At 44.1% G+C, this 56,159-nt stretch carries 71 protein-coding genes, 1 rRNA gene and 2 other annotated features (1 of these 74 running past the window's edge); of the genes, 69 read left to right on the top strand and 3 right to left on the bottom strand.

Features of this window, described 5'->3' with window-relative positions; all coding sequences use genetic code 11:
* From clpC to pssA, 4 genes are all read left to right on the top strand, one after another.
* Positions 1-1,074: the 3' end of an ATP-dependent protease ATP-binding subunit ClpC gene (clpC, locus tag BVG16_RS30540; RefSeq protein ID WP_078502977.1), read on the top strand. The gene continues 1,350 nt to the left of window position 1, outside the view; the window shows 1,074 of its 2,424 coding nt (coding positions 1,351-2,424); its start codon lies beyond the left edge, outside the window; its stop codon occupies positions 1,072-1,074.
* Positions 1,075-1,194: 120 nt separating this feature from the next.
* Positions 1,195-2,562 (top strand): DNA repair protein RadA, encoded by a 1,368-nt coding sequence (gene radA / locus BVG16_RS30535; RefSeq protein WP_078502976.1) that lies wholly within the window; start codon positions 1,195-1,197, stop codon positions 2,560-2,562.
* A gap of 15 nt (positions 2,563-2,577) precedes the next feature.
* Positions 2,578-3,654 (top strand): DNA integrity scanning diadenylate cyclase DisA, encoded by a 1,077-nt coding sequence (gene disA, locus BVG16_RS30530; protein WP_078502975.1) that lies wholly within the window; start codon positions 2,578-2,580, stop codon positions 3,652-3,654.
* A gap of 54 nt (positions 3,655-3,708) precedes the next feature.
* Positions 3,709-4,455 (top strand): CDP-diacylglycerol--serine O-phosphatidyltransferase, encoded by a 747-nt coding sequence (pssA, locus tag BVG16_RS30525; protein WP_078502974.1) that lies wholly within the window; start codon positions 3,709-3,711, stop codon positions 4,453-4,455.
* Between the two features lie 87 nt (positions 4,456-4,542).
* Here the strand turns inward: pssA and BVG16_RS30520 are convergent, their stop codons facing one another.
* A complete protein-coding gene (locus BVG16_RS30520; RefSeq protein WP_078502973.1) occupies positions 4,543-4,938 on the bottom strand; it encodes a nucleoside triphosphate pyrophosphohydrolase family protein in 396 nt (131 codons plus the stop codon).
* Between the two features lie 162 nt (positions 4,939-5,100).
* Between BVG16_RS30520 and BVG16_RS30515 the strand changes: the two genes are divergently transcribed.
* From BVG16_RS30515 to BVG16_RS30205, 63 genes are all read left to right on the top strand, one after another.
* Positions 5,101-6,189 (top strand): PIN/TRAM domain-containing protein, encoded by a 1,089-nt coding sequence (locus BVG16_RS30515; RefSeq protein WP_078502972.1) that lies wholly within the window; start codon positions 5,101-5,103, stop codon positions 6,187-6,189.
* 77 nt (positions 6,190-6,266) lie between these two features.
* A complete protein-coding gene (ispD, locus tag BVG16_RS30510) occupies positions 6,267-6,965 on the top strand; it encodes a 2-C-methyl-D-erythritol 4-phosphate cytidylyltransferase (RefSeq protein ID WP_078502971.1) in 699 nt (232 codons plus the stop codon).
* A complete protein-coding gene (ispF, locus tag BVG16_RS30505; protein ID WP_078502970.1) occupies positions 6,962-7,444 on the top strand; it encodes a 2-C-methyl-D-erythritol 2,4-cyclodiphosphate synthase in 483 nt (160 codons plus the stop codon). The genes ispD and ispF overlap by 4 nt, the downstream gene beginning before the upstream one ends.
* Before the next feature lie 61 nt (positions 7,445-7,505).
* Entirely contained in the window at positions 7,506-8,963 is a 1,458-nt protein-coding gene (gltX, locus tag BVG16_RS30500; protein ID WP_078502969.1) for a glutamate--tRNA ligase, read from the top strand.
* 105 nt (positions 8,964-9,068) lie between these two features.
* Positions 9,069-9,308 (top strand) — a binding site (T-box leader).
* Between the two features lie 55 nt (positions 9,309-9,363).
* Positions 9,364-10,020, top strand: coding sequence for a serine O-acetyltransferase (cysE, locus tag BVG16_RS30495; protein WP_078502968.1), 657 nt, complete (start codon positions 9,364-9,366; stop codon positions 10,018-10,020).
* A gap of 3 nt (positions 10,021-10,023) precedes the next feature.
* The gene (gene cysS / locus BVG16_RS30490; RefSeq protein ID WP_078502967.1) at positions 10,024-11,439 is read left to right on the top strand and encodes a cysteine--tRNA ligase; all 1,416 of its coding nucleotides are present in this window, start codon (positions 10,024-10,026) and stop codon (positions 11,437-11,439) included.
* Between the two features lie 13 nt (positions 11,440-11,452).
* Entirely contained in the window at positions 11,453-11,899 is a 447-nt protein-coding gene (locus BVG16_RS30485) for a Mini-ribonuclease 3 (protein WP_078502966.1), read from the top strand.
* A gap of 19 nt (positions 11,900-11,918) precedes the next feature.
* Entirely contained in the window at positions 11,919-12,674 is a 756-nt protein-coding gene (gene rlmB, locus BVG16_RS30480) for a 23S rRNA (guanosine(2251)-2'-O)-methyltransferase RlmB (protein WP_078502965.1), read from the top strand.
* A 2-nt stretch (positions 12,675-12,676) separates the two neighbouring features.
* A complete protein-coding gene (locus BVG16_RS30475) occupies positions 12,677-13,225 on the top strand; it encodes an NYN domain-containing protein (protein WP_078502964.1) in 549 nt (182 codons plus the stop codon).
* A gap of 158 nt (positions 13,226-13,383) precedes the next feature.
* Positions 13,384-14,034, top strand: a complete 651-nt coding sequence (sigH, locus tag BVG16_RS30470; RefSeq protein ID WP_078502985.1) for an RNA polymerase sporulation sigma factor SigH — start codon at positions 13,384-13,386, stop codon at positions 14,032-14,034.
* A gap of 377 nt (positions 14,035-14,411) precedes the next feature.
* Complete coding sequence (gene rpmG / locus BVG16_RS30465) at positions 14,412-14,561, top strand: 50S ribosomal protein L33 (protein WP_078502963.1); 150 nt, start codon at positions 14,412-14,414, stop codon at positions 14,559-14,561.
* 57 nt (positions 14,562-14,618) lie between these two features.
* Positions 14,619-14,789: a preprotein translocase subunit SecE gene (gene secE, locus BVG16_RS30460; protein ID WP_078502984.1), complete on the top strand. Its 171-nt coding sequence runs from the start codon at positions 14,619-14,621 to the stop codon at positions 14,787-14,789.
* Between the two features lie 22 nt (positions 14,790-14,811).
* Positions 14,812-15,345, top strand: a complete 534-nt coding sequence (gene nusG / locus BVG16_RS30455) for a transcription termination/antitermination protein NusG (protein WP_078502962.1) — start codon at positions 14,812-14,814, stop codon at positions 15,343-15,345.
* 71 nt (positions 15,346-15,416) lie between these two features.
* Positions 15,417-15,842: a 50S ribosomal protein L11 gene (gene rplK / locus BVG16_RS30450; protein WP_018759725.1), complete on the top strand. Its 426-nt coding sequence runs from the start codon at positions 15,417-15,419 to the stop codon at positions 15,840-15,842.
* A 151-nt stretch (positions 15,843-15,993) separates the two neighbouring features.
* Complete coding sequence (gene rplA / locus BVG16_RS30445) at positions 15,994-16,686, top strand: 50S ribosomal protein L1 (RefSeq protein WP_078502961.1); 693 nt, start codon at positions 15,994-15,996, stop codon at positions 16,684-16,686.
* Positions 16,687-16,773: 87 nt separating this feature from the next.
* Positions 16,774-16,927: a sequence feature (ribosomal protein L10 leader region), on the top strand.
* A gap of 27 nt (positions 16,928-16,954) precedes the next feature.
* Positions 16,955-17,458: a 50S ribosomal protein L10 gene (rplJ, locus tag BVG16_RS30440; protein WP_078502960.1), complete on the top strand. Its 504-nt coding sequence runs from the start codon at positions 16,955-16,957 to the stop codon at positions 17,456-17,458.
* Positions 17,459-17,511: 53 nt separating this feature from the next.
* Positions 17,512-17,877: a 50S ribosomal protein L7/L12 gene (gene rplL / locus BVG16_RS30435; protein ID WP_078502959.1), complete on the top strand. Its 366-nt coding sequence runs from the start codon at positions 17,512-17,514 to the stop codon at positions 17,875-17,877.
* A 369-nt stretch (positions 17,878-18,246) separates the two neighbouring features.
* Positions 18,247-18,858 (top strand): class I SAM-dependent methyltransferase, encoded by a 612-nt coding sequence (locus tag BVG16_RS30430; protein WP_078502958.1) that lies wholly within the window; start codon positions 18,247-18,249, stop codon positions 18,856-18,858.
* A gap of 418 nt (positions 18,859-19,276) precedes the next feature.
* Positions 19,277-22,822, top strand: coding sequence for a DNA-directed RNA polymerase subunit beta (rpoB, locus tag BVG16_RS30425; RefSeq protein ID WP_078502957.1), 3,546 nt, complete (start codon positions 19,277-19,279; stop codon positions 22,820-22,822).
* Between the two features lie 32 nt (positions 22,823-22,854).
* Positions 22,855-26,511 (top strand): DNA-directed RNA polymerase subunit beta', encoded by a 3,657-nt coding sequence (gene rpoC, locus BVG16_RS30420; protein WP_408635403.1) that lies wholly within the window; start codon positions 22,855-22,857, stop codon positions 26,509-26,511.
* A gap of 147 nt (positions 26,512-26,658) precedes the next feature.
* Complete coding sequence (locus BVG16_RS30415) at positions 26,659-26,910, top strand: ribosomal L7Ae/L30e/S12e/Gadd45 family protein (RefSeq protein ID WP_078502955.1); 252 nt, start codon at positions 26,659-26,661, stop codon at positions 26,908-26,910.
* Positions 26,911-27,039: 129 nt separating this feature from the next.
* Positions 27,040-27,459: a 30S ribosomal protein S12 gene (gene rpsL / locus BVG16_RS30410; protein WP_078502954.1), complete on the top strand. Its 420-nt coding sequence runs from the start codon at positions 27,040-27,042 to the stop codon at positions 27,457-27,459.
* Positions 27,460-27,508: 49 nt separating this feature from the next.
* Positions 27,509-27,979 (top strand): 30S ribosomal protein S7, encoded by a 471-nt coding sequence (gene rpsG, locus BVG16_RS30405; RefSeq protein ID WP_018759715.1) that lies wholly within the window; start codon positions 27,509-27,511, stop codon positions 27,977-27,979.
* A 68-nt stretch (positions 27,980-28,047) separates the two neighbouring features.
* Entirely contained in the window at positions 28,048-30,117 is a 2,070-nt protein-coding gene (gene fusA / locus BVG16_RS30400) for an elongation factor G (protein WP_078502953.1), read from the top strand.
* Between the two features lie 91 nt (positions 30,118-30,208).
* Positions 30,209-31,399 carry an elongation factor Tu gene (tuf, locus tag BVG16_RS30395; protein ID WP_078502952.1) on the top strand — a complete coding sequence of 397 codons (1,191 nt, stop codon included), beginning with the start codon at positions 30,209-30,211 and terminating at the stop codon, positions 31,397-31,399.
* Between the two features lie 339 nt (positions 31,400-31,738).
* Positions 31,739-32,047 (top strand): 30S ribosomal protein S10, encoded by a 309-nt coding sequence (rpsJ, locus tag BVG16_RS30390; RefSeq protein ID WP_005544556.1) that lies wholly within the window; start codon positions 31,739-31,741, stop codon positions 32,045-32,047.
* Positions 32,048-32,085: 38 nt separating this feature from the next.
* The gene (gene rplC, locus BVG16_RS30385; RefSeq protein WP_078502951.1) at positions 32,086-32,709 is read left to right on the top strand and encodes a 50S ribosomal protein L3; all 624 of its coding nucleotides are present in this window, start codon (positions 32,086-32,088) and stop codon (positions 32,707-32,709) included.
* A gap of 25 nt (positions 32,710-32,734) precedes the next feature.
* Positions 32,735-33,358 carry a 50S ribosomal protein L4 gene (gene rplD, locus BVG16_RS30380; RefSeq protein ID WP_078502950.1) on the top strand — a complete coding sequence of 208 codons (624 nt, stop codon included), beginning with the start codon at positions 32,735-32,737 and terminating at the stop codon, positions 33,356-33,358.
* Positions 33,358-33,648: a 50S ribosomal protein L23 gene (gene rplW / locus BVG16_RS30375; protein ID WP_078502949.1), complete on the top strand. Its 291-nt coding sequence runs from the start codon at positions 33,358-33,360 to the stop codon at positions 33,646-33,648. Before rplD ends, rplW begins: the two co-directional genes overlap by 1 nt.
* A gap of 31 nt (positions 33,649-33,679) precedes the next feature.
* Positions 33,680-34,510, top strand: coding sequence for a 50S ribosomal protein L2 (gene rplB / locus BVG16_RS30370; protein ID WP_078502948.1), 831 nt, complete (start codon positions 33,680-33,682; stop codon positions 34,508-34,510).
* Between the two features lie 68 nt (positions 34,511-34,578).
* Positions 34,579-34,857, top strand: coding sequence for a 30S ribosomal protein S19 (gene rpsS / locus BVG16_RS30365; protein ID WP_078502947.1), 279 nt, complete (start codon positions 34,579-34,581; stop codon positions 34,855-34,857).
* Positions 34,858-34,890: 33 nt separating this feature from the next.
* Positions 34,891-35,223 (top strand): 50S ribosomal protein L22, encoded by a 333-nt coding sequence (gene rplV, locus BVG16_RS30360; RefSeq protein ID WP_078502946.1) that lies wholly within the window; start codon positions 34,891-34,893, stop codon positions 35,221-35,223.
* A 13-nt stretch (positions 35,224-35,236) separates the two neighbouring features.
* A complete protein-coding gene (rpsC, locus tag BVG16_RS30355) occupies positions 35,237-35,902 on the top strand; it encodes a 30S ribosomal protein S3 (RefSeq protein ID WP_078502945.1) in 666 nt (221 codons plus the stop codon).
* A gap of 2 nt (positions 35,903-35,904) precedes the next feature.
* Positions 35,905-36,339 carry a 50S ribosomal protein L16 gene (rplP, locus tag BVG16_RS30350; RefSeq protein WP_018759705.1) on the top strand — a complete coding sequence of 145 codons (435 nt, stop codon included), beginning with the start codon at positions 35,905-35,907 and terminating at the stop codon, positions 36,337-36,339.
* Positions 36,329-36,529, top strand: a complete 201-nt coding sequence (rpmC, locus tag BVG16_RS30345) for a 50S ribosomal protein L29 (RefSeq protein WP_018759704.1) — start codon at positions 36,329-36,331, stop codon at positions 36,527-36,529. The genes rplP and rpmC overlap by 11 nt, the downstream gene beginning before the upstream one ends.
* A 57-nt stretch (positions 36,530-36,586) precedes the next feature.
* Complete coding sequence (rpsQ, locus tag BVG16_RS30340; protein ID WP_078502944.1) at positions 36,587-36,853, top strand: 30S ribosomal protein S17; 267 nt, start codon at positions 36,587-36,589, stop codon at positions 36,851-36,853.
* Positions 36,854-36,887: 34 nt separating this feature from the next.
* A complete protein-coding gene (rplN, locus tag BVG16_RS30335; RefSeq protein ID WP_018759702.1) occupies positions 36,888-37,256 on the top strand; it encodes a 50S ribosomal protein L14 in 369 nt (122 codons plus the stop codon).
* A gap of 65 nt (positions 37,257-37,321) precedes the next feature.
* Complete coding sequence (gene rplX, locus BVG16_RS30330; protein WP_078502943.1) at positions 37,322-37,675, top strand: 50S ribosomal protein L24; 354 nt, start codon at positions 37,322-37,324, stop codon at positions 37,673-37,675.
* 32 nt (positions 37,676-37,707) lie between these two features.
* On the top strand, positions 37,708-38,250 hold the full coding sequence (gene rplE / locus BVG16_RS30325) for a 50S ribosomal protein L5 (protein ID WP_078502942.1): 543 nt from the start codon (positions 37,708-37,710) through the stop codon (positions 38,248-38,250).
* Positions 38,251-38,300: 50 nt separating this feature from the next.
* Positions 38,301-38,486: a type Z 30S ribosomal protein S14 gene (locus BVG16_RS30320; RefSeq protein WP_074961883.1), complete on the top strand. Its 186-nt coding sequence runs from the start codon at positions 38,301-38,303 to the stop codon at positions 38,484-38,486.
* A 31-nt stretch (positions 38,487-38,517) separates the two neighbouring features.
* Positions 38,518-38,916 (top strand): 30S ribosomal protein S8, encoded by a 399-nt coding sequence (gene rpsH, locus BVG16_RS30315; RefSeq protein WP_078502941.1) that lies wholly within the window; start codon positions 38,518-38,520, stop codon positions 38,914-38,916.
* A gap of 29 nt (positions 38,917-38,945) precedes the next feature.
* Complete coding sequence (gene rplF, locus BVG16_RS30310; RefSeq protein WP_078502940.1) at positions 38,946-39,488, top strand: 50S ribosomal protein L6; 543 nt, start codon at positions 38,946-38,948, stop codon at positions 39,486-39,488.
* A gap of 75 nt (positions 39,489-39,563) precedes the next feature.
* On the top strand, positions 39,564-39,932 hold the full coding sequence (gene rplR, locus BVG16_RS30305) for a 50S ribosomal protein L18 (protein WP_078502939.1): 369 nt from the start codon (positions 39,564-39,566) through the stop codon (positions 39,930-39,932).
* A gap of 24 nt (positions 39,933-39,956) precedes the next feature.
* Positions 39,957-40,454, top strand: a complete 498-nt coding sequence (rpsE, locus tag BVG16_RS30300) for a 30S ribosomal protein S5 (protein WP_018759696.1) — start codon at positions 39,957-39,959, stop codon at positions 40,452-40,454.
* Positions 40,455-40,467: 13 nt separating this feature from the next.
* Complete coding sequence (gene rpmD / locus BVG16_RS30295; protein ID WP_078502938.1) at positions 40,468-40,653, top strand: 50S ribosomal protein L30; 186 nt, start codon at positions 40,468-40,470, stop codon at positions 40,651-40,653.
* 43 nt (positions 40,654-40,696) lie between these two features.
* Entirely contained in the window at positions 40,697-41,137 is a 441-nt protein-coding gene (gene rplO, locus BVG16_RS30290) for a 50S ribosomal protein L15 (protein ID WP_078502937.1), read from the top strand.
* Positions 41,137-42,438 carry a preprotein translocase subunit SecY gene (gene secY, locus BVG16_RS30285; RefSeq protein WP_078502936.1) on the top strand — a complete coding sequence of 434 codons (1,302 nt, stop codon included), beginning with the start codon at positions 41,137-41,139 and terminating at the stop codon, positions 42,436-42,438. Before rplO ends, secY begins: the two co-directional genes overlap by 1 nt.
* 86 nt (positions 42,439-42,524) lie before the next feature.
* A complete protein-coding gene (locus tag BVG16_RS30280; protein ID WP_078502935.1) occupies positions 42,525-43,169 on the top strand; it encodes an adenylate kinase in 645 nt (214 codons plus the stop codon).
* A 5-nt stretch (positions 43,170-43,174) separates the two neighbouring features.
* Positions 43,175-43,927: a type I methionyl aminopeptidase gene (gene map / locus BVG16_RS30275; protein ID WP_078502934.1), complete on the top strand. Its 753-nt coding sequence runs from the start codon at positions 43,175-43,177 to the stop codon at positions 43,925-43,927.
* Positions 43,928-43,936: 9 nt separating this feature from the next.
* Positions 43,937-44,242 (top strand): KOW domain-containing RNA-binding protein, encoded by a 306-nt coding sequence (locus tag BVG16_RS30270; protein ID WP_078502983.1) that lies wholly within the window; start codon positions 43,937-43,939, stop codon positions 44,240-44,242.
* Between the two features lie 2 nt (positions 44,243-44,244).
* Positions 44,245-44,460, top strand: coding sequence for a translation initiation factor IF-1 (gene infA, locus BVG16_RS30265; protein WP_015847200.1), 216 nt, complete (start codon positions 44,245-44,247; stop codon positions 44,458-44,460).
* Positions 44,461-44,521: 61 nt separating this feature from the next.
* On the top strand, positions 44,522-44,635 hold the full coding sequence (gene rpmJ, locus BVG16_RS30260; RefSeq protein WP_003333770.1) for a 50S ribosomal protein L36: 114 nt from the start codon (positions 44,522-44,524) through the stop codon (positions 44,633-44,635).
* A gap of 19 nt (positions 44,636-44,654) precedes the next feature.
* Positions 44,655-45,023: a 30S ribosomal protein S13 gene (gene rpsM, locus BVG16_RS30255; RefSeq protein WP_078502933.1), complete on the top strand. Its 369-nt coding sequence runs from the start codon at positions 44,655-44,657 to the stop codon at positions 45,021-45,023.
* An 18-nt stretch (positions 45,024-45,041) separates the two neighbouring features.
* Positions 45,042-45,437 carry a 30S ribosomal protein S11 gene (gene rpsK, locus BVG16_RS30250; protein WP_078502932.1) on the top strand — a complete coding sequence of 132 codons (396 nt, stop codon included), beginning with the start codon at positions 45,042-45,044 and terminating at the stop codon, positions 45,435-45,437.
* Positions 45,438-45,560: 123 nt separating this feature from the next.
* Positions 45,561-46,505 (top strand): DNA-directed RNA polymerase subunit alpha, encoded by a 945-nt coding sequence (locus tag BVG16_RS30245; protein WP_078502931.1) that lies wholly within the window; start codon positions 45,561-45,563, stop codon positions 46,503-46,505.
* 33 nt (positions 46,506-46,538) lie between these two features.
* On the top strand, positions 46,539-46,904 hold the full coding sequence (gene rplQ, locus BVG16_RS30240) for a 50S ribosomal protein L17 (protein WP_078502930.1): 366 nt from the start codon (positions 46,539-46,541) through the stop codon (positions 46,902-46,904).
* Between the two features lie 630 nt (positions 46,905-47,534).
* A complete protein-coding gene (gene truA, locus BVG16_RS30235; protein WP_078502982.1) occupies positions 47,535-48,326 on the top strand; it encodes a tRNA pseudouridine(38-40) synthase TruA in 792 nt (263 codons plus the stop codon).
* A 173-nt stretch (positions 48,327-48,499) separates the two neighbouring features.
* Positions 48,500-48,937, top strand: a complete 438-nt coding sequence (gene rplM, locus BVG16_RS30230; protein WP_078502929.1) for a 50S ribosomal protein L13 — start codon at positions 48,500-48,502, stop codon at positions 48,935-48,937.
* A gap of 20 nt (positions 48,938-48,957) precedes the next feature.
* The gene (gene rpsI, locus BVG16_RS30225; RefSeq protein WP_078502928.1) at positions 48,958-49,350 is read left to right on the top strand and encodes a 30S ribosomal protein S9; all 393 of its coding nucleotides are present in this window, start codon (positions 48,958-48,960) and stop codon (positions 49,348-49,350) included.
* 211 nt (positions 49,351-49,561) lie between these two features.
* Complete coding sequence (locus BVG16_RS30220) at positions 49,562-50,254, top strand: phosphoadenylyl-sulfate reductase (RefSeq protein ID WP_078502927.1); 693 nt, start codon at positions 49,562-49,564, stop codon at positions 50,252-50,254.
* A 21-nt stretch (positions 50,255-50,275) separates the two neighbouring features.
* Entirely contained in the window at positions 50,276-51,445 is a 1,170-nt protein-coding gene (gene sat / locus BVG16_RS30215; RefSeq protein WP_078502926.1) for a sulfate adenylyltransferase, read from the top strand.
* Positions 51,446-51,512: 67 nt separating this feature from the next.
* Positions 51,513-52,277, top strand: a complete 765-nt coding sequence (gene cwlD, locus BVG16_RS30210; protein ID WP_078502925.1) for an N-acetylmuramoyl-L-alanine amidase CwlD — start codon at positions 51,513-51,515, stop codon at positions 52,275-52,277.
* A 66-nt stretch (positions 52,278-52,343) separates the two neighbouring features.
* Positions 52,344-53,456: an Mrp/NBP35 family ATP-binding protein gene (locus BVG16_RS30205; RefSeq protein WP_078502924.1), complete on the top strand. Its 1,113-nt coding sequence runs from the start codon at positions 52,344-52,346 to the stop codon at positions 53,454-53,456.
* Between the two features lie 47 nt (positions 53,457-53,503).
* Here BVG16_RS30205 and gerD read toward each other — a convergent pair whose 3' ends face one another.
* Both gerD and pdaB read right to left on the bottom strand, forming a co-directional pair.
* On the bottom strand, positions 53,504-54,202 hold the full coding sequence (gerD, locus tag BVG16_RS30200) for a spore germination lipoprotein GerD (protein WP_078502923.1): 699 nt from the start codon (positions 54,200-54,202) through the stop codon (positions 53,504-53,506).
* 154 nt (positions 54,203-54,356) lie between these two features.
* Positions 54,357-55,157, bottom strand: a complete 801-nt coding sequence (pdaB, locus tag BVG16_RS30195) for a polysaccharide deacetylase family sporulation protein PdaB (RefSeq protein ID WP_078502922.1) — start codon at positions 55,155-55,157, stop codon at positions 54,357-54,359.
* Positions 55,158-55,391: 234 nt separating this feature from the next.
* On the opposite strand from pdaB, the gene BVG16_RS30190 reads away from it, so the two are divergent.
* Both BVG16_RS30190 and BVG16_RS33230 read left to right on the top strand, forming a co-directional pair.
* Positions 55,392-55,625, top strand: a complete 234-nt coding sequence (locus tag BVG16_RS30190) for a PX domain-containing protein (protein WP_078502921.1) — start codon at positions 55,392-55,394, stop codon at positions 55,623-55,625.
* Between the two features lie 313 nt (positions 55,626-55,938).
* Positions 55,939-56,159: ribosomal RNA gene (locus BVG16_RS33230) — 16S ribosomal RNA — on the top strand; the annotation flags it as partial.

The following is a 56,159-nucleotide window of genomic DNA, read 5'->3' as shown; positions in this document are numbered from 1 at the left end:
GAAGAGTTGGATTTGACGAAAAATCAATGGAAAGAAAAACAGGGTCGTACCGATTCTGAAGTGACGCCAGATGATATCGCTCAAATCGTTGCAAGTTGGACCGGTATTCCTGTTCGCAAGCTTGCAGAGGAAGAGACCGAACGTTTATTGAAAATGGAATCGATCTTACACGAACGTGTTATTGGTCAAGAAGAAGCCGTTAAAGCGGTAAGCCGGGCTGTTCGTCGTGCGCGTGCAGGTCTGAAAGATCCGAAGCGTCCAATGGGCTCCTTCATTTTCTTAGGACCAACAGGGGTTGGTAAAACAGAGCTTGCTCGTGCATTAGCTGAATCGTTGTTCGGCGACGAGAATGCGGTCATTCGTATCGATATGTCCGAATACATGGAGAAGCATTCCACGTCTCGTCTTGTTGGGGCACCTCCAGGATACGTGGGTTATGAAGAAGGCGGCCAGTTGACGGAGAAAGTTAGACGTAAACCTTATTCGGTTGTCCTATTGGATGAGATCGAGAAAGCACATCCAGAAGTATTTAACATCCTTTTGCAAGTGCTTGAAGATGGTCGTCTAACCGATTCGAAAGGCCGTGTGGTAGACTTCCGGAACACGCTTATCATCTTAACGTCGAATGTTGGCGCTGAAGCGATCAAGCGGAATACCTCGCTAGGCTTTACAGCAGCGAATGACGCTGGCAAAGACTACACCAACATGAAAGATAAAGTGATGGCGGAGTTGAAGAAGAGTTTCCGTCCAGAGTTCTTGAACCGGATCGATGAGACCATTGTCTTCCATTCCTTAACGGAAGAGAATATTGCTCAGATCGTGTCCTTGATGGCCGAAGAACTTCGTAAACGTCTGAAAGAACAAGAGGTTGACTTCATCCTAACGGATAAAGCAAAAGCCTTCCTTGCCAAAGAAGGATTTGATCCAGCCTATGGTGCTCGTCCATTGCGTCGTGCAATCCAGAAGCATATCGAAGACCGCTTGTCAGAAGAGCTTCTGATGGGCAAAATTTCGAAGGGTGACCACCTTACCATTGACGAACAAGAAGGCAATTTAGTGGTATTGCATAGCTAAATAGACACAATCAATAAAAAAAGCCCAAAACCTTGATGGTTTCGGGCTTTTTCTTTTACTCTCATCCCTAAAAATGATAAGATTCATATATAAGCATTCTAATGAAGTAAGGAGATTGAAATGGCGAAAGTCAAGACGAAGTTCTATTGTACGGAATGCGGTTATGAAACGGCCAAATGGTATGGAAAATGTCCGGGTTGTAGCAGCTGGAACACGATGGTTGAAGAGACGCAGACGGTTGTAAAGACGCAAGGGATGCAATCCCCAATTTTTCATACGAAAGAAAAACCACAATCGATCATACATATAGAGAGTGGCAAAGAACCGCGAGTACAGACAAATATCGGGGAATTAAATCGTGTACTCGGCGGCGGTTTCGTGCCTGGCTCTTTGATATTAGTCGGGGGAGATCCGGGGATCGGGAAGTCAACACTTTTGCTGCAGACATCACATGCCTTAACGGTAGCAGGGTTGAAAGTTCTCTATGTATCTGGGGAAGAATCGGTGCGGCAGACTAGACTGCGCGCAGATCGGTTAAATGCATTATCGGAGTCTTTGTTTGTGCTGTGTGAGACCAATTTGGAACAAATTGAAGAAGCCATTGAAGAAATTCAACCTGACTTTCTAGTCATTGACTCCATTCAGACGGTATATCAACCCTCTGTGGCTTCGGCGCCTGGAAGTGTCTCACAGGTTCGTGAATGTACGACGCACTTTATGCGTATTGCTAAAGTAAAAGGAATTGCGACAGTACTTGTAGGTCATGTGACCAAAGAGGGAGCCATCGCAGGCCCGCGACTGTTGGAGCATATGGTGGATTGCGTGCTTTATTTTGAGGGGGAACGGCATCATACCTATCGCTTGTTACGAGCGGTGAAGAACCGTTTTGGATCCACGAATGAAATCGGGATCTTTGAGATGCAAGAGACGGGGCTGGTTGAAGTTACAAATCCGTCCGAGCTCTTCTTGTCCGAACGGCCCATGGGGGTTGCTGGTTCATCGGTTGTCGCTAGTGTAGAGGGGACGCGACCGGTTCTGGTCGAACTGCAAGCACTTGTTGCCTCGACGAATTTTCCTTCCCCAAGACGAATGTCCACGGGCGTGGATCATCAACGAATGTCCTTAATTATTGCCGTATTAGAGAAGCGGATGGGCATGTTTTTACAAAATCAAGATGCCTATCTCAATGTCGCCGGCGGGGTGAAGTTGGATGAGCCTGCGGTCGATTTAGCGATTGCGGTTAGTATTGCATCGAGCTTTCGAGACGCACCGACACAACCATACGATGTCTTTTTTGGAGAAATTGGTCTGACCGGTGAAGTACGGGCGGTATCACGTGTGGAACAACGCGTCAAAGAAGCGCAAAAGCTCGGATTTAAACGTGTGATCATGCCAGAGAAAAGTATGAAGGGGTGGAAAGCGCCCAAGGGAATTGAAATTATTGGAGTAAATACGGTAGCGGAAGCACTCACAGCTGCATTAGGTTAGGGGGCATAATAGAGAATGAAAGAAACGACTCAACAAGATAATGTAAATGAACTACTGCGTTTAGTTTCGCCAGGTACACCGTTTCGGGATGGTCTAGAGAACGTATTGCGTGCCAAAACGGGCGGATTGATTGTTGTGGGCTATAGCCCGGAAGTGATGGAAGTCGTGGATGGTGGGTTTTCCATCAATTGCGATTTTTCCCCGAACTATTTGTACGAGTTAGCCAAAATGGATGGCGCGATCATTATTAGTGAAGACTTAAAGAGAATCTTATATGCGAACACACAGCTTATTCCGGATTCATCGATTTCCTCCATTGAGACAGGAATTCGACATCGTACGGCGGAGCGGGTAGCTAAACAGACAGGTAAGCTTGTTGTGTCGATTTCTCAACGGCGTAACGTGATTACTCTGTATCAAGGCAACCTGCGCTATTCGCTCAAAGAGATGGGTGTCATCCTAACCAAAGCGAACCAAGCGATTCAGACGCTGGAACGGTATAAAGCCGTGTTGAATCAAGCATTGACGAATTTGACAGCATCGGAATTTGAGGAGCTTGTAACCCTGCAAGAAGTTGTACATGTGGTACAGCGGTTTGAAATGGCGCTCCGAATCAAGCAGGAAATTAAGCGTTACATTCACGAGTTAGGCAACGAAGGTCGCTTGATTAGCATGCAGATGGAAGAGCTGGTCGGGAATACCGAAGAAGATGCGAGATTGTTAATTAAGGATTATGCCCGCGACAATTCTGAGGAGAAGATGAAAGAAATCTTCCTTCAATTGAAAAAATGCACCTCGGATGAATTATTGGATCCACATCATCTAATCCGGTTATTAGGATATCCGACGTCCAATTTGGTAGCGGAAGAATCCGTTGCACCACGCGGATATCGGGTCCTAAGCAAGATCCCAAGGTTACCGAATGTGATTATCAACAATCTGGTTCAACGCTTCCACCAGCTGGCACATGTGACCATGGCAACGATCGAAGAATTGGATGAAGTGGATGGTATTGGGGAAGTGCGGGCACGTACGATCAAGGAAGGTCTTAAGCGGATTCAAGAACAGGTGTTTATTGACAGACAAATATAATTTGTCATACAATCAATAGATGACACTGGGGCATAGTAAATATGAGGTGAGTATATGATAACAAAATCGATTCCGAACCTGTTTACCATTGGTAATTTGGTGCTCGGGATTATTTCCATCATATTAGTGTTTAACGGCCATTTTGATTATGCCGCTATTATGGTGATTATTGCTATGCTAATGGATGGATTAGATGGTCGGGTAGCCCGTGCGTTAAACGTCCAGAGTGAATTTGGTAAGGAGCTCGATTCCTTATCGGATGTAATATCGTTCGGTGTTGCTCCAGCGTTTATTATGTATGTAACTGCTTTTACACATTTGGCTCCAGCGCTGGCTTGGACTGTAACGGCAATATTCCCGATCTGCGGGGCGCTTCGTCTTGCAAGATTTAATGTGATATCAGGCACACCGGGTTACTTCATTGGATTACCGATTCCAGCTGCAGGCGGTGTTCTATGTACGCTGGCATTATTTCACGAAGATCTTGCAACGCCATATCTCGTCATTAGCTCGCTGCTACTGTCGTATTTGATGGTTAGCCGCGTTAAATATCCGAATTTCAAAAAAGTAGGCGTACCTAAGAAAGCTTTCTGGATTGCACCTGTTGTTATCCTTGTTGCACTTGTTCTTGCTATTCAATTCCCGAAACAAACGCCAAAGCTTATTCTTATTCCACTCGCATTCTATGCGTTGTACGGCCTAAAAAAAAACGTTGAACAGGTATTCACAAAACGTCGTAAAAGTCAACGTGCGGCTGCGAAGTCGGATGACTCGTCACGTACGGATCAAATGAGCAATTGAACGGAATAACCGAATGATAATAAAAAGCATTTATTTCGTACTCCGATGGAGACGTTATAAATGCTTTTTTTCATGGGGATGAAAGATCTAAGATAAGTTAAAAAAACCAAGGGTCGAACATTTGTCAGACTCATTCTGGACAACGTCTTCCATATTCACATCGAGCAAATTGCAGAGGGCTGACATATAGAAAAGATTTCGTCCAAGCTCAGCGGTAACGACTTCTTTGCAGTTCTCGCATAGCTGTCCATTCAAATGGCTGGACAGTTGGTGCTTGGTTTCGTGAAGTTCATGATTCTCAGGATAGAGCTGCTTGCTTGCGTTGAGTTCAATACAACCGCATTCTGTAATCGCTTTCACTACGGATCGATTTACAGATGAGTTCGACTGACCGTATTTCGATAGGACATCCAAGAGACTGCGGTGCCTGAGTAATAGCTCGGATACTTGTTGTTGGAAATCTTGTAAAGTTGGCGTGCTCATGTGTTTACACCTCGATTTATTATTAGTCTTGTAAACATTCCTAACGAGAGAATCTTACCTCAATTATAAGTGAAGCATTTGCCAGTTATCAATGAAAAAAGTTATGAACCTGAGATTAGCTTGGATGAATTTGGACCATAATTGTAAAAGGAGGTGAATAGCATGTTAAAAAAAGGGGTACTTACCCTAGGAATGTTATTAGGAGCATGGTTTGGATATGGCATGTACGCTATCGCAGGTGAGCCAACGGCATGGCTAGGATCATTATTTGGGGATGCAAGTGTATTGGCTGGAACCATTCTTAGTATGGGATTTGGTATGGTGCTATTTTGGGTCTTATTTTCGCTTAGCTCAAGCTTGATGATTTCCTACGTCCAACGAGGTTTACTCATGTTATCGGAGTTACCGTTCGAACAGGTATTTGCAGGGTTTCTTGGACTCATCGGGGGACTGGGCGTCGCAGCACTCCTAGATCCTGTCATCATGCGTGTGGGCGCGTTAGGCGTCGTATTCGCTGCGATCCTTACGATTGGTTGTGGTGTCGCGGGACTATGGATTGGGATGCAGAAGAAAAGTGAACTGATCGCGCTTCTGTCACGAGGGAAAGATTCCTCTGGCGGGCGTACGGCAGATCGTGGGCTAGAAGAACATAAAATTCTGGATACCAGTGTCATTATTGATGGGCGAATCGCGGATATTTGTAAGACGGGGTTTCTCGAAGGTACGATTGTTATCCCAGAGTTTGTGCTCGAAGAACTTCAGCATATTGCTGATTCTTCTGATTTATTAAAGCGAAATCGCGGACGCCGCGGACTTGATATTTTGAATAAAATCCAGAAGGAACTTGAAGTAAAGGTATTGATTTATGAAGGTGACTTTGAAGAGATTTCCGAGGTAGACAGCAAGCTGGTGAAGCTCGCGAAGGTCTTGCAAGGGAAAGTCGTAACCAATGACTATAACCTCAACAAAGTATGCGAATTGCAAGGTGTCTCTGTACTCAATATCAATGATTTAGCGAATGCCGTGAAACCTGTCGTTCTACCTGGCGAAGAAATTATTGTACAAGTTATTAAGGACGGTAAAGAACACGGGCAAGGTGTGGCGTATTTGGATGATGGAACGATGATTGTCGTCGAAGGCGGCCGCGATTATATTGGTACGACGATGGAAGTGTTGGTGACGAGCGTTTTACAGACATCGGCAGGCAGAATGATCTTTGCGAAGCCAAAATTATTGGAAAAAGCCCAATAAAAAAGGTATGCTTAACTCACAGGTCGAATTCATAAGGGTTGGACAAATACTTGTGATAAGCAAGGCAGGGATCGTAAATGAAAAAGCAAGTTGGTGCGGTAATCGTTGCGGCAGGGAAAGGCTCACGGATGGGTACCCCGGAAAGTAAGCAATATCTGCGGCTAGAAGGCAAGCCAATTCTCATACATACCATGATGCAATTCGAACAGATGTCCTGGGTGGACGAAATTGTTCTCGTTGTAGGGGCACAAGATGTTGAACGTTGTACGGGATGGGTGGAGGAATTTAATCTCCGGAAAGTAACGCATATTGTTGCTGGCGGAGCAGAACGACAATACTCGGTCTACCAAGGGTTGCTTGCGGCGAATACCGAGTGGGTCCTGATCCATGACGGCGTGAGACCTTTCGTGACGGAGGAGCGGGTGCGAGCTTGCTATGAAGCAGCTGTACAGCAAGGAGCTTCTGTACTCGCCGTCCCGGTGAAAGACACTATTAAACAGGTTAATGAAGCAGGTATGATTGTGCATACGCCTGATCGCCGTAGCTTGTGGGCTATCCAAACCCCACAAGCTTTTCGACGTTCGGATGTCCTTCGCGCACATGAACAAGCCGTACAAGATCAAGTGGTTGGAACGGATGATGCGATGTTAGTGGAACGTCTTGGCATCGGTGTGCATGTGGTGGAAGGCGAGTATACGAATATCAAAATTACGACACCAGAGGATCTTGTCTCTGCACAATTCTGGTTACAACAAATGAGGGAGGAACAGTCATGATTCGAGTGGGACAAGGATTTGATGTGCATCAATTGGTGGAAGGAAGGCCGTGTATTATTGGAGGGGTTACGATTCCTTATGAAAAGGGGCTGCTAGGACATTCTGATGCAGATGTACTATTGCATGCGATTAGTGATGCCATTTTAGGTGCACTAGGCAAAGGGGATATTGGTAAACATTTTCCAGATACAGATGCAGCATTTAAAGATGCAGATAGTGTGAAGCTGCTAGAGGAAATATGGGCGATGGCCAAAGCCGAGGGATACGTCCTTGGGAACTTGGACTGTACGATCATTGCGCAGAAGCCGAAGATGTTGCCTTACATTCCGCAAATGCAAGAAGTTATCGCGAAGTCGTTGGAGTGTGACTCCACCAAAATTAATGTCAAAGCAACGACAACGGAGCAACTCGGATTTGTCGGACGCAGCGAAGGAATCGCGGCACAATCGGTTGTCTGCCTGATTCAAGATGTGCTATGATTTGGGGATATAGAGGCGGAGTTTTCCGCTATTTTGGCTAGGGAAAGGGAGCTAGAGTATTATGACACAGGAAGTCCGTGTACGTTATGCGCCAAGCCCAACGGGACACTTACATATCGGTAATGCAAGAACGGCGTTATTTAACTATTTGTTCGCTCGTCACAATAAAGGGAAATTTATTATTCGTATTGAGGATACAGACGTCAAGCGTAATATTGAAGGCGGCGAAGAGAGCCAACTGACTTATTTGAAATGGCTAGGCATCGACTGGGATGAAAGCATTGATGTTGGTGGAGAATATGGACCTTATCGCCAGATGGAACGTCTGGATATTTATAAAACGTATTGGCAGCAGTTGATTGATTCAGGAATGGCGTACAAATGTTATTGCACAGAGGAAGAAATAGAGCAAGAGCGCGAAGAGCAGACCGCTCGCGGTGAAATGCCGCGTTATTCTGGTCGCCATCGTGACTTAACGGAAGCGCAGCGCCAAGCCTTCGAAGCAGAAGGCCGTGTACCAAGTGTCCGTTTCCGCGTGCCGGAAGGGAAGACGTATACATTCGATGATATGGTGAAAGGCACGATCTCGTTCGAATCGGAAGTATCCGGCGACTTCGTCATCGTGAAGAAAGACGGAATCCCGACGTATAACTTTGCGGTTGTCATCGATGATTATTTAATGAAGATTACGCATGTCCTTCGCGGTGAAGACCATGTATCCAATACGCCTCGTCAGTTGATGATTTATGAAGCTTTGGGCTGGGAACCCCCTCAGTTCGCACATATGACATTGATCGTCAATGAGAATCATAAGAAATTAAGTAAACGGGATGAATCCATTATCCAGTTTATTGAACAATATGATCAGCTGGGTTATTTGCCAGAAGCCTTATTTAATTTCATAGCTCTATTGGGCTGGTCTCCTAAAGGCGAAGATGAGATCTTCTCACGGGAGCAGTTTATCGAGATTTTCGAAGCGAGTCGGTTGTCTAAGAGTCCTGCCGTGTTCGATACGAACAAATTAAGCTGGTTAAATAATCACTATATTAAGAATGAAGAGACATCGCGTATAGCTGCAATGGCGATTCCACATTTGCAAAAAGCAGGATTGTTGCCAGCAACCTTATCTGAAGAACAACAAGCGTGGGCGACGGCATTAGTCGCACTATATCAAGAGCAAATGAGATCCGCTTCCGATATCGTCGAGTTATCTTCGTTATTCTTCCAAGACCAAGTTGAGATGGATGAAGAAGCAACAGCCGTTCTTGCAGAAGAGCAGGTGCCAGCAGTACTTGCTGCATTCCTTGGCAAAGCAGAAGCATTAACCGAATTTACAGCGGATGCCATGAAGACTGCAATTAAGGAAGTACAGAAGGAAACCGGTTTTAAAGGCAAGCAATTGTTCATGCCTATTCGTGTTGCCTTAACAGGACAGACACATGGTCGTGATCTGAACGAGACGATTGCACTGTTAGGCCAAGAGAAAGTTGTTGCTCGTTTACGTGAACGGAACGCGTAATGCGTAGTTCATGATTAACGCTATTTATAAAAATTGGCATGATGAGCGGTAAATCATCTCTTGTCAGACAAACCCCGCTTATATATAATTACAATCAATATCATTTTAAAAGCTTTGAACAGGAGAAGTACGCTTGATTAGCAGGATTTCCAGAGAGGGCAACGATTGGCTGTGAATTGCCTAATCCTCGGAAGCGGAACATGCGCCTGGGAGCTATATTTCCGAGCTGCGGAAGCAGGGTGGGGAATATCGTGCCGTTCGCGTTAAGAACGCTAAAGTGGAGTACCTCTAAGGGAGATTTGGAAGTACTCAAGCAGAGTGGGACCGCGTACGAACGTCTCTGCAGCATTCATTTGCTGTAGGGGCGTTTTCTATTTTTGGGGGATAGAAGGGGATCATCATGTTTCAAAGAATGAAATCAGATATTCAGACCGTCTTCGAGAATGATCCGGCGGCGAGAAGTAAATTTGAAGTGGTCTTTACGTATTCTGGTTTACATGCCATTTGGGCGCATCGGTTCGCGAACTGGTTTTTCAAACATAAATTATATACGGTCGCTCGCGTCATTTCACAGACCAGCCGCTTTTTCACAGGGATTGAAATACATCCTGGCGCAACGCTTGGAGAGCGTCTGTTCATTGACCATGGGATGGGCGTCGTCATTGGCGAGACCTGCGAGATTGGCAATAATGTCGTGATATATCAAGGCGTAACGCTGGGCGGGACCGGTAAAGAAAAAGGAAAGCGGCACCCAACCATTGGCAACAATGTCGTTATTGCTTCAGGAGCGAAGGTACTGGGTTCATTTCGAATTGGTGATAATGTGATGATTGGGGCAAATTCGGTCGTACTGAATGAAGTCCCGCCGAATAGTACGGTCGTCGGCATTCCAGGTAGAATCGTGAAACAGAACGGGAAACGTCTCGATCGTCTCAGTCATAATCAAGTCTCTGACCCCATCATTGATCAATTTAGACAGATGCAAGAGCAGATAGACCGGATGAAAAAAGAAATAGATGTGTTACAAGAACAACAGCGGATGAAAGAAGGAGTGTAAACGATGGCGTTACATCTTTACAATACGATGAATCGAACGAAGGAGCTTTTTGTTCCGCAACAATCTGGCAAGGTGAGTATGTATGTTTGCGGACCAACGGTTTATGATTACATGCATATCGGGAACGCACGTCCCGTTATTGTCTTCGATGTCGTTCGCCGTTACCTAGAGGCGATTGGCTATGAAGTTAATTATGTGTCAAACTTTACGGATGTAGATGATAAATTGATTCGTAAGGCAGAACAGATGGGATCGACTGTGCCTGAAGTTGCAAATCAATTCATTCAAGCGTTTCAGGAAGATATCGAAGGTCTTGGTGTTCGTCCGGCAACCGTGCATCCGCGTGTTACGGACAATATCCCAGAGATTATTGCGTTTATACAAGGATTAGTGGATCAAGGGTATGCATATGCGAAGGATGGCGACGTATATTTCCGCACGCAGAAATTCCAAGATTATGGGAAACTGTCCCATCAGAATATCGATGAATTGCAATTCGGCATTCGGATTGAAGTGGATGAGCGCAAAGAAAATGCCCAAGATTTTGTGCTCTGGAAAGGCGCGAAACCAGGCGAAATTTTCTGGAGCAGTCCATGGGGAGACGGCCGTCCGGGCTGGCATATTGAATGCTCTGCGATGGCACAACGCTATTTGGGGGATACTTTAGATATTCACGGGGGCGGTCAAGACTTGCAATTCCCTCATCATGAGTGTGAGATTGCGCAGTCTGAAGCACGGACAGGAAAATCGTTCGCGAACTACTGGATGCATAACGGTTATATTAATATCGATAATGAGAAGATGTCCAAATCCTTAGGAAATGGCATCACCGTTGTAGAACTCCGCAAAAGATTCAAACCAACGGTTCTACGTTACTTCATGCTTGCCGCGCACTACCGCAACCCTTTGAACTTTACCGATGAAATCATCGGCCAAGCGGAGAATAGCGTAGCGCGGATCGAGAACGCGTATGCGAATGTTGAGCATCGTCTTCAAGCGCTGCAACCGGATGAATCGAAGACACTCGAGAGCGTAAACGCAGAGTTGGCAGCGAAGCTTGTTCAAATTCGTGAAATGTTCCATACGAAGATGCAGGATGATTTCAATACGGCCGATGCCATTACAGCTTGGTTCGACGCCGTGAGTGAAGCCAATCAACTCTTGAAACGCGATGATGTTACTTATGTAGAACTCAAGGCAATCGCGGATGTATTCGATGATTTTAACCAAGTGCTGGGGTTAGTCGTGACGGAAACGAATGATTTATTAGATGAAGAAATCGAAAACTTAATTGCGGAGCGGGTTGAAGCACGCCAAACGAAAAATTGGAAGCGGGCCGACGAAATTCGTGATTTATTAGCAGAGAAGAATATCATCTTAGAAGACACACCTCAGGGCATGCGGTGGCGCCGGAAATGAGAGTAGGTGGAGTATGGATATAAGAGATGGGCAGGAACCAGCTTTATGGTTTCCGTATCCGCCAGCGAAAAAACCACAATTAACGAATCCTATTGTATTGGCTTATATCGGTGATGCAATCTATGAGGTCGCGATTCGGCAGTATCTTATTTCTCAGCCGAATCAGCGTCCGCATCATTTGCATCGACAGGCGACGCAGATGGTATCTGCCAAAGCGCAGTGCAAATTTCTTAATTTATGGATGCCACACTTAACCGAGGAAGAACAAGATGTGGTTCGCCAAGGGCGCAATGCGAAATCAGGGAGTATCCCTAAGAACGCAGATGTTTTGGAGTATCGGCATGCGACAGCGTTTGAATGCCTTGTTGGTTATTTGTATTACAGCAACCGAATGGATCGGCTACAAGAATTAATTGGGCTTGCGATTGAACATATACAACAAGAGAAGACAACAACATAAGGCTCGGGAGGCTATAAGAATGGAAGAGGAATTTATTGAATTTATCGCGGGGAAGCACTCGGTTATCGAGGCGCTTCGTTCTGGTCGAACGATTAATAAAATATGGATTGCAGATAATGCGCAGAAACATTTGACATTGCCTATACTCGCAGAAGCGAAGAATGCGAAGATCGTTGTTCAAAATGCGGACAAGCGTAAGCTGGATCAAATGGTACCGGGTGTACAACATCAAGGTGTAGTCGCACAAGTTGCTGCGTACGGATATGTAGAAGTGGAAGATATTCTGGCTTCAGCCCAGGAACGGGGCGAGCAGCCCTTCATACTGATTTTGGATGAGATCGAGGATCCGCACAATTTAGGTTCGATTCTACGTACGGCAGATTGTACGGGTGTCCATGGTGTCATTATTCCGAAGCGTCGTGCCGTAGGATTAACAGCAACCGTATCCAAAACTTCTGCTGGAGCGGTCGAGTATGTACCGGTAGCACGCGTAACGAACTTAGCACAGACGTTGGATCAGTTGAAAAAAGAAGGCGTCTGGGTGGTCGGCACGGATGTCGAAGCAGAACAAGAGCTATTCGAAGCGAACCATTTTAATATGCCGATTGCGATTATTATTGGTAATGAGAACAAAGGTATGGGACGACTATTAAAAGATAAATGTGATTTTCTAATTAAGCTGCCTATGGCAGGTAAGATCAATTCCTTGAATGCATCCGTAGCGGCAGGTGTCTTCATGTATGAGGTAATACGACAGCGTAAGCAGCAAGGTTAGAGATGGGAAAAAAGCAAAAGCTGGACATGCGCGATGTCTTGCTTGTAGATGGTTATAATATGATCGGCTCATGGCCGCAATTGGTCGCGATGTCACGCATTAGTCTACAGGAAGCAAGGGATCATTTGCTTAATCAGTTAGCGGACTACCAAGCCTTTTCGGGACGGCGGGTTATCGTGGTTTTTGATGCTTACAAAGTACCGGGGCTTGGGGGCGCGTTCGCCCAGAATAAGATCACCGTTCATTTTACCAAGGAAAAAGAAACTGCCGATGAATGCATCGAACGCTTTGTCCACGAACTGATGCATCGACGCAGACAAATTTATGTAGCCACTTCGGATTCCGTGGAGCAGCATGTTGCTTTTGGGCAAGGGGCGTTACGGATATCGGCTAGAGAATTGTTGCTCGAACTCGATCAGAATAAGCGTGATGTAAAGCAGTATATCGATGTTGATAGACCGAACAGCAACAGAAATCCACTAGAAGGCAAAATGAAGGAAGATATTCGCTCCAAGCTTGAAGAATGGCGCAGAGGGAATTGGAGTCCCTAACCTGGCAAGGTAACCGTTAAAATATGGAATTTCAAGGTAAATATGTTACTGGTAATAGATTTTGGGTTGACATTGGTTGACGGTCTAGGTTACATAATATATACTGGAGTCTATACTTGATAGAGAAGTTGCTGACGTTGCTGGGCGGAGGGATTTTGGTGAGTGTCGACCTCAATGATTTAAAAATGCTCGATTATGACATCAGAACAGACGAAGATATCGTTGATGCCGTCCGCGAAGGCGACAGTGATGCACTTGAGTACTTGATTAATAAGTACCGTAATTTTGTACGCGCGAAGGCGCGCTCTTATTTTTTAATAGGGGCTGACCGGGAAGATATTATCCAAGAAGGTATGATAGGTTTATATAAATCGATTCGAGATTTTAAAGGTGATAAACTCGCCTCATTCAAGGCGTTTGCAGAACTATGTATCACAAGACAGATTATTACTGCGATTAAGACGGCGACGCGGCAGAAGCATATACCGCTCAATTCTTATGTTTCTTTAGACAAGCCGATTTATGATGAAGATTCGGATCGTACGTTGTTGGATGTCATATGCGGTTCCCGAGTTTCGGATCCGGAAGAACTGATTATTAATCAAGAAGAGTTCGTCGGGTTAGAGGACAAGATGTCGGAGATACTTAGTGATCTTGAACGCAAAGTGCTTATGCTGTATTTGGATGGACGGTCTTATCAGGAAATTGCTGTTGATCTGGATCGACATGTGAAGTCTATTGATAATGCTTTGCAACGAGTGAAGCGTAAGTTAGAACGTTATCTAGAAGTTCGTGATCTTGGTTTGTAGAAAATGGATAGAATGCACCCCTTAGAGTACGCATTGGCAGCGATGTCCCAATGTGCTTTAAAGGGTGCATTTTTAGTTGTAGATATTGTTGAAATTCTGTTTAGGAAATGTATCGATTTGTTAAATAATTGGAAAATACGATAGTCATTTCTGTCCGTAATATTCGAATAGATCTAGATGGAGCGCAAAGATGCTTACAAGGTTTATCTTTTCATAGAGTGACCAATACTGTAATTAATTGAATAGAAGCTCTGCCCTTCATTGACATGGATTCTCCTGTATGATAAAGTGTTTTAGGTAGCCCTAAATATGCGTACGTTTTTTTAGGATGAATATAGACATGACTTTTAAAAGTATGTCTTCGGGAGGTGCACATCATGCGGGTAATTATAACGTTGGCTTGTACGAATTGTAAGCAAAGAAACTACACAACCAGCAAAAACAAGCGAAATCACCCCGACCGCATGGAGATGAAGAAATTTTGCAAGTATTGCAACGAGCAGACTTCTCATCGCGAAACAAGATAGTTTTTTGGAGGTGTCGTCGTGTCTTTCGTAGGTAGTGTAAAACGCAGCTTTGGATCTATGTTTTCCTACATCTCAGAAAGCTGGGCAGAGCTTAAAAAGGTTCGCTGGCCTAGTCGTAAAGAGTTGACAAGCTATACACTGGTTGTAGTTTTTACAGTTGTGCTTATGACGATTTACTTCTGGGTTCTTGACATCGGTATTTCTTCGTTGGTCGAAGCGATTATTTAAGAAGGGTCCCGGGTGGCTAGTTATGGAGAAAAGATGGTACGTCGTTCATACCTATTCAGGGTATGAAAACAAAGTAAAAGCCAATTTAGAAAAGCGCGTCGAGTCTATGGACATGAAAGACAAGATTTTCCGTGTTCTTGTTCCTATGGAAGAAGAAGTGGTGAACAAAGACGGTAAGAAAAAAACCGTTATGCGTAAAGTTTACCCTGGTTATGTCTTGGTTGAAATGATCCAAACCGATGATTCTTGGTATGTTGTGCGCAATACACCAGGAGTTACGGGATTCGTCGGTTCTACAGGTTCTGGTTCCAAACCAACAGCTCTGTTGCCTGAAGAAGTGGAACAAATTCTGAAGCACATGGGTATGGAAGAGCCGAAACCGAAAATCGAATTCGATTTGAAAGAATCTGTGCGTATCAAAGTTGGTCCTTTTGCGAATTTTGTTGGATCGGTAGAAGAAATTATTATCGAGAAAAGCAAGCTGAAAGTTCACGTCAACATGTTTGGGCGAGAAACCCCGCTAGAGTTGGATTACACTCAAGTGGAGAAGATATAATTATTTTGTCTGGTTTCTTGTGGGAGGGAATCATCCCGTCTACCACATACTAGAGCAAGGAGGTGTTTCACATGGCTAAAAAGGTAATTAAAATGGTGAAACTGCAAGTTCCTGCAGGGAAAGCAAATCCAGCACCGCCAATCGGTCCAGCATTGGGTCAAGCGGGTGTTAACATTATGGCTTTCTGTAAAGAGTTCAATGCTCGTACAGCAGATCAAGCGGGTCTAATTATTCCTGTTGAAATCACTGTGTTTGAGGATCGTTCCTTTACATTTATCACTAAAACTCCACCGGCTGCAGTATTGCTTCGCGTTGCTGCTAAGATCGAAAAAGGATCTGGCGAACCGAACAAGAAGAAAGTTGCAACTGTTAAACGCGCAACTGTTCGTGAAATTGCAGAACAAAAAATGCCTGACTTGAACGCTGCATCTGTAGAAGCTGCAATGCGTATGGTTGAAGGTACTGCCCGCAGTATGGGTATCACAATCGCTGACTAATCGTTAACGATATAGAATGCTTCGCATTCGAACTGCACGACCTGCTTCGCAGGCGTGTATCGTGACCTGCTGTGCAGGCACGCTCGTGACTAACTTCGTTAGCACGTAAGTGGGAGGATTTTCCGCTAAAACCACAAAGGAGGAGAAAACAATGGCTAAACACGGTAAAAAATACCTAGAAGCTGCTAAGCTTATTGATAGCGAAGCAACATACGAGTCTTTGGAAGCTATTGAGCTTGTGAAAAAGGCTGCGACTGCAAAATTCGACGAATCTGTTGAAGTTGCTGTTCGTTTGGGTGTAGACCCTCGTAAACAAGACCAAGCGGTTCGCGGTGTTGTTGTCCTTCCTCACGGAACAGGTAAAACAAAACGCGTTCTTGTATTTGCAAAAGGTGACAAAGCGAAAGAGGCAGAAGCTGCTGGCGCTGACTATGTTGGAGATGCTGACATGATCAACAAAATCCAACAAGGCTGGTTTGACTTTGATGTCTGCGTAGCTACACCAGATATGATGAGTGAAGTTGGTAAATTAGGTCGTCTACTTGGTGGTAAAGGCCTAATGCCGAACCCGAAAGCAGGAACAGTTACTTTCAACGTTACCCAAGCGGTTCAAGAAATCAAAGCGGGTAAAATTGAGTATCGTCTTGATAAAGCGGGTCAAATTCACGCTCCAATCGGTAAAGTATCTTTCGATGCTGAAAAATTAAACGAGAACTTTAAATCGTTAATCGATGCATTGAACAGAGCGAAACCGGCTGCGGCAAAAGGTGTATACTTGAAGAACATTTCTGTATCTTCGACTATGGGTCCTGGCGCTCGCGTAAACGCAGCTTCTTACAGATAAGATCTTTCTCATTGCTGTAAAGCATAGGGAATGATTGGAATGGCGTTGACATTCGTCAAAAGTCGTGATAATCTGTAAAAGTTGTTCCAAAGTTGAATATGCTGACCGTAGACAGTAGGTGCTACAAATGCTTAATTTCCTACCGAGGTGTTATGATAAAGTCTTGTATTGAATTGCTATGCAAATTCTATTACAGTCATCATGCCTTCGTAGTTTCTACGGAGGCTTTTTTAATGCTTCGTGTAGATTTTAATAGGAGGTGTACAGATTGGCAAACGCAAAAGTTATTCAGGCGAAACAAGAAGCTGTTGAAGTAGTAACTGCAAAATTACGCGAAAGCGCTAGTACGGTTGTTGCAGATTACCGCGGATTGAACGTTTCTCAAGTAACTGAGCTTCGTAAACAACTTCGTGAAGCTGGTGTTGAATTCCAAGTGTTAAAAAACACTTTAGTACGTCGTGCGACTGCTGAAGCTAATTTGACAGATTTGGATAGTGTATTAACAGGTCCTACAGCGATCGCATTTAGTGCGGACGACGCTGTTGCTCCTGCAAAAATTCTTAACAGCTTTGCTAAGAAGAACGACGCTTTGAAAATCAAAGGCGGCGTTGTAGAAGGTCAAGTTGTTGGGGCTGAAGAGATCAAAGCTTTGGCGGAACTTCCGTCACGCGAAGGTTTGCTCTCCATGTTGCTTAGCGTACTTCAAGCTCCTGTGCGTAACTTCGCACTTGCAGTTAAAGCTGTTGCTGAAAAACAAGAAGAAACTGCTTAAATTAACGATGCACATCGCGTCATAAAACTATACTAATTAATGGAGGTTCTACCATGAGTAAAGAACAAATCTTAGAAGCGATTAAAGGTATGAACGTTTTAGAATTGAACGAATTGGTTAAAGCAATCGAAGAAGAATTTGGCGTAACAGCTGCAGCTCCTGTAGCAGTTATGGCTGGTGGAGCTGCTGACGGCGGCGCTGCTGAGCAAACAGAATTCGACGTAATTTTGACAAGCGCTGGCGCTTCCAAAATCAACGTTATCAAAGTTGTTCGTGAAGTTACAGGCCTTGGCTTGAAAGAAGCTAAAGATCTTGTTGACAACGCACCAAAAGCACTTAAAGAAAAAGTTAGCAAAGACGAAGCAGAAGCAGTTAAAGCTAAGCTTGAAGAAGCTGGCGCAGCAATCGAAGTTAAGTAATTTAACGAAAAGCCTTCCTGTTTATCAGGAAGGCTTTTTTTGCGTAGATAGGAAGAATCCTTGTACCTCTTTGTTGTCATCCCCCTAAATCCCCCTTTGAAAGGGGGACCCCAGAGGACTCGCCCTCTGGACACCCGAAAGTTTGTCGAATGAGTTTAAGATGAGGTGTGAAGTCACATTGTGCAATGAGCGCTTTCGTCCTTCGGACACGCTTCGACTTCTTGCGTATGAAAGAAAAGGCAATAAACTTGTGTGGTACAACGTTTATTTTTCGAATGGAAAGAAGCAGAAGCAAGATCATCAATAACTTTTGAGAAATGGAGGGTTTATTGTATAATACAAAACAGAACAAGAACAGGAGGACGGTTAATGTCAGAGCATTATTACTCGAACAAGCCCTCGGTGGATCATCAGAGACGTACGATCGAAGAAACATTGAGAGGGAAGAAGCTGCGTTTTGTGACGGATGCGGGTGTATTCTCGAAGGGCGGAGTTGATTATGGGAGTAAAGTTTTAATTGATTTGATGGAGATCCCAGAGAAAGCGAAGGTGCTTGATGTAGGCTGTGGTTATGGACCGATTGGCTTCTCAGCGGCCCTCTTGGCTCCGCAAGGGCATGTTACGATGGTAGATGTGAATGAGAGAGCAGTTGAGCTTGCGAAGGAGAATGCCAGCGCGAACGGAATTCATAATGTAACGATTGAACAGAGCGATCTTTTTGAGAGGGTAGTAGGTAAGTCATTCGACGTCATTCTCACAAATCCGCCGATTCGCGCCGGCAAAGAAACAGTACACCGTATTTTTACAGAGGCATACGATCATTTGAACGCAGATGGTTCGTTGTGGATTGTTATCCAGAAGAAACAAGGGGCTCCATCAGCGAGAGCGAAGCTTGAAGAGTTGTTCGGAGAAGACAATGTGGAAGAGATTGGGAAGGATAAGGGATACCGGATATTGAAATCCATAAAAAGGAAATCATAAATCCGTATTATTTATAGAAAAATGCCTATCCCTTTGTTGACTTGGTTTTTTGGGTGTGGTATCATTATAAAATGTCAGTATTAGGATGGTCTTCATGTCTTTATTGTGCTAAAATGTCAAGGAAAATTTTTCAGCGCAGTTTATGCATAGAAAATTGGCATTTGACGTATAATGTTTACATTTTGGGTAAATCTACTGGATATGAAGGTATTGCATCAGAGACGAAAGGACAATTGGAATTACGCTCTTTTTTCGAAAAATAACTTCGATAAGGGCTTTTCTTTATTTGTGCTTTTGAATCTTTTTCATAGACTTTTGAAACTGTCAGCGTAAAAAACTGTATGGCAGGATTATAAAGGATAATGGGATAGATTCGCAACGAAATTTTTAGTGAGTAGACATGAGGGGTGAGTTAAAGTTGGCAGGACAACTTGTTCAGTATGGTCGACGCACTCGGAGGAGTTATGCACGCATTAACGAGGTGCTCGAGATTCCGAACCTAATTGAAATCCAACAAAAATCATACCAATGGTTTTTGGATGAAGGTTTGCGTGAGATGTTCCAAGATATTTCGCCAATCCAAGATTTCACAGGTAATTTAGTTCTGGAATTTATCGATTACAGTCTGGGTGAACCGAAATATTCCGTAGACGAGTCAAAGGAACGTGACGTAACATATGCGGCTCCATTACGAGTCAAAGTGCGGCTGATTAACAAAGAAACCGGAGAAGTAAAAGAACAAGAAGTTTTCATGGGCGATTTTCCGCTAATGACGGAGACCGGCACGTTTATTATTAACGGCGCAGAACGGGTAATTGTCAGCCAGTTGGTTCGCTCTCCTAGCGTCTATTTTAGCACTAAAGTTGATAAAAACGCGAAGAAAACTTATACCGCAACGGTGATTCCAAACCGCGGTGCTTGGCTTGAACTTGAAACCGATGCGAAAGATATTATATATGTTCGTATTGATCGTACGCGTAAAATTCCGGTTACCGTATTACTAAGAGCATTAGGCTTTGGTACAGATGCGGAAATTCTAGATTTGCTCGGCAACGATGAATACATCCGCAACACCTTAGATAAAGACAACACCGACTCCACAGAGAAGGCGTTGATCGAGATCTACGAACGTCTACGTCCAGGTGAGCCGCCGACATTAGATAATGCGAAAAGCTTGCTTGTAGCTCGTTTCTTCGATCCGAAGCGTTATGATTTGGCGAATGTCGGTCGTTATAAAATGAATAAAAAACTTCACATCAAGAACCGTTTGTTCAACCACCGTTTAGCGGAAACGCTGGTGAGTCCTACAACGGGCGAAATCATCGCGGAAGCTGGTCAAATGATTGACCGCCGTTTGTTGGATGAAATCTTGCCTCATCTTGAGGAAAATGTGAACTATAAAACGTACCACGTAGCGAACGGGGTATTGGATGCAGATAGTATTCCACTTCAGATCGTGAACGTATTCTCACCAGAAGATGAATCGCGCGTTATTAAAGTAATTTCGAATGCGATTATCGATAAAACGGTTAAGAATATCACGCCTGCAGATATCGTGGCATCCATTAACTACTTCATTAACTTGCTGCATGGCATCGGCGACACAGACGATATTGACCACTTGGGTAACCGTCGTTTGCGTTCTGTTGGTGAATTGTTGCAGAACCAATTCCGTATCGGTCTTTCTCGTATGGAACGTGTTGTTCGTGAGAGAATGTCGATTCAAGATGCGAATGTCATTACGCCGCAAGCGTTAATTAATATTCGTCCGGTGATTGCATCCATTAAAGAGTTCTTCGGTAGCTCACAATTGTCTCAGTTTATGGATCAGACGAATCCACTTGCTGAGTTGACGCACAAACGTCGTTTGTCCGCACTAGGACCCGGCGGTTTGACGCGTGAACGCGCAGGCTTTGAGGTTCGTGACGTGCATCCATCTCACTATGGCCGTATGTGTCCAATCGAGACTCCAGAGGGACCGAACATCGGTTTGATCAACTCCTTGTCGACATTTGCCCGCATTAACGAATATGGCTTTATTGAAGCTCCATATCGTTGGGTAGATCCGAAGACAGGTAAAGTAACAGAACAAATTTCATATATGACAGCCGATGAAGAGTACAACTATGTTGTTGCTCAGGCGAATGCGGAATTGAACGAAGATAACACGTTTGCTGATGAAAGTGTTATTGTTCGTTACAACAAACAGTCGGATAACATCGTTACGATGCCGAGTGATCGCGTTGACTATATGGACGTATCTCCGAAGCAAGTTGTATCCGTCGCGACCGCGTTGATTCCGTTCTTAGAGAACGATGACTCCAACCGTGCGTTGATGGGATCGAACATGCAGCGGCAAGCCGTTCCGCTCTTGATTCCGAAAGCTCCATTGATCGGTACAGGAATGGAACACAAATCTGCAAAAGACTCGGGCGTGTGTATCGTTTCGAAGCATGATGGCGTTATCGAACGTGTATCTGCGAATGAAATTCAAGTGCGTCGCGTTGAAATTGTGGATGGTAAAGAAGTTAGAGGCGATTTGGTTAAACATAAATTGCATAAATTCATGCGTTCGAACCAAGGGACTTGCATTAACCAACGTCCATTGGCACGTAAAGGCGATATCGTCAAAAAAGGCGATATTCTTGCAGACGGTCCTTCGACAGAGCAAGGTGAATTGGCATTGGGACGTAACGTTGTTGTTGCCTTCATGACTTGGGAAGGTTACAACTACGAGGATGCGATCCTTTTGAACGAAAAACTGGTTAAAGAAGATGTATATACCTCGATCCATATTGAGGAATACGAATCGGAAGCTCGTGATACGAAGCTTGGACCAGAAGAAATCACTCGCGATATCCCGAACGTCGGGGAAGAAGCGTTGAAGAACTTGGATGAGCGCGGTATTATCCGTGTCGGTGCTGAAATCGGCGCAGGCGACATTCTCGTAGGTAAAGTAACACCTAAAGGGGTTACGGAACTTACAGCAGAAGAACGTTTGCTGCACGCGATTTTCGGTGAGAAAGCTCGTGAAGTTCGTGACACGTCCCTACGTGTACCGCATGGTACGGATGGTATCGTTGTAGACGTTAAAGTGTTTACACGTGAGAACGGTGATGAATTGCCACCAGGCGTGAATCAACTTGTCCGTGTATACATCGCACAAAAACGTAAAATCTCTGAAGGCGATAAAATGGCGGGACGTCACGGTAACAAAGGGGTTATTGCTCGTATTTTACCGGAAGAAGATATGCCGTTCTTGCCAGATGGTACGCCAGTTGAAGTTGTGTTGAACCCACTAGGGGTTCCATCGCGGATGAACATCGGTCAAGTACTCGAGGTCCACTTAGGAATGGCGGCAAAAGCGCTTGGTATCCACTGTGCTACACCGGTATTCGACGGCGCGACAGAGTATGACGTGTTCGATACGATGGAAGAAGCAGGAATGCAGCGTAATGGTAAAACTATATTGTATGACGGACGTACGGGTGAAACGTTCGAACGTGAAGTTACAGTTGGTGTCATGTACATGATCAAACTGGCGCACATGGTCGACGATAAAATCCATGCCCGTTCTACAGGACCATACTCACTCGTTACACAACAGCCATTGGGTGGTAAAGCTCAATTCGGTGGACAACGTTTCGGTGAGATGGAGGTTTGGGCGCTTGAAGCCTATGGTGCTGCTTACACATTACAAGAGATTCTTACGGTTAAGTCCGATGATATTGTCGGCCGCGTGAAGACGTATGAATCGATCGTTAAAGGTGAGAATGTTCCAGAACCGGGCGTTCCTGAATCCTTCAAAGTATTGATAAAAGAGCTTCAAAGTTTAGGTATGGATGTCAAAATCCTAACTGAGAACGAAGAAGAGATCGAAATGAAAGAAATTGATGATGAAGATGATGTAACCAGTGATAAGTTAAACCTGAACCTTGAAGGTGCAGAAGCTGGCGTTGAGTAATACAGGTTGTAATAAGCTAGGCCAAATAGTGCATGGTTAAGGAGGGTTGCTCCTTGATGGACGTAAACAATTTCGAGTTTATGAAGATTGGATTGGCATCGCCAGATAAAATTCGGTCTTGGTCCCGCGGAGAAGTAAAAAAGCCGGAAACGATTAACTATCGTACCTTAAAACCGGAAAAAGAAGGGCTGTTCTGTGAAAAGATTTTCGGCCCAACTAAAGACTGGGAATGTCATTGCGGTAAATATAAACGTGTTCGCTACAAAGGTGTAGTCTGTGACCGTTGTGGTGTAGAAGTAACGCGCGCGAAAGTGCGTCGTGAGCGTATGGGGCATATTGAGTTGGCTGCCCCTGTCTCTCACATTTGGTATTTCAAAGGGATTCCAAGCCGCATGGGTTTAGCACTCGATATGTCTCCTCGTTCGCTTGAGGAAATTATCTACTTTGCATCTTATGTTGTAACGGATCCAGGAGATACACCGCTTGAGAAGAAACAACTTCTCTCCGAGAAGGAATATCGTAGTTACCGTGAAAAATACGGCTACGGTTTCCAAGCCGGCATGGGTGCTGAAGCCGTGAAAAAACTTCTTCAAGACATCGATGTAGCAAAAGAACTAGATTTCTTGAAAGAAGAACTTCGCACAGCTCAAGGACAACGTCGTAATCGTGCGATCAAACGCCTTGAGGTTATCGAAGCATTCCGTAACTCTGGTAACCAACCAGATTGGATGATTCTTGATGTATTGCCGGTTATTCCACCGGAACTTCGCCCAATGGTTCAATTGGACGGGGGTCGCTTTGCAACATCTGACTTGAATGATTTGTACCGTCGTGTAATCAACCGGAACAACCGTTTGAAACGTCTACTCGATCTTGGTGCGCCTGATATCATCGTTCAGAATGAGAAGCGTATGCTTCAAGAAGCGGTTGATGCATTGATTGATAACGGCCGTCGCGGTCGTCCTGTAACAGGTCCGGGTAACCGTCCTTTGAAATCTCTTAGCCATATGCTAAAAGGTAAACAAGGTCGTTTCCGTCAGAACTTGCTCGGTAAACGTGTTGACTACTCTGGTCGTTCTGTTATCGTTGTAGGACCTAGCTTGAAAATGTTCCAATGTGGTCTTCCAAAAGAAATGGCACTAGAATTGTTCAAGCCTTTCGTTATGAAAGAGCTTGTGAATAAAGGTCTTGCACACAATATTAAGAGTGCGAAACGTAAAGTGGAACGCGTAAGTGCGGAAGTATGGGATGTCCTCGAAGAAGTCATCAAAGAACACCCAGTTCTTCTAAACCGTGCCCCGACGCTTCACAGACTTGGTATTCAGGCGTTTGAACCAACTTTGGTCGAAGGACGCGCAATTAAGCTGCATCCGCTCGTATGTACAGCGTATAACGCTGACTTTGACGGTGACCAAATGGCGGTTCACGTTCCATTATCAGCAGAAGCTCAAGCAGAAGCTCGTATCTTGATGCTTGCATCTGGTAACATCTTGAACCCTAAAGATGGTAAGCCAGTTGTAACGCCATCTCAGGATATGGTTCTGGGTTCCTTCTACTTGACAATGGATAACAAAGAAGCCAAAGGGTCAGGTACAATCTTCGCGAATGTGAACGAAGCTGTCTCTGCTTACCAACGCGGTTCTGCATCCTTGCATGCACGTGTGGCGATTCCTGTTAAAGCGTTGAATAAGAAAACATTTACGGATCGTCAACAAGATGCATTGATCGTGACAAACGTGGGACGGATTATCTTCAACGAGATCTTCCCAGATTCGTTCCCATACATTAACGAAGCAACAAAAACAAACCTATTCCAAGGTACGCCGGATCACTATTTCATTTATGAAAAAGGTACCGATGTTCGGGAATTCATCAATAATGTTCCGCAATCTGGTGCGGTAGGTAAAGATTACCTGGGTCAAATCATCGCGAGATGTTTTGAAACGTACCATACAACCAAAACATCCGTTATTCTGGATGCGATCAAGCAGCTTGGCTTTACGTACTCCACGAAGGCTGGTATCAGTATCGCCGTTTCCGACGTTATTGTACCGCCAGAAAAAGTACAACTGCTGAAAGAATCCGATGAAAAAGTTCGTGTAGTTACGAACCAATACCGTCGTGGTTTGATCACAACGGAAGAACGTTATGACCGTGTTATTGAAATTTGGAGTAAAACCAAAGATCAGTTGACAGACATCCTCATGAAATCAATGGATCGTTACAACTCCATTATGCTCATGGTGGATTCCAAAGCACGGGGTAACAAATCGCAGATTACCCAGCTGGGCGGTATGCGTGGTCTGATGGCCAATCCATCAGGTCGTATCATCGAGTTGCCAATCAAATCGAACTTCCGTGAGGGCCTAACGGTCTTGGAATACTTTATTTCGACGCATGGTGCGCGTAAAGGTTTGGCCGATACAGCGCTTCGTACAGCCGATTCAGGGTACTTGACTCGTCGTCTCGTTGACGTTGCCCAAGACGTAATCATCCGTGAAGACGATTGTGGAACAGATAAAGGATTTACTGTAAGCCGTATTCAAGACGGTAAAGAGATTATTGAAGATCTGTATGACCGTATTGAAGGACGTTACTCATTCGAAACAGTTAAACATCCACAAACCGGCGAGGTCATCGTTCATCGTAATGAATTGATTGATTCTGACAAAGCGGAAGAATTAATTAGTACGGGTGCGTTGATGAGATCTGACGGTATGGAAAGAATTCAAATTCGTTCCGTTCTTAGCTGCCGTGCGCGTCATGGCGTATGTAAGATTTGTTACGGACGTAACCTTGCAACAGGTAAACACGTTGAGATCGGGGAAGCGGTTGGTATTATCGCTGCTCAATCGATCGGTGAGCCGGGAACCCAGCTTACAATGCGTACGTTCCATACCGGGGGCGTTGCGGGAGACGATATTACACAAGGTTTGCCTCGTATCCAAGAGCTTTTCGAAGCACGGAATCCGAAAGGGCAAGCTATTATTACCGAAATCGATGGTGTCGTCAAAGAAATTCGCGAAACCAAAGATCGTCGTGAAATCGAAGTTCAAGGGGAAGCTGAGACGAAAGTCTATGCTGTTACTTATGGATCACGTATTCGCGTCTACGAAGGTAAAGCGATTGAAGCCGGCGATGAGTTGACAGATGGTTCGATCGATCCGAAGGAAATGCTCCGGATTAAAGGTATTCGCGGTGTGCAGAACTACATTCTGCAAGAAGTACAACGCGTATATCGTAACCAAGGGGTAGAAATCAACGATAAACACGTTGAGGTTATGATCAAACAAATGCTTCGTAAAATCCGTATTATCGATGCAGGTGAAACAACGCTCTTGCCTGGCGCATTCGTGGATATTCATGAATATGAAGCACAGAATAAAGAAGCGATCCTTGCAGATAAAGAGCCAGCGGTTGCAAAACCAGTCTTGCTCGGGATTACGAAAGCATCTCTTGAAACAGATTCCTTCCTATCTGCGGCATCTTTCCAAGAAACAACACGTGTTCTTACAGATGCAGCGATTAAAGGTAAAGTCGACCAATTGCTCGGCTTGAAGGAAAATGTAATTATCGGTAAATTGATCCCTGCAGGTACTGGTATGAACCGTTACCGTAGTGTTAAATTTGTCGAACCTGAGGCAGAAGTAACAGAAGAATCATCGTTAGAAACCGTTACAGTTGAGTAAATGATGAACGGTGCAAGAAATGTATGATTTGGAAATTAGCAAATCTCGCATTTCTTGCATCTTTTTCTTGACATTGGTCTAGCGAAATGCTAATATATCGAAGTGTGCCTGAGAGATAGTCACCTGTTCTTTTGGAGGATGAGTTTAATGTCTAATGAAAAAGGATTACAGGAAGAGAATATTCGCGTTGGCACGAAACAAACGATCCGAATGGTTGAACTCGGCAAAGCAACAGAGGTATACATCGCAGAAGATGCCGATTCGAGAGTTACATCCAAAGTTATTCTGTTATGCAAGAGTATGGATGTGAAGATTACCTACGTGGACACGATGAAGAATCTCGGCAAAGCTTGCGGGATCGATGTTGGTGCAGCGATGGTAGCCATTGTAAATGAATAGTTAAACCGATGTTTTTGTGATGCGGAAGTATTGCAAAGACATTTCATTTGTCTTTAAATGAACCACCTGGGTCTGTGGACTTATGTTGAAGGTTTATGAAGGTTAAAAATATGGGAAGGGGGTGGCAACATGCCAACAATTAACCAGCTAGTTCGTAAAGGACGTCAAGCGAAAATCACTAAGTCAAAATCCCCAGCACTTCAAAAAGGATTTAACGCACTTAAACGTGAAGAGACTGATTTGAGCGCTCCACAAAAACGTGGTGTATGTACTCGTGTAGGTACAATGACTCCGAAAAAACCGAACTCCGCGCTTCGTAAATATGCCCGTGTTCGTTTGACGAACCGTGTAGAGGTTACAGCTTATATCGGAGGTATCGGACACAACTTGCAAGAACACAGTGTCGTATTAGTACGTGGTGGACGGGTAAAAGACCTTCCAGGGGTACGTTACCATATCGTTCGCGGTGCATTGGATACTGCAGGTGTGAATAACCGTATGCAATCTCGTTCGAAATACGGTACGAAACGTCCAAAAGCTAAAAAATAATTTACGTGAGTAAATTGCGAAATTGAATTATTGGGAAAGGGGGATTACAATGCCACGCAAAGGTCCAGTTACGAAAAGAGACGTGTTGCCAGATCCGGTGTATAACAGCAAGTTAGTTACTCGCTTGATCAACCGCATCATGCTTGATGGTAAAAGAGGTGTTGCTCAAACAATTCTTTACGATGCGTTCAAGTTGATCCAAGAACGTTCCGGTAAAGATCCTATGGAAGTGTTTGAAGCAGCAATCAAAAATATTATGCCAGTTCTTGAGGTTAAAGCTCGTCGTGTTGGTGGTGCAAACTATCAAGTGCCGATCGAAGTTAAACCTGAGAGACGTACAGCTTTAGGTTTACGTTGGCTCGTGAACTACTCCCGCAATCGCGGTGAGAAAACAATGGAAGAGCGTCTAGCAGCTGAAATTCTAGATGCATCCAACAATACAGGTGCTTCCGTTAAAAAACGTGAAGACACACACAAAATGGCGGAAGCTAACAAAGCATTCGCACACTACCGCTGGTAGGATTGAAATAGCGTGGGTACTTCGGTGCCCGCGCCACTATACTAAAGATTTTGAAGGGAGACCGTTCCATGGCAAGAGAGTTCTCCTTAACTAATACCCGCAATATCGGGATCATGGCGCATATTGATGCTGGTAAGACAACTACGACTGAGCGCATTTTGTTCTATACAGGCCGTACGCACAAAATCGGTGAAGTTCACGAAGGTGCTGCGACAATGGACTGGATGGAGCAAGAGCAAGAGCGCGGAATCACGATTACTTCCGCTGCTACGACTGCTGCTTGGAAAGGTCACCGCGTTAATATCATTGATACTCCGGGTCACGTTGACTTCACTGTTGAAGTAGAACGTTCCCTTCGCGTATTAGATGGGGCAGTTGGTGTATTTAGTGCTAAAGAAGGCGTTGAGCCTCAATCCGAGACAGTTTGGAGACAAGCTGACCGTTATGGCGTTCCTCGTATTGCTTATGTCAATAAGATGGATACAACTGGCGCTGACTTTTTGAATGTTATCGAGACGATGAAAGATCGTTTGCAAGCGAATGCTGTAGCGATTCAACTTCCGATCGGTGCTGAAAATGAGTTTAAAGGTATCATCGATATTATCGAGAATGTTGCACACATCTTCAAAGATGATCTCGGTAAAGATATCGATGTTATCGAAGTGCCTGCGGAATTCAAAGACAAAGTTGAAGAACTTCGCAATGAGTTAATTGAGAAGGTTGCTGAGCTTGACGAAGAATTAACAATGAAATACCTTGAAGGTGAAGAAATTACTATCCCTGAGATCAAAGCTGCGCTTCGTAAAGGGGTTTGTGATGTTAAAATCTTCCCGGTTATTTGTGGTTCTTCTTATAGAAATAAAGGCGTTCAATTAATTTTGGATGCTGTTATTGATTTCTTGCCAGCTCCGACTGACGTTCCTGCGATCAATGGACATCTTGAAGATGGTGCTGAAGAAGTACGTCATTCTTCTGATGAAGAGCCGTTCTCAGCTCTTGCGTTTAAAATCATGACGGATCCTTACGTTGGTAAATTGACATTCTTCCGTGTGTACTCTGGTGTTCTTAGCTCCGGATCATACGTATTGAATGCAACAAAAGGCAAACGTGAGCGTATCGGTCGTATCCTTCAAATGCACGCGAATAGCCGTCAAGAGATTGACGTTGTATATTCAGGTGATATCGCTGCTGCGGTTGGTTTGAAAGATACAGGTACAGGTGATACACTATGTGATGAGAAAGCACCGATTATCTTGGAATCCATGAACTTCCCTGATCCGGTAATTCAAATCGCTGTAGAACCAAAAACCAAAGCTGACCAAGACAAAATGGGTGTTGCGCTTGGTAAATTAACAGAGGAAGATCCAACGTTAAGAGCGCACACAGATGAAGAAACTGGTCAAACAATCCTTGCTGGTATGGGTGAACTTCACCTTGATATTATCGTTGACCGTATGCGTCGCGAATTTAAAGTGGAGACTAACGTAGGTAAACCACAAGTTGCTTACCGTGAAACATTCAAATCATCAGCTAAGGTCGAAGGTAAGTTTGTTCGTCAGTCCGGTGGTCGCGGTCAATACGGTCACGTATGGGTCGAGTTCGAACCACAGGAAGCTGGAGCAGGCTCTAAATTCGAAAGTAAAGTTGTTGGTGGATCGGTTCCTCGTGAATACATTGCACCAGCACTTGCAGGTATCGAAGAAGCGATGAAGAACGGCGTACTAGCTGGCTTCCCGCTTGTTGATGTCAAAGCTACTATCTTTGATGGATCTTATCATGACGTTGACTCCAATGAGATGGCGTTTAAGATCGCGGGTTCCATGGCGCTTAAAGCGGCGAAAGAAAAATGTAACCCTATCCTTCTTGAGCCAATCATGAAAGTTGAAGTTACAGTTCCTGAAGAGTACATGGGCGACGTTATGGGTATGTTGAACTCCCGTCGTGGTCGTATCGAAGGTATGGATTCCCGTGGTGGAGCTCAAATTATCCGTGCTAAGGTACCTCTCGCTGAGATGTTCGGTTATTCCACAACTCTTCGTTCCGGTACACAAGGACGCGGCGTATTCGCAATGGAACTTTCTCACTATGAAGAAGTACCACGCAGTATCGCTGAAGAGATCGTTTCGAAAAAAGGCTAATAACTGTTTACTAACCACGTAGGTGAATGATACGTCAGACTCCTACGAGGAACAATATAATTTCCTATATATTAAGGAGGCATCGTTTCAAATGGCAAAGGCTAAGTTTGAACGTAATAAACCGCATGTTAACATCGGTACAATCGGTCACGTTGACCATGGTAAAACAACTCTTACAGCTGCAATCACAACTGTATTGTCCAAAAGATATGGCGGTGCTGCAATTGCATTCGACCAAATCGACAAAGCTCCAGAAGAGCGCGAACGCGGTATCACAATCTCAACATCACACGTTGAGTACGAAACACCTAACCGTCACTACGCACACGTAGACTGCCCAGGTCACGCCGACTATGTTAAAAACATGATCACTGGTGCTGCACAAATGGACGGAGCGATCCTAGTAGTATCCGCTTCTGACGGTCCTATGCCACAAACTCGTGAGCACATCTTGTTGTCTCGCCAAGTAGGGGTTCCTTACATCGTTGTATTTATGAACAAATGCGACATGGTTGAAGACGAAGAGTTGCTTGAGTTGGTTGAAATGGAAATTCGTGACCTTCTTAGCGAATACGAATTCCCTGGCGACGACACTCCAATCATCCGTGGTTCTGCTCGTGAAGCATTGCAAAACCCAGATGGTCCTTGGGCTGACAAAATTATCGAATTGTTCGAACAAGTCGATACTTATATCCCACAACCAGAACGTGAAACTGACAAGCCTTTCTTGATGCCTGTCGAGGACGTATTCTCGATCACAGGTCGTGGTACTGTTGCTACAGGTCGTGTAGAACGTGGTACTGTTAAAGTACAGGATGAAGTTGAAATCGTTGGTATCACTGAAGAAACTCGTAAATGCGTTGTAACAGGCGTAGAGATGTTCCGTAAATTGTTGGATTCCGCTCAAGCGGGTGACAACATCGGTGCCCTTCTTCGTGGTGTAGACCGCAATGACATCGAGCGTGGTCAAGTATTATCCAAACCAGGTTCAGTTAAACCTCATACTGAGTTCAATGCTCAAGTATACGTATTGACTAAAGAAGAGGGTGGCCGTCACAAGCCTTTCTTCACTGGTTACCGTCCACAGTTCTACTTCCGTACAACTGACGTTACAGGTATCATCAACCTTCCAGAAGGTACTGAAATGGTTATGCCTGGTGACAACATCACAGTTACTGTTAACTTGATCGCTCCAATCGCGATTGAAGAAGGTACTCGCTTCGCGATCCGCGAAGGTGGCCGTACAGTAGGTGCAGGTGCGGTTGCTACAATCATCAAATAATTCGCCTAGCGAATGTAAAAGCTCACATCTTCGGATGTGGGCTTTTTTAATTCTACTAGCATGATTAAGGATGGTAAGCGACATATTATATAGAGGAAGCATGAGATCGGGCTCGAAAAAACAACATATATATGGAAGAAAATCGGATGTAAGTTTTCATTCGATATTTTCGCTTGCAAAAGCCTATACATTTATGTATAATAGTGAATGTTGTTCTGTGACGTTGCGATGATGTGAGAGGTTGCTGACACACCCGGCCCCTTTGCCATGGGGAGTGCGTCAGAGAATTTTCACGGAGTATGTCCGATACCAAATTGGGCGATAGAAGGAGGGACTAAAATGGCAAAGCAAAAAATTCGTATTCGTTTGAAAGCTTATGATCACAGAATTCTTGATCAATCCGCAGAGAAAATCGTTGAAACGGCAAAACGTTCAGGTGCAGGTGTATCCGGACCGATTCCGCTTCCGACTGAGAAACAAATCATTACTATTCTCCGTGCGGTACACAAGTATAAGGATTCTCGGGAACAATTCGAAATGCGCACACACAAGCGTTTGATCGACATTGTTAACCCAACACCACAAACTGTGGATGCCTTAATGCGCTTGGATTTACCGTCCGGTGTAGATATCGAAATTAAATTGTAATTTAAGCTTGGAAGAATGAAAGGAAAAGAGGTGTCAACATGAAAGGTATCTTAGGTAAAAAGTTAGGAATGACTCAAGTCTTTACACCAGAAGGTAATGTAATTCCGGTTACTGTTATCGAAGCAGGTCCTTGCGTAGTTCTTCAAAAGAAAGACGTTGAGAATGACGGCTACGAAGCAATTCAAGTCGGTTTTGCTGATAAGAAAGAAAAAAATGCTAACAAACCTGAAACTGCACATGCGAAAAAAGCCAATACGGCTCCTAAGCGCTACGTTCGTGAAATTCGCGGTGTTGATTTTGCGGCATATGAAGTTGGCCAAGAATTAAAAGCTGACTTGTTCGCAGCAGGCGAGTTTGTTGACGTAACTGGTATTTCCAAAGGTAAAGGTTTCACTGGTACGATCAAACGTTGGGGACAAAGTCGTGGTCCTATGACTCACGGTTCTCGTTACCATCGCGGACCAGGTTCCATGGGTTCGATTCAAGCGAACCGTGTTCCAAAAGGTAAACACCTTCCAGGACATATGGGAGCAGAAACTGTAACAATTCAAAAATTAGAAGTTGTTCGTGTGGATACAGAACGTAACGTAATTCTCGTTAAAGGTTCCATTCCAGGTGCGAAAAACAGCTTCGTGAAAATAAAATCCACGGTGAAGAAGTAATCGCTAAAGGAAGGAGGAACTAGAAATGCCAAAAGTATCTTTATATAACGTGAGCGGAGCTCAAGTTGGTGAAATTGAATTGGCGGACACTGTGTTCGGTATTCAACCACACGTACATGCAATGCATGAAGCAGTATTGCTTCAACAAGCTGCAGTTCGTCAAGGAACTCACAAAGTTAAAGGTCGTTCTGAGGTTCGCGGCGGTGGTCGTAAACCATGGAAACAAAAAGGAACTGGACGTGCTCGTCAAGGTTCGATTCGTGCGCCACAATGGAAAGGCGGCGGTATCGTATTTGGACCAACACCGCGCAGCTACTCCTTTAAATTGCCTAAAAAGGTTCGTCGTCTAGCGATCAAATCTGCTTTGTCTTCCAAAGTATTGGAAAACCAAATCATCGTATTGGATCAACTAGCATTGAACGCACCGAAAACAAAAGATATCGTAGCTATTTTGAACAACTTGAAAGTAGAACGCAAAGCTTTAGTTGTTACACCTAGCTATGATGATAATGTTGCTCTATCTGCTCGTAACATCCCTGGTGTTAAATTCGTAGCAGCTGACGGCATTAACGTTTTGGACGTAATGGTTTATGATCAATTGATCATTACGAAAGAAGCAGTTCAGAAAGTAGAGGAGGTGTTCGCGTAATGAAGGATCCTCGCGATATTATCAAGCGCCCCGTAATCACGGAACGTACGAGCGACTATATGGCTGAAATGAAATATGCATTTGAAGTTGATATGCGTTCGAACAAAACCGAGGTTAAACAAGCGATCGAAGCTATTTTTGGCGTAAAAGTTAAAAAAGTCAACGTAATGCGCGTTCCAGCGAAACCGAAACGTTATGGACGTCACTCCGGATACACTTCTGAGTGGAAGAAAGCTATCGTATCGTTAAGCGCGGACAGCAAAGCGATTGAAATTTTTGAGCAAGCATAAGATCTATTTTTAAAGTAAGGAGGGAAACTACGTGCCAATTAAAAAGTATAAACCAACATCCCCGGCTCGACGTCATATGTCGGTATCGACATTTGAAGAGATCACAACAGATGTTCCGGAGAAATCATTGTTAGCACCACTCAGCAAAACTGCGGGTCGTAATAACATGGGTAAAATTACAGTTCGTCACCATGGTGGTGGACACAAGCGTAAATACCGTATTATTGACTTCAAACGTACTAAAGATGGAATACCAGGTCGCGTTGCTACAATCGAGTATGACCCGAACCGTACTTCCAACATTGCGTTGATCAATTATGCTGATGGTGAGAAACGTTACATCATCGCTCCAAAAGGTTTGAAAGTTGGAGACGAAATTATGTCTGGCCCAACAGCTGACATCAAAATCGGTAACGCACTTGCACTTGAAAATATTCCAGTAGGTACAGTTATCCACAACATCGAGTTACAACCTGGTAAAGGTGGACAATTAGTACGTGCTGCGGGTACTGAAGCGCAATTGCTTGGTAAAGAAGAACGTTATGTATCTGTTCGTTTGTCTTCTGGCGAAGTTCGCAAGTTGTTGAAAGTTTGCCGTGCAACAATCGGATCTGTAGGTAACGGAGATCACGAGCTAGTAAAAATCGGTAAAGCAGGTCGCTCCCGTTGGTTGGGCAAACGTCCTGAAGTCCGCGGGGTAGTAATGAACCCGAACGATCACCCTCACGGTGGTGGTGAAGGTCGTGCTCCAATCGGACGTAAATCCCCGATGTCTCCATGGGGTAAACCGACTCTTGGTTACAAAACTCGTAAGAAAAACAAAGCTTCTGATAAATATATCATTCGTCGTCGCACGAAATAATATATGTTTACCTTTAACACGTTCCGCGTAATGCGGAACGAATGGATTGGTGAAGGGAGGATTCACACATGGGTCGCAGTCTTAAAAAAGGACCATTTATCGATGGTTACTTGTTAAAGAAAGTTGAAGAAGTGGACGCTAATGGTAAGAAAGTCGTGATCAAAACTTGGTCCCGTCGCTCTACTATTTTCCCACAGTTCATCGGACACACATTTGGTGTATACGATGGCCGCAAACACGTACCGGTGTATGTAACGGAAGATATGGTTGGACATAAGCTAGGCGAATTTGCTCCAACACGTACGTACAAAGGTCATGATGACGATAAGAAAACAGGCAAACGCTAATAAGCCTTTAAATGTTTGAGAGGAGGTTACTCAATGCAAGCGAAAGCACATGCAAAGAATGTTCGTATTGCTGCTCGTAAAGTTCAACTCGTAATTGACTTGATCCGCGGCAAGAAAGCAGGCGAAGCAATCGCAATTCTTCGTCACACGCCGAAAGCTGCTTCTCCAGTAGTAGAGAAGTTGTTAAACTCGGCAATTGCTAATGCAGAACACAACTATTCGATGGACGTAAATAAATTAGTTGTTACTGAAGTGTTCGCTAACCAAGGTCCGACAATGAAACGTTTCCGCCCTCGTGCAATGGGACGTGCAAGCCGGATCAATAAGAGAACAAGCCACATTACTTTGGTGGTATCTGAGAAATAAGGAGGGATAACGTGTGGGCCAAAAGGTAAATCCTGTCGGATTACGTGTAGGTATTATTCGTGATTGGGAATCCAAATGGTATGCTGACAAAGATTTCGGTGATCTTTTGTTGGAGGATGTAAGAATCCGTGAATACCTGAAAAATAAATTGAAAGACTCTTCAGTTTCTCGTATTGAGATTGAAAGAGCGGCTAACCGTGTGAATGTAACAATCCACACAGCGAAGCCAGGTATGGTTATCGGTAAGGGTGGTTCTGAAGTTGAAGTACTTCGCACTGAGATTGCAAAAATCTCTAAAGGTAAAAAAGTACACATCAACATCAATGAAATCAAAAACCCTGAGCTTGATGCAATCTTGGTTGCAGAAAGCATTGCACAACAATTGGAGCGTCGCGTTTCTTTCCGTCGTGCATTGAAACAAGCGATCCAAAGAACTATGCGTTCTGGCGCAAAAGGAATCAAAACTGCAGTTAGCGGACGTCTTGGCGGCGCTGAGATTGCTCGTTCAGAAGGCTACAGTGAAGGAACTGTTCCACTTCATACGCTTCGCGCAGATATCGATTATGGTACAGCAGAAGCACATACAACATACGGCCGTATTGGCGTAAAAGTATGGATCTATCGTGGTGAGGTTCTTCCTGCAGCTAAGAAAAAGGCTGTTGAGGAAGGAGGAAACTAATCATGTTGGTACCTAAACGTGTAAAACATCGTAAGCAACAACGCGGTAACATGAGAGGTCGTGCTAAAGGCGGCACAGAGTTGAACTTTGGACAATACGGTTTGGTAGCTATGGAACCTACATGGATTACGAACCGCCAGATCGAAGCAGCTCGTATCGCAATGACTCGTTACATCAAACGTGGCGGTCAAGTATGGATTAAAATCTTCCCGGACAAACCAATTACGCAAAAGCCTCTAGAGGTGCGGATGGGTTCCGGTAAAGGTAACGTAGAAAAATGGGTGGCAGTAGTTAAACCAGGTAAGATCATGTTCGAACTTGCTGGTGTATCGGAAGAGATTGCTCGTGAAGCAATGCGTCTTGCGGCTCACAAACTGCCATGCAAAACTAAGTTTGTGAAACGAGAAGAATTGGGTGGTGAAGCAAATGAAAGCTAATGAACTTCGCAACTTAACCACTGCTGAAATTGAACAAAAAATTGCCGGATTTAAAGAAGAACTCTTTAACCTCCGTTTTCAATTGGCTACTGGTCAACTTGATAACCCGACTCGGATTCGTGATGTGCGTAAGGAAATAGCTCGTGCTAAAACCGTATTACGTGAAAGAGAACTTGGGATCATCAGTTAATTGAAGCTTATGTCATCAACTTCATGAGACATAACGCATTCAGGAAGGAGGCAGAATATGAGCGAAGAACGTAATGCTCGTAAAGTGCAAATCGGTAAAGTGGTAAGCGACAAAATGGAAAAAACTATTGTAGTTGCTGTTGAAACTTATAAAAAGCATGACTTGTACCACAAGCGTATTAAATACACGAAAAAATTTAAAGCGCATGATGAGAACAATCAAGCTAAAATTGGCGATACTGTGAAAATCATGGAAACTCGTCCAATTTCGAAAGATAAACGCTGGAGACTCGTTGAGATTGTTGAAGAAGCAGTAATCATCTAAGGACGGGTCATTTTCCCGAAAGGAGGAAATTCGAATGATTCAACCATTTACACGTTTGGCTGTCGCTGACAACTCTGGTGCAAAAGAATTAATGTGTATCCGTGTATTAGGTGGCACAGGACGTCGTGTCGGCCACATCGGTGACGTAATTGTATGTTCTGTAAAACAAGCAACACCAGGCGGCGTTGTCAAAAAGGGTGATGTTGTAAAAGCTGTTATCGTACGTACGAAGCGTTCTGTTCGTCGTAAAGACGGTTCTTACATCGCATTTGACGAGAATGCAGCGGTTGTTGTTAAGGACGATAAAGGACCACGCGGAACTCGTATTTTCGGACCTGTTGCTCGCGAACTTCGCGACAAAGACTTCATGAAAATCGTTTCCTTGGCTCCTGAAGTAATCTAATTCCCTCTATTAAGGGACATGAACAGATAGACTTGCTTGTTGCAAGAAACAGGAGGTGTAACTAAATGCCGAGATTAAAGAAAGTTCTCGAGTCTCATAACAATAAATTGCACGTGAAAAAAGACGACACTGTTATTGTTATTTCCGGTAAAGATAAAGGCAAAAAAGGCCGCGTTATCGCAGCATATCCTCGTGAAAACCGCGTTCTTGTGGAAGGTGTAAACATGGTCAAAAAACATGCGAAGCCATCTCAAGCGAATCCACAAGGCGGTATCATTGAGCAAGAAGCTCCAGTCCACGTTTCGAACGTCATGCACGTGGATCCGAAGAGCGGCGGCGTAACACGTATCGGATACAAAGTGTTGGATAACGGTAAAAAAGTTCGCGTTGCGAAAAAATCCGGAGAAGTTATTGACTAATCCACTTTTGATGGAAAGGAGGTCCATGTAACATGGCAGTAAGAATGAAAGAACGTTTCTTAAATGAAATTACGCCAGCGTTAATGCAAAAATTCAACTATTCGACGGTAATGCAAGTACCGAAGATTGAGAAAGTTGTTATCAACATGGGTGTGGGTGACGCAGTCTCCAACTCCAAAGTACTTGATGCAGCTGTTGCGGACATGCAATTAATCGCTGGTCAAAAACCGGTTATCACTCGCGCGAAGAAATCCATCGCTGGTTTCAAACTTCGTGAGAATATGCCAATCGGTGTGAAAGTTACCCTTCGTGGTGAGCGTATGTACTACTTCTTAGACAAATTGTTCAACGTTACACTTCCTCGTGTACGTGACTTCCGCGGTGTATCGAACAAAGCATTTGATGGTCGCGGTAACTACACGCTTGGTTTGAAAGAACAGTTGATTTTCCCAGAGATCGAGTACGATAAAGTTGATAAAGTACGTGGTATGGATATCGTTATCGTTACTACAGCAAAAACTGACGAAGAGTCCCGCGAGTTGTTAACACAACTTGGCATGCCTTTCGTAAAATAATCCTTTAGAGGATAACTTGGTGAACAAGTTTGCAGGAGGTGCAAAATTAAGTGGCAAAAACTTCGATGAAAGTTAAACAACAACGCACACCGAAATACAAAGTACGTGCTTACACACGTTGTGAGCGTTGTGGTCGTCCACATTCCGTATTACAAAAATTCAAAATTTGCCGGATTTGTTTCCGCGAATTAGCGTATAAAGGCCAGATCCCTGGCGTTAAAAAAGCAAGTTGGTAATCACCCTATAACGGGAAGGAGGTTTACACTTATGGTTATGTCAGATCCGATTGCAGATATGCTTACACGTATTCGCAATGCGAACGTAGTGCGTCATGAGACGGTTGAAATGCCTGCTTCGACTATTAAGAAGCAAATCGCTGAAATCCTTAAGCGTGAAGGCTTTATCCGTGATGCAGAATACATCGAAGATAACAAACAAGGGATTATCCGTATTTTCTTGAAATACGGCCCGAACAGTGAGCGTGTCATCACTGGCTTGAAAAGAATCAGTAAACCAGGTCTACGCGTATACACGAAGAGCAATGAAGTTCCTCGCGTATTGGGCGGACTAGGTATCGCGATTATCTCCACTTCTAAGGGAGTTATGACTGATAAAGAAGCTCGTCAATCTAAATCCGGCGGAGAAGTTGTCTGCTACGTTTGGTAATAATACCGCAAAGTTAGGAGGTGTAACACATGTCTCGTATTGGTCGCAAACCAATTACAGTACCAAGTGGCGTTGATGTCACTTTGGATAATAGCGTCATTACAGTTAAAGGACCTAAAGGAACATTAACTCGTGAATACCACAAAGATATTCAAGTATCTGTTGAGGAGAACGTGATCACGGTTGTTCGTCCTTCTGATAATAAAGTTCACCGTTCATTACACGGAACGACTCGCAGTATCATCTCTAACATGGTTAGTGGTGTAACTGAAGGATTCTCGAAATCCCTTGAGTTAGTCGGCGTAGGTTACCGTGCAAATAAATCCGGTGATAAAGTTGTTCTTAACGTTGGTTACTCTCACCCAGTTGAGATTACACCAGAAGCTGGCATCGAGTTCGAAGTTCCATCCAACACGAAAATTATCGTTAAAGGGATCGACAAAGAGCGCGTAGGTGCTTATGCTGCGAAAATCCGTTCCGTTCGTGAACCAGAACCTTACAAAGGTAAAGGTATTAAGTACGAAGGTGAACGTATTATCCGTAAAGAAGGTAAAGCTGGTAAGAAGAAATAAGATCCATGATCTTTTACGTGTAGCTTAGACAACCATCCTGGTTGATTGGCAGACAGAAGGGAGTGAAACAAAGGCATGATTACCAAAGCAGATAAAAACAAAGCTCGTTTGAAAAGACACCTTCGTGTTCGTAAAAAAATTGAAGGAACTACAGCGCGTCCTCGTTTGAGCGTTTTCCGTTCGGCAAAACATGTGTACGCACAATTGATCGATGATGTAACTGGAAAAACTGTTGCTGCAGCTTCCACAATGGATAAAGAATTACAAGGTCAAATCGGTAACGGCGGTAACGTTGAAGCAGCTCGCAAAGTTGGCGAATTAGTCGCTAAACGTGCGAAAGAAGCTGGACATGTGCAAGTTGTTTTCGATCGTGGCGGTTATTTGTATCATGGACGGATTCAAGCATTAGCTGACGCAGCTCGCGAAGCAGGTCTTGAATTCTAATCAATAAATAAGGAGGTAAACGACTTGCGTGTAGATCCGAACACTTTAGAACTAACTGAAAAAGTTGTAAATATTAATCGCGTAGCGAAAGTTGTAAAAGGCGGACGCCGTTTCAGCTTTAGTGCGCTAGTAGTTGTCGGCGACGGCAAAGGTTGGGTTGGCGCTGGAATCGGTAAAGCTTCTGAAGTACCTGATGCGATTCGCAAAGGTATCGAAGATGCTAAGAAAAACCTGATCCATGTTCCTTTCGTAGGAACAACCATTCCTCACCTTGTTAACGGTAAATTCGGTGCAGGCCATGTGCTTTTGAAACCAGCATCTGAAGGTACTGGAGTTATTGCAGGCGGACCGGTTCGTGCGGTTCTTGAGCTTGCTGGTGTAGGCGATATTTTAACAAAATCCTTAGGTTCTTCGAACTCCATGAACATGGTGAATGCAACACTTGAAGGCTTGTCTCGTCTGAAACGTGCTGAAGATGTTGCTAAATTGCGCGGTAAAACCGTAGAAGAACTGTTAGGTTAAGGAGGGATTCACGTTGGCTAAATTACAAGTTACCCTCGTACGCAGTTTGATCGGTCGTCCGGAAACACAACGTAAAACTGTCAACAGTCTAGGTTTGCGTAAAATCAACCAAACTGTTGTTCATAACGATAGCCCGGCGATTCGTGGAATGGTTAACCAAGTTAGCCATTTGATTTCTGTTACAGAAGTCGAAGCTTAAGATATAATTTTGCTGTAGAAATATGAAGGAGGTGCAACGAACGATGAAGTTACATGAGCTTGTTTCTTCTCCAGGTTCCCGCAAAGAACGTAAACGCGTAGGTCGCGGTACTTCGAGCGGTACGGGTAAGACATCTGGTCGTGGTCATAAAGGTCAAAACTCTCGCTCCGGCGGTGGCGTACGTCCTGGCTTCGAGGGTGGACAAAACCCACTATATCGTCGCTTGCCTAAACGCGGCTTTAACAACCCTACTCGTAAAGAGTTTGCGATCGTGAACATCGAGGAACTTAACAACTTTGCAGAAGGTACTGAAGTAACTCCAGAAGTCCTTATGGAAAGCGGTATTGTTAAAAATCCTATGGCTGGAATTAAGGTTCTAGGAAACGGTGAAGTTACTGTAAAACTCACTGTTAAAGCAAATAAGTTCTCTCAATCTGCGGTAGAGAAAATCGAGGCTGCCGGCGGTAAAACCGAGGTGATCTAATGTTTAAAACGCTGTCCAATATATGGCGAGTGGTAGACCTTAGAAAAAAAATCTTGTTTACTTTAATGATTTTGATCGTTTATCGCATCGGTGCTTTTATTCCAGTTCCTGGTGTAGATAAATCGGTTTTTACAATGACTAACCAACAGGGTGCGGATTTGTTCGGCTTGCTGAACACGTTCTCTGGTGGCGCATTGTTTCACTTTTCTATCTTTGCTCTCGGGATTATGCCATATATCACAGCATCCATCATCGTACAGTTACTGTCGATGGATGTCATTCCGAAATTTGCGGAATGGGCCAAAGAAGGCGAGCTTGGTAAACGTAAACTCGCGCAAATCACTCGTTATGGTACCGTAATACTTGGTCTGATCCAAGCATACGGTACAGCAATCGGGTTTAACCGGTTGTACAGCTACAAAATGGTTCCTGATGCAACCTTGGTCACTTATCTAGTTATTGCCATTGTTTTGACAGCCGGTGTTTCCTTCCTAATGTGGCTCGGTGAGCAGATTACGGAAAAGGGTATCGGTAATGGGATATCAATTCTGATCTTCGCGGGTATCGTCGCAAGATTTCCAGAAATGATGCGCGAAATTTACACAGCAGAGTTTTCAGATGCTACTGCGAACCTATTCTATAGTTTTGCAAAAGTTATTTTGATTTTGCTTGTAATCCTCGTGGTTATTGTGGGTGTTATTTATATCCAACAAGGTGTGCGTAAAATTCCAGTACAATATGCGAAGCGTGTTGTAGGGAACAAAATGTACGGCGGACAAAATACACACATTCCATTAAAAGTGAATGGCGCAGGGGTTATTCCGGTAATCTTCGCATCCTCGCTTCTAATGTTCCCAGTTACAATAGCGCAATTCTGGGCAGATAAAGCTTGGTCGCAATGGACGATTCAGAACTTTTCGCATGACAAACCGCTCGGTATGGTGTTGTATGTCCTAATGATCATCGGATTTACGTTCTTCTATACATTTGTACAGATTAATCCGGTTCAGATGGCAGACCAAATGAAAAAGAACGGTGGATACATTCCTGGTATCCGACCAGGTAAACCGACTTCATCGTACTTGACGAAAGTCATGTCGAGAATTACGTTATCTGGTGCGATCTTCTTGGCGGCAGTTTCGATTCTTCCTGTATTTTTCGGAGCACTGGCTGGATTGCCTAAATCCGTACAAATCGGGGGTACATCCCTACTGATCGTTATTGGGGTTGCTTTGGATACGATGAAGCAAATCGAAAGCCAATTAATGAAACGCCATTACAAAGGTTTCATTAACAAATAGTCAATAGGTTCCGACTCGAGGCCCTTTCCGGAACTCGATTAGGCACCTATTGTGCTGTTTCTTCGTTAAGAGGAGGAGGATATTCAATGAACATTCTTTTCATGGGGCCTCCTGGGGCAGGAAAAGGAACGCAGGCTGAACGTATTGTCAATGAATTCGGTGTTCCCCACATTTCGACAGGCGATGCATTTCGTTTGGCGATGAAGCAAGGTACTCCAATTGGTATCAAAGCCAAAGAATATATTGATCAAGGTTTGCTTGTACCCGATGATGTGACGATTGGAATCGTTCGTGAAAGGCTGCAACAAGAGGATTGTGAGAAAGGTTTCCTACTAGATGGGTTTCCTAGAACACTTTCTCAAGCTGAAGCTTTGGATGATATCTTAACGTCGATGAATCGTAAACTCGATCATGTCATTGACCTTAAGGTAGATCGGGATTTGCTGTTGGCACGCCTAACAGGTCGTCGCATCTGCAAATCATGCGGAGCTACCTACCATGTTATTTTCAATCCGCCACAACAAGAAGGAGTATGCGATAAATGCTCCGGTGAATTGTACCAACGTTCGGACGACTCGGAAGAAAAAGTGGGTACGCGTCTTGATGAGTATATCAACAAAACGGCACCGTTATTAGCTTACTATGAAGCTAAAGGGTTGCTTCGCCAAGTGGATGGGGAGAAAGAAATTGATACGGTATCGAAGGAAATCGTATCATTACTGAGGGGTTAGACGTAATGATCATTTGCAAGTCTGAAGTGGAATTAGGCTTTATGAAGGAAGCAGGGAGAATTGTTGCGGAAACGCATCGCTTGATGAAACAATCGGTTCAACCTGGTATAACGACTCGAGAGTTAGACGCTATCGCGGAGAACTATATTCGCAGTCAGCATGCTACACCTTCTTTCAAAGGCTATAATGGTTTTCCTGGCAGCATATGCGCTTCAGTCAATGAAGAGTTGGTTCATGGCATACCCGGCAATCGGAAATTAAACGAAGGCGACATCATAAGTATTGACATCGGTGCTCAGTATCGAGGATACCACGGAGATTCCGCATGGACTTATCCTGTAGGTGAAGTTACGGATGCCGCTAAGAAACTCTTAGAGGTAACGGAGCAATCTCTCTATGCTGGACTCGCACTAGTCAAACCGGATGTTCGTTTATATACAATTTCATACGCGATTCAACGTTGCATTGAAGATGCCGGTTTTTCAGTTGTTCGTGAATATGTCGGGCATGGAATCGGTGAAAGCCTACATGAAGAACCACAAATTCCGAACTATGGTATTCCCGATCGCGGACCGCGGCTCAAACCAGGCATGGTCTTGGCCATTGAACCGATGGTTATTGCGGGCGAACGTTATGTGAAGACGTTACAAGATAATTGGACGGTCGTGACGTTGAACGGCGATATATGTGCTCACTTCGAACACACCGTTGCTGTAACAGAAGATGGCTTCGAGATTTTCACGAAACTGGATGTGTAGGTGATGAACGTGAATAACAATCAAAACCCACAAATCGGTCAATTCGTTCAAATTATACGAGGTCGGGACGCTGGACAATATGCGGTTATCGTCGGAATCGTGGATTCCAAGTTCGTACTCCTTGCAGATGGGGACAAACGTAAGTTTGATCAACCGAAAAAGAAGAACCTGATTCATTTGCAATTGCAGCCTACGATTAGCAGTGAAGTTGTAAATAGTTTAGACGAGAGCGGACGGGTAACGAACGGGAAGTTGCGGTTCGCAATTTCCAAGTTTATCGAGACCACCGCAATTCATGTTGAGAAAGGAGAATAACTGTGGCCAAAGAAGATGTCATTGAAGTTGAAGGAACGGTTATTGAACCGTTGCCGAATGCAATGTTTAAAGTTGAACTCGAGAATGGTCATCAAATTCTTGCCCACGTTTCCGGTAAGCTGCGGATGCACTTCATTCGTATCCTGACAGGAGACAAAGTGGTCATACAGTTATCACCTTATGATTTATCCAGAGGTCGTATAACGTACCGCAAATAGGTCGATGATCTATAACGTGGAAAACAGTTTCTGTCACAGAAACTTTTAGGAGGTAATTAACATGAAGGTGAGACCTTCTGTAAAACCAATTTGCGAAAAATGCAAAGTCATTCGTCGCAAAGGTAACGTGATGGTAATTTGCGAAAATCCTAAGCACAAACAAAAACAGGGTTAAGAAGGGGGTGTAGCGTAAAATGGCACGTATAGCTGGTGTGGATTTGCCACGTGATAAGCGCGTTGAGATCGCCTTAACTTATATTTTCGGTATCGGAAGAACAACTTCCCAGAAAATTTTGAGCACAACAGGCATTGATGTGAACACTCGTGTTCGCGACTTAACAGAGGACGAAGTTAGTAAACTTCGTGAAACAATCGACAAAACGATCAAGGTTGAAGGTGACCTTCGTCGTGAAATTAGCTTGAATATTAAACGTTTAATCGAAATTGGTTGCTACCGTGGTGTTCGTCACCGTCGTGGATTACCTGTTCGTGGACAACGTACAAAAACTAACGCTCGTACGCGTAAAGGTCCTCGTCGTACTGTAGCGAATAAAAAGAAATAAGAAGGGAGGATAACAGACATGGCTAAACCGAAAAAAGTCGTACGTACGAAACGTCGTGATCGCAAAAATATTGAATCCGGCGTTGCTCATATTCGTTCTACGTTCAACAACACGATCGTAACGATTACTGATCCGCACGGAAATGCAATTTCTTGGGCGAGCTCAGGTGGTCTTGGTTTTAAAGGATCGCGTAAAAGTACTCCGTTCGCAGCTCAAATGGCAGCAGAATCTGCAGCTAAAGCAGCAATGGAACACGGGATGAAAGCTGTTGAGGTTATGGTTAAAGGTCCAGGCGCTGGTCGCGAAGCGGCAATCCGCTCTTTGCAAGCAGCTGGCTTGGAAGTTAACATGATCAAAGACGTTACTCCTATCCCGCATAACGGATGCCGCCCGCCAAAACGTCGTCGTGTCTAGTGGCAGACCTTAATGTGGTATAAAATACTATCAACTTGTAAATAATGGTTGTTTAGGCATACTACATGATTCGACTGAAAATAAGGTTTCAAACGGAGCGACGTTTTGAAGGAGGGTAATTCAGTGATTGAAATCGAAAAGCCGAAAATAGAAACCGTAGACCTTAATGAAGAGGGTCTTTACGGAAAGTTCGTTGTAGAACCATTGGAACGTGGATATGGTACTACGCTTGGTAACTCCTTGCGTCGTATTCTATTGTCTTCGTTACCGGGTGCTGCTGTAACCTCTGTTCAAATCGACGGCGTGTTACACGAGTTCTCAACGATTCCGGGCGTTATTGAAGACGTTACGGAAATCATTCTAAACTTAAAAGGCCTATCGCTTAAAATTCATTCCGACGAAGAGAAAGTGTTGGAAATTGATGCGGAAGGTGAGGGTCCGGTAACAGCTGGAGACATTCGCGCTGATAGCGATGTTGAAATCTTGAACCCAGATCTTCACATTGCGACATTGTCGCCAGGTTCACGTTTGCATATGCGTATCTTTGCAAATCGTGGCCGCGGTTATGTGCAAGCAGATAAGAATAAATCAGAAGATCAACCAATCGGTGTGATCCCTGTGGATTCGATCTACACGCCAATTTCTCGCGTCAACTATACAGTTGAGAACACTCGCGTTGGGCAAGTAACGAATTATGACAAGCTGACCCTCGAAGTGTGGACTGATGGAAGTATTCGACCTGAAGAAGCAGTGAGCTTAGGTGCGAAAATCTTAACTGAGCATTTGATGCTCTTCGTAGGATTAACGGACGAAGCGAAAGATGCGGAAATCATGGTTGAAAAAGAAGAAGATAAGAAAGAAAAAGTTCTGGAGATGACTATCGAAGAACTAGATCTTTCCGTTCGTTCTTATAACTGCCTGAAACGCGCTGGAATCAATACCGTTCAAGAGTTGATTACGAAAACGGAAGAAGATATGATGAAAGTCCGTAACCTCGGACGCAAATCTTTGGAAGAAGTACAAGAGAAACTCGAAGAACTTGGTTTGGGTTTACGAATGGAAGACTAAACTAGATTTTTGCAAGCGAAGGAGGGGAAATACATGGCATACCAAAAGTTAGGTCGTGACTCTAGCGCACGTAAAGCATTGTTCCGTGACTTGGTTACTGACTTGTTCTTATATGAGCGCATTCAAACGACTGAAGCGAAAGCTAAAGAAGTTCGTTCGATCGCTGAAAAGCTGATTACGAAAGCAAAACGTGGTGATCTTAGTGCACGCCGCCAAGTAGCAGCATTCGTTCGTCGCGAAACGATTAACGGTGAGCAAGATGCAATTCAAAAATTGTTCTCAGAATTAGCCACTCGTTACTCGGAGCGTCCAGGTGGATACACTCGTATTCTTAAACTAGGGCCTCGTCGTGGAGACTCAGCACCTATGGTTTATTTAGAACTAGTGGATCGCGCTTAATTGACCAATGAGAAAGGGTGGACAGAATCTTCGGGTTCTGATCAAACCCTTTTTTCTTTTATGCTGGACGACCATCCCCCTAAATCCCCCTTCCTCCTCAGGAAGGTGGACCCCAGAGGGTTCCACCCTCTGGACTCCCGGAACTGTCGCTCATTGAGGTGCTTTTGGTGCTTCGATGGCGGGGTTTGGTGGGGGAACGCGTCTGTCCTGTAAACCTAAACCGATTGCCTTGCGGCACCGGCTTAGGTTTACAGGACACGCTTGAAGTCGTGCGGGAATGCTGGGGAGTTACGGGGGCTCATAGGGAGCGCTACTGTCCAGCTCTTAGCTGGACACGCTTTCTGCTCGTGCTGCCAGCAACTTTTTTGAGGGAGAACGACTACCTTCGGTAGCGTTCTATGCTTCGAAGAGGAAATGCTTGAGGGAGAACGACTGCTTTGCAGCGTTCTTGTGCTTCGGAGCAACACCATTGAATGGGAACGACTACCTTTGGTAGCGTTCTATGCTTCGAAGTGGAACACCCTCTTGTGGGCAGCGACTGCTTCGCAGCTCTTTGTTCTACGAAGCAAACCTCGCAGCGTTCTAAGCTTCGCAGCAATGCATTACATCAACATCGGGGGAGGGGATCCAATGCGTAATCTCTTTATGGTCGTCAGCTATGATGGAACGCGTTATCACGGGTTTCAGACACAACCTGGCGAGAATACCATTCAAGATTATATTGAAGCCTCGATCCATGCGTTAACGGGGGAGACGGTGAAGATTATTGCTTCTGGTCGTACCGATGCCGGTGTACACGCAAGGGCTCAGGTTTTCAATTTTGAGACGCAATCTTCTATTCCTATTGAGCGTTGGTGTCTTGCGTTGAATACACGTCTTCCTAATGACATTGTCATCAGGTCCGCTCAGGAAGTACCTTTGTCATTCCATTCACGCCACAGCGCGCATTGGAAGACATACCGCTATACGATCAACGCGAACGCTTTTCCCGATGTCTTTAATCGCGCTTATGAATTTCATCATCCTACGAAACTGGACATCGAAGAGATGCGCACAGCGCTATCGCATATGGTAGGGACGTTCGACTATACTTCATTTGCATCGCGCAAATCGACGAAGGCAAGTCATGTTCGCACGATTTACAAAGCGTGGATGGAACACGATGTAAGCTCAGCGATTCCAGGTACCAGAGACCAAGGCATCATACACACCTATGTGACCGGTAACGGTTTTTTACAGCATATGGTGAGGATTATGATGGGGACGTTAGTACGGGTAGGTCAAGGCAAGTTTAAGAGTGAAGATATCCCCGGCATTATTGCTGCGGAAGATCGCTCTGCTGCAGGACCTACGGCTGTGGCGCACGGTCTTACGCTATGGGAAGTCGGCTATGATTTGAATGAGTTATCTATTGAAAAATAGCTTGCTTTTTGGCCTATAATATTGTAAGATAAAGCTTGTGTTTTCTTAATGGCTTTCCCACAGCCCCATTTAAGATTACGATTAGAAATACCTGATACAACTATGATGATTATGATGATGAACGAGATAAATCGGAAATGAGTTTTTCGACAATTATAAGGAGGATCTATTCAATGCGTAGCACATATATGGCGAAGCCAAATGAAGTTGAGCGTAAATGGTACATCATTGACGCTGAAGGCAAAACTCTTGGTCGTCTTGCGACTGAAGCTGCTAGCCTGATTCGCGGTAAACACAAACCACAATTTACTCCACATGTAGATACAGGAGATTTTGTAGTAATTATCAATGCAGAGAAAATCGTTTTGACAGGTAAAAAACTGACTGACAAGAACTACTACAGTCACTCCCATTACTCTGGCGGTTTGAAAGTAACTTCTGCTCAAGATATGCTTAAAAAGTTCCCAGAACGCGTTTTGGAATCCGCTATTCACGGCATGCTTCCTAAAAACCGTCTTGGTAACACAATGAAGCTTAAATTAAAAGTATATGCAGGTTCCGAACATCCACACGCAGCTCAAAAACCAGAAGTTTACGAACTTCGCGGTTAATAAAAAAGGAGGACAGTTTCATGGCACAAGTACAATACTATGGTACAGGTCGTCGTAAACATTCGGTAGCACGTGTTCGCCTTGTACCGGGTGAAGGACGCATCTTAATCAATAAACGTGACATTAACGAATATTTCGGTTTGGAAACATTGAAATTGATCGTAAAACAACCTTTGAACCTAACAGAAACATTGGCTAAATACGATGTTCTTGTTATCGCTCATGGTGGAGGTATGTCTGGTCAAGCTGGCGCAATCCGTCACGGTATTTCCCGTGCATTGCTTAAAGCAGATCCTGAGTTCCGTCCATCGCTTAAAAGAGCAGGATTCTTGACTCGTGACCCTCGTATGAAAGAGCGTAAAAAATACGGTCTTAAAGCGGCTCGTCGCGCGCCACAATTCTCGAAACGTTAATATCTATTTCAAGCAGACACCTTTCTTGCCTTGGCAAGAGAGGTGTTTTTTTGTGTTTTTCACCTTTTATAATTCCGCGAATACATATGCATAAATGCCCATTATTTTTCTGAAAAAAGAATTGACAATCAACTGGAAAGAATTATAATATAAGTTACATATTCATAGATGTTTACTCGGAATTAAAATACGGTGAAAAGGGAGTATACTTATGAACCTGCTTGAAAAAGAACAGCTCGTGCTGAAAAAAGCAGAAGAGCTTGAACATGCCACTCCGCAAGAAATCATTGAATGGGCGGTAACGACCTTTCCGAACATGACCTTTGCATGCAGTTTTGGTGCGGAAGATGTCGTTTTAGTTGATATGTTACAGAAGATCAGTCCGAAGACAGATATTTTTTATCTAGACACAGATTTTCACTTTCAAGAGACGTATGAGACGAGAGATCGTATTGCTAAGCATTATAATTTGGAGTTTGTTCGTGCTTTTCCGAAGTTAACACCTGTTGAGCAAGCTGAAAAATATGGTGAAGAACTGTGGAAATCGGAGCCGAACACATGCTGTAATATTCGAAAAGTGGAGCCATTAACCGAAATTCTTGGCAAATACGAAGCTTGGATCACTGGAATACGCCGGGATCAAGCCCCTACCCGTGCTAATGCGAAGAAAATTGAGTATGACTACAAATTTGGATTGATGAAATTTAATCCGATAGCGAGTTGGACAACAGAAGAGGTATGGAATTATATACGAGAGAACGATGTGATTTATAACCCATTGCATGATAACTATTACCCTAGTATCGGCTGTGAGTACTGTACGCGCCAAGTTATGCCTGGTGAGGATCCTCGTGCCGGACGTTGGTCTGGTAACGAGAAGACCGAGTGCGGTTTGCATAAGTAAAGATAGGAGGAGGATCGTGTGATGACAACTATTCAACCGCATGGCGGAGAATTAATTAATCGTGTCGTAATTGGCGATGAGCGTGAGCGTTTGCTTGGGCAAGCGAAATCATTGCCTTCCATTCGAATTAATACATGGACGATCTCGGATCTTGATTTGATCGGCGTTGGCGCCTTTTCACCCTTGAAAGGTTTTATGAATGAAGCCGATTACCGTTCTGTCGTAGATCAAATGCGATTAGCTGATGGAACAGTCTGGAGTATCCCGATTACATTAGCAATCGATGAGGTGCAGGCCGCACAGTTGACAATTGGTCAGAAGGTAGCCCTCATAGGCGATCAAGATGGCCTCATTTACGGTACGATTGATATAAATAGCTTGTATACCGTAGATCAGTCTTATGAAGCTGTGAAGGTCTTTAAAACCGATGACAATGCTCATCCCGGCGTACAGAAGCTTCTAGAGCGTTCGAATACGTATGTTGGCGGCGAAATAATCGTACTGAATCGTCCGCAGCCTGAGAAGTTCCGCGAGTTCTATTACGATCCTGTTGAGACCCGTCGCATTTTTGCGGAGAAGGGGTGGCGGACGGTTGTTGGCTTCCAGACGCGGAATCCTGTACATCGTGCACATGAATATATTCAGAAAAGTGCGATGGAGATCGTAGATGCATTGTTCTTGAACCCACTCGTTGGTGAGACGAAGTCTGATGATGTTCCTGCAGACATCCGTATGCGCAGTTATGTAGCGCTTCTTGCGAACTACTATCCAGCTGATCGCACGTTCCTAGGTGTATTTCCTGCAGCTATGCGTTATGCGGGGCCAAGAGAAGCTATTTTTCATGCCATGGTACGCAAAAATTTCGGGTGTACGCATTTCATTGTCGGCCGTGATCATGCAGGAGTCGGTGATTATTATGGTACCTACGAGGCACAGGAGATATTCAGTAACTTCAAACAAGAAGAGCTGGGCATTACGTTGTTATTCTTTGAACACAGCTTTTTCTGTACAACATGCGGAAACATGGCGTCTAGCAAAACATGTCCTCATCCCAAAGAAGATCATTTAACATTATCCGGTACCAAAGTCCGCGCATTACTTCGTGATGGGGTATGTCCGCCACCTGAATTTACGCGACCGGCTGTTGCTGAAATATTAATTGAAGGTATGGCGAGTCAAGTTACAATTTAAGGTATAAATGTCCACCTTGTCCCATATAGATGATTAGAGTCTGTATGGAAAACGAGGTGGTTTTTTTATGGGGAAAAACAGGGAGCAGCGAAGAAGGAGAGTGATCTTCATTCAACTTCGCGATTTTAGGAAATGGATCATCGCCGGTTGCCTACTGGTCCTGTTGGCGATTATTCTTACATATGAGGTGCCATCTACAAGGACGTGGACTTATTGGACATTGCCTTTATCCGGCAAAGTGATCGCGATTGATGCAGGCCATGGCGGCCCTGATGGAGGGGCGGTAAGTAAACAAGGAGTCATCGAGAAGGATATTAATCTCGCGATTGCGTTGTATTTGCGAGATTACTTGCAGCAAGCAGGTGCAGTTGTTTACTTGACGAGAGAAGGGGATTACGATCTAGCGAAAGATGGAACGACAGCGCTGAAGAAACGGAAGACCGAGGACTTGCATCGACGTGTTGAGTTGATAGAACAAAAGAAAGTGGATTTATTGATTAGTATTCATATGAACAGCTTTCCATCGAATCGTTGGAGTGGAGCGCAGACTTTTTTTACCTCCAATCATCCTGATAATAAAAAGCTGGCTACGTTGATCCAAGCTGAGATGAAGCGAAATTTAGAAAATACGGATCGAGTTGCCAAGATTGTCACGACGAATGTTTTTCTTCTCAAATCCTTACAAATTCCAACGGCTCTGGTAGAAGTGGGCTTTCTTTCGCATCCACAAGAGTCGGTGCTGCTTGCAGACGAGCAGTATCAGCGCAAAGTTTCTGCTGCTATCTATACAGGAGTCTTACGCTACATTTCAGGGGAACAGATAAGCAAATAGTGGGAAAAGTTATGCTATAATAGATTGGAAGTTATGACATTTGATAAGTTGAGGTGCTAAGCATTCATGGTGGCTAGAGAACAAGTCCTTGAAGCATTAAAAGATATTGTGGATCCGGTAACGGGACAGAGTATTGTAGAGCATCATTTTATTCGAGATATCGTTGCCAAGGAAGACAGGGTTTCGTTGACCGTTGTAACCGCCTCGGAACAAGAGCAGCACCGGTTCCAATTAGAGCGTGAAATTCGGGAGCTACTGAGTCAGTCTGGGGTTAAAGACATCCATATTCGATTTCGTGCGATGTCTGAACGTGAGCGCTTAGAAGCTGGCTTAGGCCATCAAGCAGCGACAGAACACAATCAACAACATACTGAACCTCCAACGCAACCGCAAGGACATGGAGCTGGTCTAGAGAGCAACTCATTGTTAACCTCAGACACCAAGTTCATTGCCATTGCAAGTGGGAAGGGTGGCGTTGGCAAATCAACCGTGACTGTGAATATTGCTGCAGCTTTAGCACGCCAGGGTTGTAAGGTTGGAATTATTGATGCAGACATCTATGGCTTCAGCATACCTGACATGATGGGAATTGAAGAACGTCCTCAAATTGTAGATGACCGTGTTATCCCGATTGAGCGATTTGGCGTAAAAGTTATCTCTATGGGCTTCTTCGTTGAAGATAATGCTCCCATCGTATGGCGTGGACCTATGCTTGGGAAGATGCTCCGTAATTTCTTCCAGGAAGTGAACTGGGGAGATCTTGATTACATGTTATTAGACTTACCTCCAGGTACCGGTGATATTGCCTTGGATGTACATCAAATGCTTCCGCAGAGCCAAGAGATTATCGTAACGACACCTCATGCAACGGCAGCGTTCGTCGCGGCTAGAGCAGGCACCATGGCCATTCATACCAAACATGAGATTATCGGCGTCATTGAAAATATGGCTTATTATGAGTGCAGCGATTGTGGTCAAAAAGATTATGTGTTTGGTCGTGGAGGCGGCGCAAGGTTGGCTGAATCCCTTAACTGTGATTTATTAGCTCAAATACCATTAGGGGCACCGGACAATCACCCATCTGAGGCTGATTTTTCGCCTTCGGTATATAAAGACTCGACTCCTACGGGACAAATCTATAATGACATTGCCCAGCAAATTATACGTAAATACGAATGAAAAAAAGGTTGAGCAATTTGCTCAACCTTTTGTGATGAACTTGGATGTTAACTGCCGCTACTACCACCGCTACTACCGCCACCACCGCCGCCGCCTTCGCCACCGCCGCTACTACCGCCACCGCCTCCACCAGAGGATTGGCCTTGTTTTCCACCTTTTTGACCACTTTCCTTCGGTTGGAGTTCCTCTTGCACGACTTTTGTTAATAATTCCATGACTTGCATTTTGAATAGAGGGCTGGACATGGATTCTTTCACAACCGCCATGATCTGTTTACGGAATTCAGGTGTCTTGGTTAGGTCCAGGTACGATTTTTGAACGTCTGGTGATTTCAGAATATCTGCTACAGACGCTTGATAAGTGGGGTCCTTTATCAATTCCTTATGAATTTTCTTGTTATCTTTATTGATGGCAGTTGCGAATTCACCCGCAAACTTAGGGTCTGTCATGATTTTTTGCATTTCTTTGCTGTAGTCGGGAGAAGTTAAGGTGTCTTTTACGGCTGAACGGATTTGTTCTTTTCCTGTAGGAGAGCTTAACATCTGCATCTGCGAGCTGCCGCTGGATCCACTGGATTGTTCAATGGCTTTTTGAGCTTCATCCGTCTTGAGGATGTCGATCACCATGGTTTTCATTTCTTTATAGTCCGGTTGGGCGGATTGACCAGATTGATCCGAACCGCAGGCTGCTAACATCAAGGTTAATGTACAGACGAGAATAAATTTGGTTACATATACTATTCGCATTCGGAATGTCTCCTTCCGTAGACTGTTACTCCTGTAGTATGCCAGGAACAAAAATGATTTATGTTGCATCTATATGGTTATTGAATAAATAACAACAAAAAACGCCATCCTCCCTAAAAATGGGAAGAAGGCGCTGATTTGTATAACTATGGGATTACATACTGCCAACGGGATCGATGTGTTGATGAACAGTTGATTGATCCTTAACTGGATTACCTTTGATATCCGTCTGATTAAGCAACTCCGATACGGTGACAAATTCATATCCTTTTGCGCGAAGTTGATCGATAATAGCAGGGAGAGCTAGATGGGTTTCTTTGCAGGAGTCACTTGCGTGCATCAGAATGATATCGCCTGGATGTGCATTATTTACAACGCGGTTTACGATATTATCAACTCCTGGGTTTTTCCAGTCCAACGAATCTGTATCCCACTGAATGACTTTATAGTTCAGATTGTTGGCAATGCGGAGAACCCGTTTATCAAAGTCCCCATTCGGCATACGGATCAAATTTGGGGTTTTACCGGTTAATTCGGTTAAAATACCATGTGCTGTTTTAATCTGCTTCTGAATTTCTTCATCACTAAGACTGCTGTAGTTGACGTGCTTATGCCCATGGCTGCCGATTTCATAACCGGAGTCAGCGATCTTTTTGACTAAGTCCGTATGGGTTTTACTCCACGGTGAGGATAAGAAGAACGTTGCCTTGTTTAACCCTTTTTCCTCAAGAATTTTAAGAATGGGCTCGGTGCGTTTGTCTCCCCAGCTGATGTCAAATGTGAGAGCTACAACCTTCTTCTCCGTAGGGACACTATACACGGCGGATGGGGAGCCTTCAGAGAATACCGTAATATTGTCGCTTTCTACATAGATAACCCCAACTGCAAACACCAATGCAACAAACGTGAAGAAGTAGCGTTTAATTTTCTTGCCGTTGAACACATAGAAATTCATAAATTCGTATGCCCCTTTCCTTATTGTAGGACGTGTCCTTGCTTGTTTACTTAAATGTATGCTCGTACCAAGGAGATATTCGTCTGCAAAATAATTTCCTAATCCGCCCATCATAAAATTTCCAAATTATGAGCATAACATTAAAGCGGAGTTAATCTTCGTTACAAGATGTAGAAGGAATAGCTATCAATCCACTAATGAATGCGGCATACAACGAAGGAGGCAGTACCAACTATGTTAGGGTTATTATTCAACGAGAAAGAATGTAAAGAGCTTGATTATGTATTGCGCAAAGAATTAGACGAGATGCTGTTTGATCTTAGTGACTCTCGTTTGGAATATGAAATTAGACATGCGATTGCAAATCGCTATAAAACGATATTTCGGATGTATGCTCGTTTTGCTTCACCAAGAGAGCTTTCGAAGTATGTTCGTAACCGTCAACTGCCTGTCCCTAAAAAACAATAAAAAAAAGTGTTGACTTAACAATGGGATTCATGATACATTATTTCTCGTTCCGCTTTTGACGTAAGTCATTTGCAAAGTCTTTCAAATAAAGCTTTTGAAAAAAAACTTAAAAAAAAGACTTGCAAAAAGGTGAGCGAATGTGATATATTATAAAAGTCGCCGCTGAGACAAACGACGACAAAAGATGAGGGTTTTCGATAGAAAACTTTCACGAGAATTGATCTTTGAAAACTGAACAACGAGTGAATTAAAGCATTAAATAAAGAACATTTATGTTCTTGTCAGTTAGTTTTAAATGAGCAAGTCAAACACTTTAATGGAGAGTTTGATCCTGGCTCAGGACGAACGCTGGCGGCGTGCCTAATACATGCAAGTCGAGCGGAGTTATTCCTTCGGGGATAACTTAGCGGCGGACGGGTGAGTAACACGTAGGCAACCTGCCTGTAAGACTGGGATAACTACCGGAAACGGTAGCTAAGACCGGATACACGATTTGATCGCATGATCGHGCTNDGRYANAGTATHNATSSGYAS

This window comes from Paenibacillus selenitireducens, assembly GCF_002021565.1.
Lineage (GTDB): Bacteria > Bacillota > Bacilli > Paenibacillales > Paenibacillaceae > Paenibacillus_K > Paenibacillus_K selenitireducens.
This window is presented reverse-complemented; position numbering and strand designations above follow the sequence as displayed.

Bases quoted from the DNA above. Each gene is read 5' to 3' on its own strand.
- BVG16_RS30515 (WP_078502972.1), top strand. From the start codon at position 5,101: ATGTTAAAAAAAGGGGTACTTACCCTAGGAATGTTATTAGGAGCATGG.
- BVG16_RS30520 (WP_078502973.1), bottom strand. From the start codon at position 4,938: ATGAGCACGCCAACTTTACAAGATTTCCAACAACAAGTATCCGAGCTA.
- rplF (WP_078502940.1), top strand. From the start codon at position 38,946: ATGTCTCGTATTGGTCGCAAACCAATTACAGTACCAAGTGGCGTTGAT.
- tuf (WP_078502952.1), top strand. From the start codon at position 30,209: ATGGCAAAGGCTAAGTTTGAACGTAATAAACCGCATGTTAACATCGGT.
- BVG16_RS30205 (WP_078502924.1), top strand. From the start codon at position 52,344: ATGGTGGCTAGAGAACAAGTCCTTGAAGCATTAAAAGATATTGTGGAT.
- rplD (WP_078502950.1), top strand. From the start codon at position 32,735: ATGCCAAAAGTATCTTTATATAACGTGAGCGGAGCTCAAGTTGGTGAA.
- BVG16_RS30430 (WP_078502958.1), top strand. From the start codon at position 18,247: ATGTCAGAGCATTATTACTCGAACAAGCCCTCGGTGGATCATCAGAGA.
- secY (WP_078502936.1), top strand. From the start codon at position 41,137: ATGTTTAAAACGCTGTCCAATATATGGCGAGTGGTAGACCTTAGAAAA.
- BVG16_RS30415 (WP_078502955.1), top strand. From the start codon at position 26,659: ATGTCTAATGAAAAAGGATTACAGGAAGAGAATATTCGCGTTGGCACG.
- sat (WP_078502926.1), top strand. From the start codon at position 50,276: ATGACAACTATTCAACCGCATGGCGGAGAATTAATTAATCGTGTCGTA.
- pssA (WP_078502974.1), top strand. From the start codon at position 3,709: ATGATAACAAAATCGATTCCGAACCTGTTTACCATTGGTAATTTGGTG.
- rlmB (WP_078502965.1), top strand. From the start codon at position 11,919: ATGGAAGAGGAATTTATTGAATTTATCGCGGGGAAGCACTCGGTTATC.
- BVG16_RS30190 (WP_078502921.1), top strand. From the start codon at position 55,392: ATGTTAGGGTTATTATTCAACGAGAAAGAATGTAAAGAGCTTGATTAT.
- BVG16_RS30485 (WP_078502966.1), top strand. From the start codon at position 11,453: ATGGATATAAGAGATGGGCAGGAACCAGCTTTATGGTTTCCGTATCCG.
- rpmG (WP_078502963.1), top strand. From the start codon at position 14,412: ATGCGGGTAATTATAACGTTGGCTTGTACGAATTGTAAGCAAAGAAAC.
- rplN (WP_018759702.1), top strand. From the start codon at position 36,888: ATGATTCAACCATTTACACGTTTGGCTGTCGCTGACAACTCTGGTGCA.
- nusG (WP_078502962.1), top strand. From the start codon at position 14,812: ATGGAGAAAAGATGGTACGTCGTTCATACCTATTCAGGGTATGAAAAC.
- BVG16_RS30475 (WP_078502964.1), top strand. From the start codon at position 12,677: ATGGGAAAAAAGCAAAAGCTGGACATGCGCGATGTCTTGCTTGTAGAT.
- rplA (WP_078502961.1), top strand. From the start codon at position 15,994: ATGGCTAAACACGGTAAAAAATACCTAGAAGCTGCTAAGCTTATTGAT.
- radA (WP_078502976.1), top strand. From the start codon at position 1,195: ATGGCGAAAGTCAAGACGAAGTTCTATTGTACGGAATGCGGTTATGAA.
- rpsM (WP_078502933.1), top strand. From the start codon at position 44,655: ATGGCACGTATAGCTGGTGTGGATTTGCCACGTGATAAGCGCGTTGAG.
- rplO (WP_078502937.1), top strand. From the start codon at position 40,697: ATGAAGTTACATGAGCTTGTTTCTTCTCCAGGTTCCCGCAAAGAACGT.
- rpsH (WP_078502941.1), top strand. From the start codon at position 38,518: ATGGTTATGTCAGATCCGATTGCAGATATGCTTACACGTATTCGCAAT.
- rpmJ (WP_003333770.1), top strand. From the start codon at position 44,522: ATGAAGGTGAGACCTTCTGTAAAACCAATTTGCGAAAAATGCAAAGTC.
- rplL (WP_078502959.1), top strand. From the start codon at position 17,512: ATGAGTAAAGAACAAATCTTAGAAGCGATTAAAGGTATGAACGTTTTA.
- map (WP_078502934.1), top strand. From the start codon at position 43,175: ATGATCATTTGCAAGTCTGAAGTGGAATTAGGCTTTATGAAGGAAGCA.
- cysS (WP_078502967.1), top strand. From the start codon at position 10,024: ATGGCGTTACATCTTTACAATACGATGAATCGAACGAAGGAGCTTTTT.
- pdaB (WP_078502922.1), bottom strand. From the start codon at position 55,157: ATGAATTTCTATGTGTTCAACGGCAAGAAAATTAAACGCTACTTCTTC.
- rplE (WP_078502942.1), top strand. From the start codon at position 37,708: ATGGCAGTAAGAATGAAAGAACGTTTCTTAAATGAAATTACGCCAGCG.
- rpsS (WP_078502947.1), top strand. From the start codon at position 34,579: ATGGGTCGCAGTCTTAAAAAAGGACCATTTATCGATGGTTACTTGTTA.
- disA (WP_078502975.1), top strand. From the start codon at position 2,578: ATGAAAGAAACGACTCAACAAGATAATGTAAATGAACTACTGCGTTTA.
- rplP (WP_018759705.1), top strand. From the start codon at position 35,905: ATGTTGGTACCTAAACGTGTAAAACATCGTAAGCAACAACGCGGTAAC.
- ispF (WP_078502970.1), top strand. From the start codon at position 6,962: ATGATTCGAGTGGGACAAGGATTTGATGTGCATCAATTGGTGGAAGGA.
- truA (WP_078502982.1), top strand. From the start codon at position 47,535: ATGCGTAATCTCTTTATGGTCGTCAGCTATGATGGAACGCGTTATCAC.
- rplX (WP_078502943.1), top strand. From the start codon at position 37,322: ATGCCGAGATTAAAGAAAGTTCTCGAGTCTCATAACAATAAATTGCAC.
- rpsK (WP_078502932.1), top strand. From the start codon at position 45,042: ATGGCTAAACCGAAAAAAGTCGTACGTACGAAACGTCGTGATCGCAAA.
- rplQ (WP_078502930.1), top strand. From the start codon at position 46,539: ATGGCATACCAAAAGTTAGGTCGTGACTCTAGCGCACGTAAAGCATTG.
- rplK (WP_018759725.1), top strand. From the start codon at position 15,417: ATGGCTAAAAAGGTAATTAAAATGGTGAAACTGCAAGTTCCTGCAGGG.
- gerD (WP_078502923.1), bottom strand. From the start codon at position 54,202: ATGCGAATAGTATATGTAACCAAATTTATTCTCGTCTGTACATTAACC.
- gltX (WP_078502969.1), top strand. From the start codon at position 7,506: ATGACACAGGAAGTCCGTGTACGTTATGCGCCAAGCCCAACGGGACAC.
- BVG16_RS30280 (WP_078502935.1), top strand. From the start codon at position 42,525: ATGAACATTCTTTTCATGGGGCCTCCTGGGGCAGGAAAAGGAACGCAG.
- rplV (WP_078502946.1), top strand. From the start codon at position 34,891: ATGCAAGCGAAAGCACATGCAAAGAATGTTCGTATTGCTGCTCGTAAA.
- rpsQ (WP_078502944.1), top strand. From the start codon at position 36,587: ATGAGCGAAGAACGTAATGCTCGTAAAGTGCAAATCGGTAAAGTGGTA.
- rpsJ (WP_005544556.1), top strand. From the start codon at position 31,739: ATGGCAAAGCAAAAAATTCGTATTCGTTTGAAAGCTTATGATCACAGA.
- rpmC (WP_018759704.1), top strand. From the start codon at position 36,329: ATGAAAGCTAATGAACTTCGCAACTTAACCACTGCTGAAATTGAACAA.
- rpsL (WP_078502954.1), top strand. From the start codon at position 27,040: ATGCCAACAATTAACCAGCTAGTTCGTAAAGGACGTCAAGCGAAAATC.
- rpsI (WP_078502928.1), top strand. From the start codon at position 48,958: ATGGCACAAGTACAATACTATGGTACAGGTCGTCGTAAACATTCGGTA.
- fusA (WP_078502953.1), top strand. From the start codon at position 28,048: ATGGCAAGAGAGTTCTCCTTAACTAATACCCGCAATATCGGGATCATG.
- cysE (WP_078502968.1), top strand. From the start codon at position 9,364: ATGTTTCAAAGAATGAAATCAGATATTCAGACCGTCTTCGAGAATGAT.
- ispD (WP_078502971.1), top strand. From the start codon at position 6,267: ATGAAAAAGCAAGTTGGTGCGGTAATCGTTGCGGCAGGGAAAGGCTCA.
- BVG16_RS30220 (WP_078502927.1), top strand. From the start codon at position 49,562: ATGAACCTGCTTGAAAAAGAACAGCTCGTGCTGAAAAAAGCAGAAGAG.
- rplM (WP_078502929.1), top strand. From the start codon at position 48,500: ATGCGTAGCACATATATGGCGAAGCCAAATGAAGTTGAGCGTAAATGG.
- rpoC (WP_408635403.1), top strand. From the start codon at position 22,855: ATGGTTAAGGAGGGTTGCTCCTTGATGGACGTAAACAATTTCGAGTTT.
- secE (WP_078502984.1), top strand. From the start codon at position 14,619: ATGTTTTCCTACATCTCAGAAAGCTGGGCAGAGCTTAAAAAGGTTCGC.
- rplW (WP_078502949.1), top strand. From the start codon at position 33,358: ATGAAGGATCCTCGCGATATTATCAAGCGCCCCGTAATCACGGAACGT.
- cwlD (WP_078502925.1), top strand. From the start codon at position 51,513: ATGGGGAAAAACAGGGAGCAGCGAAGAAGGAGAGTGATCTTCATTCAA.
- rplR (WP_078502939.1), top strand. From the start codon at position 39,564: ATGATTACCAAAGCAGATAAAAACAAAGCTCGTTTGAAAAGACACCTT.
- rplC (WP_078502951.1), top strand. From the start codon at position 32,086: ATGAAAGGTATCTTAGGTAAAAAGTTAGGAATGACTCAAGTCTTTACA.
- rpsG (WP_018759715.1), top strand. From the start codon at position 27,509: ATGCCACGCAAAGGTCCAGTTACGAAAAGAGACGTGTTGCCAGATCCG.